The following is a 57,671-nucleotide window of genomic DNA, read 5'->3' on the forward strand; positions in this document are numbered from 1 at the left end:
TCAACGACCTTCAAAGCGCCTAGCAGTCCGGCGATACTTATCGCTGCCGGCAGCCAGAGCGCGACGCGGTATACATCCCCAGTCAGGGTATGGCCCGTTGCCGCCGAGGCCACGAGCCAGCCATAACCGAACTGGACTACCGCCGTCGTAAGGAATACACCCATGTTCACTAGGGACAGAGCAGTCCCGGTTGATTCGGCCGGCACGCTTTCTTTCACTGCCGCGAAAGACACGACGACTTGCGAACTCGAAAGGCCCAGCAGTACGAAACAGATCCAGGCCGCGAGCGGCGTATTAGCGTTGGCGAACACGAGCCAGACCCAGGACAGCGCGCTGACGCCGGATGCCGCGATGATGAAGGCCTTGCGGGTCCGTAACTTGTCGGAGAGTTGCCCGACGAAGAGAGAGCCGAAGCCGTAGGGCAATAACGATAAGGTCATCGCTAACGCGGTCGTGCCTCTTTCGAAGCCAAAGCTATGGGTCAGAAGTGGGGTGCCCCATAGTCCCGCGAAAGCGTAGAACGTTCCGTTCGTGCCTGAGATGGCCAGCATAATCAGCCATATCTGGGGCCGACGGATCACCGAGCGCATCGTAGCGAAACTTCCGAGTCGGTCTTTCTTGTTGCCGGTCGCGGGGTCGGGGTGCCCGAAGCTATCGGCGGGTGGTGGTCGCCAGAAAAGACCGATGAGAACTGCCAGAACGATGCTGAGCGCACTAAGGACAAGGAAGATGGGCTGCCAAGGACTGATTCTGAGCAGTAGCGCGGCGGGCGCTTCAGAGGCGATCGAGCCCATTGCTGCGATGAGCATCGTGCAGCCCGTAACGAAGCCGAATCGTTGCCCTGTGAACCAGATCGCGTTGTTCTTCATCACGCTGACGAACACGATCGACAGACCGAAACCGACCAAAGCGGGCCCGCACATGGCGAAAGCGAACGAAGGCGCCAAGGCGAGAACCGCGGCGCCGACACTGACCAGCGCCGTACCGACACTTGCGGGCGCCCGGATCCCATACCGATCCACGATCATCCCGGCCGGAATCTGCATTAGGGTGTAGACCCAGAAATGCATCGAGGCGAGCCCGCCGAGTGCCGTGCTGCCCACGTCGAATGTTCGTGCGATGGGCTCGGCGAATGTTGCTGGTGCGAACCGGTGAAAAAAGCCGATGAAGAACGCGACGGATAGCAGCGAATACCCGAGCATTTGTTGAGCTCGGACGTTCATGACGCGTGAGTACCGCTGTATTGTGGATAGTCGCCGCGCAGTGCTATTTCGACATAGCGCCGAACCAGTGAATGCACCATAGCCTCATGGCTCGTATATCGGCCTGAGACATGGGCATTCAGTCCTTTCTGTTGATACTCGACGATGTCGTCATCCTCTTTGATGACCTGGTCGAGACGCTTCATGTAACGAGCAAGAACGTCGGCGAAATCGGTTCGCTTGATCGTTTCAGTGGGAAAGCAGTAGCTCACATCGACTTCTACTTCCGTCGCGCTGATGGTGGTCTTCTGAATCCACCACATGCAGTCCTGAGCCATGACGATGAAGAAACCGGGGAGCACGATCGAGAAGTGCGTACCTTCGAGCCGGATACCGTAAGCAGCAGGATTAAACGTAAAACCGCTGTCCCGATCCTCCGGGGCCAGGGCAACTGTTTGGCGCGATGTCTCCATGTCCACTTCAATATCGGTACCGAGGCAGGAGAAGTGCCAGGCGTTATGAAAAATAGACGTTCTTTCGCGCTCGAGCCAACGTGCGTCCGTATAGATACGACTCGGTGGTTGCTCGGCTTGGTTCAACTCCTGAAATAGAGCGGTGAATTCAGAATCATCAAAGGGGGAGCCAAGTGAATCGGAACCGCCAAGCTGAGCGTCGAACATCTGGGCAAGAACTGGGAAGCTAAGAATCCATACTCGGAATTTTCATCTGTGCCGTATAGGCACAGATTGACGGCGTGCGCGCGGTACAGTTGCCCTGAGTCGCAATGAGGGGGTGCAGTGCTGTACGAGAGTTTGGCGGATAACTTCGCCCATCTGATCGAAACTGGTGTGTACCAACTGGGCACCAGATTGCCTTCGGTCCGCCGCATCAGCGTTGAAAAGGATTTGAGCGTGTCTACCTGCGTTCGGGCCTACCATGAGCTTGAACGCCGCGGTGTGATCGAGGCCCGGCCCCGGTCTGGCTTTTTCGTCCTCTCTGCCGGAACGGGCCCTGCCTTACCGAGCGTTTCGTCCGAGGCGGAGACGCCTGTCCCTGTATCCGGCCGCGATCGGATATTGCGGATGCTGGACGCCGCTGCAGAGCCGGATATGACGAACTTCGGCGCCGCATCACCGCATCCTGAATTCATGCCCAGCGGTGCGATCGCCAAAGCCAGCAGCCGAATCTGGCATACGGCTCGCCGGCGGTGTATGACGCAGGCGTTTCCCCCGGCGCGTTCGAACTGCGAGCAGAAATCGCGAGACGGCTCAGCCTGGCATCTTGCGAAGTCTCGCCAGATGATCTGGTTATCACAAATGACTGCCAAGCATCGCTCACGCTCGCCTTGGGATTGGTGTGTAAGGCCGGGGATGTCGTGGCCGTTGAATCACCGACCTATTACGGGTTGCTAGAGGTGTTGGAGCAACGCGGGCTCAAAGCATTGCCTATACCCACTGACCCTCAGACCGGCATTTCGCTTGAACTGCTTGAGAAAGCGCTCAAGCGATGGAATCCGAGGGCGATCGCTGTGATTCCGACCATCTCTAACCCAATGGGGGTCACGCTCTCCGAGGAGAAGAAAAGGATGCTGGTGCGACTGGCGGAGAAATACGAAACACCCATCATCGAGGACGATGTCTATGGGGAGCTTGTAGCGTCGGGGCGACGATCGCGGCCGCTCAAGAGTTGGAGTCAGTCAGGCATGGTCTACTACTGCAGTTCGGCCACGAAAACGATCTCCGCTGGCCTGCGTGTCGGGTGGGTGTTGGTGCCACCCGAACGTCGCGAGGAAGCTCGGTATCAGCAGTATCTTGCTTCGGTTTCGATCAATACCTCGGCCCAGCTCACGCTCGCAAATTATCTATCAACGGCGAACATTCATCGGCATATGCATATCGCCGCCCAGGGGTATAAGCGATGCAGGCGCGGGTTTGTCGCACAGCTAGAGGCAAAGCTTCCTGCTTCCGTTTCGATCAGCCGGCCGCATGGCGGGTTCCTGATCTGGGTCGAGCTGCCTGAGTACATCGACACAAGCGAGTTGCTGTCTTGCGCCCTAGAGAGACACGTTACGTTTGCTCCGGGCGAGTTGTTTTCACCTGACGGCGAGTTCAAGAATTGTCTTCGGCTAAATTCGGCGCTTGAGTCCAACAAAGTGGCCACACGGGGGATCGATATTCTCACCGAGCTGATATCCAGCCAAATGAGAAAGCTAGAATAGCCGGCGACCACTGAAAGATCACAGCTAGCACACAAAGTAGCGACGAAGCAGCACCGGGCTCGGGAAACGGTGCGAGAGCAGCCGGAGACCACTAGGGGGAGGCGCCATGGACGCTTGTAGACTGTTGGTGACCGGGGCAAGTGGCTCGGACGACTCTCGGTATGGCGCTGGCAGCGCATTGGTCCGTCCCACACGCTGATGTGGACGACTACTTTTGGGTTCCGACTGAGCAACCGTATACGATCAAGCGGAATTGCCAGAATCGTGTGCATCTGATGCGTCAAATTTTTCTGCCACGGCCCGCCTGGGTCCTCTCCGGTTCAGTCATGGAATGGGGATCGGAAATCGTCGATCGGCTGCAAGCCGTGATCTTTCTGGAGCTCGATCCAGCGGTCCGTCTCTGTCGACTCCAGTCGCGGGAAAAACGTCGGTACGGACCTAGGATTGAGACCGGCGGGGACCGCCGATCACATCACGAAGAGTTTATCGCCTGGGCGCGACGGTATGACGATGATGATTTCGAAGGCCGCAGTCGTCGCCGCCACGAAGAGTGGCTGTCCTCCCTCCACTGTCCGGTGTTAAGGCTAGACGCGTCTGCCAAGGTGTCACATCTAGTGGAATCAGTGAGGAACCGGCGGGTCGGCTAGACGGGATGAATATATGCGGATCGGAGTTCGTGCAGCACTGCAAATGTGGACTTGTGCGGAGAAGCTAGTTGACTGCAAGCTCGTTCGTAGAGATCAGCTAGTCGCGCCCCGTCGTCGTCAGTAAAGGTTTCGATATCCCATTGAAGGTGACATAGGACCCCATTGCGCGACCGCAGCACTTGGAGTGCGACGTCGGCCATGGCTCCGCCATCGAGGGGTTGGGCTGTTGCTTGAAGTTCACGGATGAGAACAACGACCCGAGCGGCTGCAGAGTGTGGAAGATAAACAAGTTCCGGAAGAGCGTCTCAGGGACCCTTGTAGTTCTCGATCATCAAGATCATTTGCACCCCTTGGTATCCGTCGGTCCGGTTTCGACGTGGCGCGGATTGAGTCCGGCTTCGGCAAGCGTTGCGGCTTTCATCACTGCGCGTGCCTTGTTCATGGTTTCGGTCCACTCGGTTGCCGGGTCTGAATCGGCCACGATGCCGCCGCCGGCCTGGACGTGAATCTCGTTTTGTTTGATCACGGCGGTGCGGATGGCAATCGCCAAATCCATGCTGCCGTTGCCGGCTAGATAACCGACCGCGCCTCCGTAGACGCCGCGTTTGACGGGTTCGAGTTCGTCGATGATCTCCATTGCTCGAATCTTGGGCGCGCCTGACAGCGTCCCTGCGGGAAATGCGGCCTTAAGCGCATCGATGGGCCGGTAGCCCGGTGCCAGCCGGCCGACGACGTTCGACACGATGTGCATGACATGTGAGTAGCGCTCGATGGCCATGCGCTCGGTGAGCCGCACGCTGCCCGGTTCGGATACGCGCCCAACGTCATTGCGGCCGAGGTCGATGAGCATCAGGTGTTCGGCGAGCTCCTTGGGATCGGCGAGCAGCTCATCGGCGAGTCGCGCGTCGTCCTCGGCGTCGTGGCCGCGCGGTCGGGTGCCGGCGATAGGACGCACGGTCATTTCGCCGTCCATGGCGCGGACCAAAATCTCGGGTGATGCACCGACAACGTAGTGATCGCCGAAGTTGAAGTAGAACATATACGGCGATGGGTTCAAGCCACGCAGCGCGCGATACAGCGATAATGGCTCGGCGTGGAAGCCGGCCGACAGCCGCTGGCTGGGTACGACCTGCATCACATCGCCGGCGCGAACATACTCGCGGATGCACGTGACGGCATTTTCATAGCCAGCCTGGGTCAGGCCGGAGCGAAACGTGCTGTCGCCGGGTGTTGTGGCGGCGTCATTCGGCCCGCCGCGCTCAGCCGCCGACAGAGGCTGACTCAGGCGTTCCACGCGCTCATCGAGGCGTGCCGCGAGCCGTTGATAGCCGGCTTCGTCGCCGCGCTCGTAATGGCCGATGCAGTAGAGCTTGCCGGCCAGGTTGTCGAAGATGACGAGCTCGTCGGCAACGAGTAGATAAATGTCCGGCAGATCGAGTGGGTCGGGTTTGTCGACACCGGCCAGCCGCGGCTCGATATAGCGCACCGTGTCATAGCCGAAATAGCCGACGAGCCCGCCGGTAAGACGTGGCAGTTCAGGGATGTTCGGTAGAGGACGGGCGTCGTTGAATGCCTGGATCCAGGCCAGCGGATCAGCGACGTCGTCCGCGCGTTGGATAACCTCGTCGCCGCGCTCATGGAGGATGGTGTGGCCGAAAACGCGGATCTGTTCGTCGCAGGGCAGGCCGATGATCGAGTAGCGACCCCAGCGTTCGCCGCCCTGCACGGATTCGAGCAGAAACGAGTTGGGTGCGTCGGCCAGTTTGAGATAGGTCGACAGCGGCGTGTCGAGGTCGGCGAAGGCTTCGACCACGAGCGGGATGCGGTCGCTGGCGGGCGTTTGGGTTGTTGTCATTACACAGTCCGGATCGATACAAACCTGCCGGCGCACGGATTGCCCGGGCGCCGGCCACACCTCGGCTTTAAAGCCGCCAGTTGGTGCGGCGCCATCGCCGGCTTGGCTGAGCCGGGCGTTGCTTGTGTGAGCGGCTTGTGCTTCGGAACCGTGTCATCCTGTTGCGCTCTGATGGCCGGGCGCCTGCTCAGTGTAGCGCGCCGGACACGCATTGCCTATGCATTGGCTGTCGCAATGCGTTGTCTCAAATCGCTTATGGCGGCGGTGTAGTCCGGCTGGCCGAAAATCGCCGAGCCGGCTACGAACGTGTCGGCGCCGGCTTCGGCGACGGTGGCGATGTTGTCCGCCTTGATGCCGCCATCGACTTGCAATCGGATGGGGCGACCGCTGGCGTCGATAATCGCGCGCGCTTCGGCGATCTTGGCGGGCATGGATTCGATGAAGCGTTGGCCGGCAAAACCAGGGTTGACCGACATGATCAGCACGATGTCGACCAGATCCAGCACATATTTCAACCATTCCAGCGGCGTAGCCGGGTTGAACACGAGACCGGTTCGACAGCCCGCATCGCGCGCGATGCGCAGGCTGCGGTCGACATGGTCGCTGGCTTCGGGGTGAAACGTGATTGAATCGGCGCCGGCCGCGGCGAAGGCCTCGATCAATGGATCGACCGGTCGCACCATCAAGTGCGCGTCGAGCGGCGTATCGGGATGGCTCGCCTCGAGATGCGTTTTCAGAGAGCGGGCGACCGGCGGGCCGAAGGTCAGATTCGGTACGAAATGGTTGTCCATGACATCGAAATGGATCCAGTCCGCGCCGGCGGCGATCGAGGCCTCGGACTCGGGCCCGAGTTGGGCGAGATCACCGGCCAGGATTGAGGGGGCGATAACGGGGGGCAGTGGCGAACGGGGCATGCGGTGCGCTGGCTTTGTTGGCTGATGTAGTCTACGCTCGGCGACTGCTCATTGTCAGTGATAATCAGCCTTGAATACGTCCGAACCCGCGTCGGCCGCGCCGCACGCGATTCACCAGTCCGAGCTTGCCAGCCTGCCGCTTCTTGCCCGCGGCAAGGTCCGCGACATTTACGCTGTCGACGACACGCGACTGTTGATCGTGACCAGCGATCGGCTGTCGGCATATGACGTCGTTCTGCCCAATCCCATTCCGGGCAAGGGCGCGGTGCTGACCGCGCTAACCGATTTCTGGCTCAACGAGTTCAGCGACGTGGTGCGCGATCATCGCGTCGCCGAAACGCCGGCCGATGTCCTGTCGGCCGAGGATCACGCGCAGGTTGGTGGCCGCGCGTCGCTAGTTGCGCGCCTCGAGCCGTTACCAGTCGAGGCCGTGGTGCGTGGTTATCTGATTGGTTCCGGGTGGCGCGACTACAGCGCCACTGGGCGCGTATCCGGCATTGAGTTGCCCGCTGGACTGCGCCAGGCCGATGCGCTGCCCGAACCTATATTTACGCCGTCGACCAAGGCCGAAGCCGGCGACAAGGATCAGCCGATGGATTTTGCCGAGGTCCAGCGTGTGATCGGTGCCGAGCGCGCTGCTGAAGTGCGCGACACGGCGATCGCGCTCTACCGACGGGCAGCCGCCTATGCGTCCGAGCGTGGCATCATCATTGCCGACACCAAATTCGAATTTGGCCTCGATCCCCAAGGCCGACTTACCCTGATCGACGAGGTGCTAACCCCCGATTCCTCGCGTTTCTGGCCGCGGACCGATTATGTGCCGGGCACCAGCCCGCCGAGCTTCGATAAACAGTATGTCCGCGATTATCTCGATACACTCGACTGGGATAAGACCGCGCCGGGGCCGCAGTTGCCGCAGTCGGTGATCGATGGGACCGCCGCACGCTACGCCGAGGCGCAGAAGCGACTGACGACTTAGTGCCAGCCCCGGCAGAGTTGGCCGGGGTTATTTGTTGCGCTGTTCCTGCTCGGTGATGGCGTTGTTGAGAACGCCGATCACGGCGTTTCTGTCGACGCTCGTATATTTGACGGCGAGCTGGTAGGCGTAGGCCATCGGCTTGAGTTGGTCACGGCCGCTGGGCTTGTGCAGATCGGCACCTTGCTGGATCAGAAACTTGGTCAGCCGCGCGTCATTTTGTCGAATTGCGTACATAAGCGGCGTCAGTGGCCGATGGTCGGGGCGTGGATCCCGGGTGTCGACACTCAAGCCTTGTGCAATGTAGTAACGCGCGCAGTCGTACGGCTGGAGGATTTGCTGTTGGTGCGCGAACAGGTAGATGAGTCCGCCTTGACTGTTGATCGACTGTACGCTCGGCGGTCCGTTATCGGTTGGGCTTGCGGCACCTTGGCAGGCGTCGCGGTCGCCCTCGGCGAATGCGGACGGTACGCTGGTAAGCCACATAACCAGCCCCACGACAAAAACGAGCGCGCAGCTCAATACGAAGCGCGGCGTATGCGCGCTCTGTGCGCCCGGGTTAATCCGTTTGATCGTCGACATGCTGTTGCTTGTTGAATAGGTGGTCGATGCGTTGTTCATAAGCGGCGTAGTTTAGGTGTTGATATAACGCGTCGCGCGTCTGCATTTGTTCTACGACGTGGGTTTGCGTGCCCTGCGACCGAATCTCACGGTAAACGGTATCAGCCGCCGCGGCCATGGCGCGGGCCGCCGAAAGTGGATAGAGCACCATCGAGACATCGTTGGCGGCCAATTCGTCGGTGGTGACTAGCGGCGACCTGCCGAACTCGGTCATATTCGCCAGCACCGGCACGCCCAGTTCGGCGAATTGTCGATAGATCGATGGGTCCGGCGCGGCTTCTACGAATAAATAATCGGCGCCGGCCTCGACGTAGCGCGCGGCGCGTTCGAGCGCGGCCTCGGTGCCTTCGACCGCGATCGCGTCCGTACGCGCCATGATGCCCAGTGAGTCGCGCGCGTCTACAGCGGCTTTGAGCCGGTCGACCATCTCGTCGGCGGAAACCAGCGCCTTGCCGGGGCGGTGGCCGCAGCGCTTGGTCCCGATTTGATCCTCGATGTGGACGCAGGCCGCGCCCGCGTTTTCCATCGTGTGAATCGTGCGCGCGATGTTCAGTGCCTGGCCCCAGCCGGTATCGATGTCGACCAGTAGCGGGCAGCTCGTAACGTCGGTGATCCGGCGCACGTCCTCGAGCACGTCATCGCGGGTCGTCATGCCCAGATCTGGCAGGCCGTAGGACCAGTTGGCCACGCCGCCGCCGGAGACATACAGCGCGCGAAATCCCGCATTTTCGGCCAGAATCGCGGCGTAAGCGTTGATCGCGCCAGCGATTTGCAGCGGCGACTCGGCAGCTAGTGCGTCGGCGAAGCGGGCTGTCGTGTGCATGGCGATCCGTGTTCGACTCGTGCGAAGACTAACGTATACAAGCCATGTTTAGTGTAGCCAGCGCTCGGCTCGGTAAATCGGGTACCGTCAGCTCGCGGTATACGGCGGTCGACATAAACATCGTTGGCCGGGCAGGCGCGCGAAGCCGTTGCCACTGATTGGGGCGGTGGCAGCACGTCATGGTAGCGATGCTGGCCACGAAATCTTCAACGTTTTGCTAACCTGCGTCGCGCGCCAAGCGCGCATCAAGACACTTACTCGCTTATTTGCAGGGAGCGAACGCGACGATGAAAAAATGGCAATGCATCGTATGTGGTTTTGTCTACGATGAAGCCGAAGGTTTGCCGGACGAAGGCATCGAGCCTGGTACACGTTGGGAAGATATCCCCGATGACTGGACGTGCCCCGATTGCGGCGCGCCCAAAGACGACTTCGAAATGATGGAAGTCGAGTAAAATCGACTTCCATGCGATGACACAATCGGATAATAGGACCTGATTACAGGACATGACGGACACGTCTGAGTCATCACGTGCGGATTGCGATCCGCACGTCGTTATTCTGGGGGCCGGGCTGGCGGCTTACGGGGTGGCACGCGAGTTTCGCAAGCACGATAAGCAAACGCCGCTGACCCTGATTACGCGCGACGACGGCGCGGTTTATTATAAACCCGATATTTCAGAAGCCTACGCCGTGGGCAAATCGCCGGATGATTTGGTGCAGCGGTCGGCCGAGACCATGGCCGCCGAGCTGGACATCGAAATCCGGGCCCACCATCAGGTTGAGGCGATCGAGCCGGCGGACAAGCGGCTTCAGCTTGACGGTGAGACGCTAACCTACAGCCGGTTAGTGCTGGCCATGGGCGCCGAGCCGATCCGGCTAAACCTGGCCGGCGACGGCGTCGAAGCCGTGCACAAGATCAACAATCTGGCCGACTACCAGATCTTCCGCGATGACCTTCCGGCCGGGGGGCGCGTGGTCATCCTGGGCGCCGGACTGATCGGCTCCGAATTCGCCAATGATCTCGTAACAGCCGGGCACGATGTATCGGTTGTCGACCCGGTCGAGTGGCCGCTGGCGCAGTTTCTGCCTAAAGAAGCCGGCCATGCTGTTCAGGATGCGCTGGCTGGGGCCGGCGTCGACTATCGGCTCGGCCGAACAGGCAGTGGTGTCCACCACGGTGACGGCGATACGCTCGAAGTGTGGCTGGACGACAACAGCGTGATTCGCGCCGATTTCGTCCTGTCGGCGGTCGGCTTGAACCCGGTCAGCCAGCTCGCCATCGATGCGGGACTGGAAGTGGATCGCGGTGTGGTTGTCGATCGCACGCTTGCAACCAGCGATCCGCATATTTATGCGCTTGGTGACTGTGCTGAGGTTGCCGGCCACTGGCGCCCCTACGTCGCGCCGCTGATGCAGTGCGCCCGTACGCTCGGTAAAACACTGGCCGCTGGTTCGGACGAGCCGGCGGGGCAGGTCAAATACCCAGCGCTGCCGATCATCATCAAGACCCACAAGTGTCCGGTGGTGGTTTATCCGCCGCTGCACCGGCCCGGTGAATGGCAGATCAACGCCGCGGACGGCGCGTCGGTGGAAGCCGAATTCGTCGATACAAACGGCGACTGCGTGGGTTTTGCACTGACCGGGGAGGCGACGAACAAACGCCGCGATTATCTAAAGCGCGTGCCGCCGATCCTGGCCTGATTTAGTGCGGCCGGCGACACGGGCTCAACGACACCGACCTATCGAAGGCGTTTGGTCGTCGCAACGAGTGGGCGTCGCCCACCGCTGGCCTATTGCCGAGGCCCGAGTGCCGAATCAAGCCGCCAGTGCCTGGCTGCGCGCGACGGTGGCCAGACGTTCGGCCGCCATGCGCGCCCCACGGATGTTGGGCGCCATGGGTCCGACAACGAGACTGGCCGGTCGGCCGACGACGTGTAGCCCGGGCGCGATCTGTAGCGCATCGTCGGCTTCCAAGTTGCCGTCGGCGTCGAAATCCATATCCAACTGAGCGGCCGTTCGGCCGAGCAAATGACTCGAATCTGGGCAGTTTGTCAGCCCGGTGGCCTGCACGACCACGTCGGCGGCGAGCGTGGCATTGTTGCCCGTATCGATCCCGCCGTCGGTTAATCTCGGAGCGGGCGCACGCCGCCAATCGATGGCGCCGGATGCGATTTCGGCTGTTATGTGGGCATAGACTGAAGGAGGCAAGGTACCCGGATTGCGTGCTGCGATGAGTTGACGCCGGCGCTCGGCCAGCGATGCGGTCTGAAACGGTGTCAGACATTTCGGCCCGGCAAAGCAGGGATCGCTGTCGAACGTCGCCTGGCGTGGCTGCTTGCGCGTTAGCCAGCGGACCGCATGCCCGGCCTCGAGGGCATGCAGCGCGAGCCGCGCGGCACTCAGGCCGCCACCGACGATGGCCAGTCGTTGCGGTGTTGGTGGCAGCTCAAATGCGGCGTCGAAGACATGCGGTGCGTCCAGCGGCCGATGCAGGCCGTTAGGCCCGGTCGCTAGAACCACGCGCCGCGCCTGGTGTGTATCGCCGGCATTGTCGTCGACCAGCCAAGTGGCACCATGGCGTGTAATCGACTCGCCCGCGGCGTCGATGCGCGATAAGTCGGCGAGCATTGTATCGGCGTGATGTTCGAATAGGGCGCGCGACGGTTGTTGGTAAACACCGAGTGAATGTTGGCCCGCGTAGCCGTGCTCGGCAGCGAAACGGCGCAGACTGTCGGCGCGCGCGCCGAGATGGTGTGCCCCGGGCGAGCGCAGGTAGGTCATGCCGCAGGCGTTGGCGCGTTGACGCCAGGCTGCTAGCGGCGGGCGAGGGTCAAGTATCGCCACCGCTGCTTCGGGTGCGGCGCGCGTCAGTGTGGCGGCGGCATAAGCGCCATGGATACCACCGCCGATAATCAGCCAGTCCCACATCTTGTGCATGATACGAAATCGAGTTGGTTGGATGCGCCAATAGGCAGCGCTTGGTTATTGAGCCGTATGTACCGCGACGCCAGCCGCGATAAGGGCCATGGCAATGGGTGTCGAGTTATCCACAGAATGTCCACCGGTGCTTAACAGTAAGCCACAACATGTTGACTTTGATGCCGGAATATAGTGGGTGTTGACCCACTATATTGTAGCAAGCATATTGTCCATAATAGATGGCTCACAACGGCTCATGGCACTTATATGGCGGACACCGAGATGGCAGAACCTACGCGCGACGACGCGCATTCCTCCAACGCTGACAGCGGTAGTAATGGCGCCGAGCTGGCGGCGACTGCGCCGGGCGGCACCAAGGTCATCCGGCGCAACGGCAAGGTAACGGCGTTCGACGCCGAAAAGATCAAGGTTGCAATCAACAAGGCCTTCATTGATGTCGAAGGCCAGCAGGCGGCAGCTTCCAGCCGTGTACGCGAGTCCGTGGATAGCATAACGGCACAGGTCGTGCAGGCCATTACCAGCCGTCTTCCCGGTGGCGGCTCAGCCCATATCGAGGATATCCAGGACCAGGTCGAGTTAGCACTCATGCGCGCCGGCGAACACAGAGTTGCGCGTGAATACGTCCTCTACCGCGAAGCACACGCACAAGAGCGCGCGGCCCAGCAGGACGACGCCGAAACCGGTGATCAGTCTGAGCTGAATGTCGCCTTCGCCGACGGCACTACTGCGCCGCTGGATCGCGATCGGCTACGGCGTGTGATCGGCGAGGCGTGCACGGGTGTCGATGGCGTGGTCGAAGAAACCGTGCTCGCCGATACATTGAACAACGTCTACGACGGCGTGACCGAAAACGAGCTCTCGACCGCGTTGGTTCTGGCCGCTCGTCAACGTATCGATAGCGAGCCGAATTACGGTACTGTGGCGGCGCGCCTGCTGCTCGACCGTTGCCGGCACGAAGCGCTGACTTTCCTGGCCAACGGCGAAGTGGTCTACGCTACGCATGCCGAGATGCGTGCGCATTATCCCGCTTATTTCAAGGACTTCATCGCAGTCGGTATCGAGCGTGAGCTGCTGGATTCGCGGCTAGCCGAGTTCGATCTCGATCAGCTGGGCGACGCCTTGATCGCCGACCGGGATCTTAGCTTCACCTATCTCGGGGTGCAGACGCTCTACGACCGCTACTTCATCCACGCTAACGAAACCCGTTTCGAGCTGCCCCAGGCGTTTTTCATGCGCGTGGCCATGGGCTTGGCCATCAACGAAATCGAGCGCGAAGAAAAAGCCATCGAGTTCTACAAGCTGTTGTCGAGCTTTGATTTCATGTCCTCGACGCCGACGCTGTTCAATTCCGGCACGCTGCGGCCGCAGCTATCGAGCTGTTATCTGACCTCGGTGGCCGACGACCTGCACAACATCTACGAGTCGGTCCAGGACAACGCGCTGTTGTCCAAATTCGCCGGCGGTCTTGGCAACGATTGGACGCCGGTGCGCGCCATGGGCGCTCACATCAAGGGCACCAACGGCAAGTCACAGGGCGTGGTGCCGTTTTTGAAAGTCGTCAACGACACGGCGGTGGCCGTGAACCAGGGCGGCAAACGCAAGGGTGCGGTCTGCGCCTATCTGGAGACCTGGCACAAGGACATCGAGGAGTTCATCGAGCTCCGCAAGAACACCGGCGATGATCGTCGCCGCACGCACGACATGAACACCGCGAACTGGATTCCGGATCTGTTCGTCAAGCGCGTGTTGAACGATCAGAACTGGACATTGTTCTCGCCGAACGATGTGCCGGATCTGCACGAGTTGGTCGGCGCCGAGTTCGAGGCCGCCTACGAGGCTTATGAAGCCCAGGCCGCGGCCGGCGAGATTACCAACACCAAGTCGATCTCGGCGGTCGAATTATGGCGCAAGATGCTGTCGCAACTGTTCGAGACCGGTCATCCGTGGTTCACCTTCAAGGATCCGTGCAACCTGCGATCGCCGCAGCAGCACAAGGGGGTCGTACACAGCTCCAACTTGTGCACCGAAATCACCTTGAATACAACGCCGGGCAAAGAGATCGCGGTCTGCAACCTGGGGTCGGTCAACCTGGCGCAGCATGTCGAGACTGGCGCTGATGGCAACGCCGCGCTGAATACGGCTAAGCTCGAAGACACGATCCACACTGCCATGCGCATGCTCGATAACGTCATCGAGTACAACTACTACAGCGTCCAGACCGCGCGTGACTCCAACCTGCGTCATCGCCCGGTGGGTCTGGGGCTTATGGGCTTTCAGGATGCGCTGTATAAGCTGGGTGTGCCCTACGAATCCGATGCGGCGGCCGACTTCGCCGACCATTCGATGGAGCAACTCAGCTACCACGCCATCAAGGCCTCGAGCGATCTGGCCGAAGCCCGCGGTGCCTATAGCTCGTTCAAAGGCAGCCTGTGGGATCAGGGCATCCTGCCGATCGACTCCATTCGTTTGCTGCGCGAAGCCCGCGGCGACGAATATCTGGAGCAGGACGAGAGCGCTACGCTGGACTGGGGCGCGCTTCGCAAGCGCATCCAGCAGGTCGGCATGCGCAACTCCAACTGCATGGCCATCGCGCCGACGGCGACCATCGCGAACATCACCGGCGTTTACCAATCGATCGAGCCGGCGTACCAGAACCTCTACGTCAAATCGAACCTATCCGGCGAGTTCACAGTTGCCAACCCGTACCTGGTCGAAGAGCTGAAGCAGCGTGACCTCTGGGACGCGGTCATGGCCAACGATCTGAAATATTACGACGGCTCGGTGCAGGCCATCGACCGCATACCGGACGATCTGAAAATCCGCTACAAGTGCGCGTTCGAGATGGACCCGCGCTGGCTGGTCGAATGCGGTTCGCGGCGGCAGAAGTGGCTGGATCAGTCCCAGAGTCTGAACTTGTACATGGCCCAGCCGTCTGGCCGTAAGCTCGACGAACTCTACAAGCTGGCGTGGAAGAAAGGCTTGAAGACCACCTACTATCTGCGTTCGGCCGCGGCCACGCAGACCGAGAAATCCACGGTCACTGACCATCGACTGAACGCTGTCGAGCACGGCGCTGGCGGTGGCAGCGGGCAGGGCGTTGGTAGCTCGCGCGGTGGCGCTGCCAATGGTTCGAGTGCCGGTAACGGTCAGGCGCCCGGCGCCAACGCACAGGCCGGCGGTGCCAGTGCGGCGTCGACCACGCCGCCGCCGGCTGAACCCACAGAGCCGATGGCCTGCGCCATCGACGACCCGGATTGCGAGGCGTGTCAGTAAGACACCGCATTGACCAACGATTAACTGCAATATCAGCGAGATCAGCCAACGATGCTTAACTTCGAAGATACACCCCGCGAAGGCACGTCGAACGCCGAGCCAGGCACCACAGCGAACCCGAACCCGGCCGGTGGTGAGCCGGACCCGTTCGCGGTCAACAACGCCGACGAGTCGGCACAAACGGCGGACACGAGCGAAGACGACAACGTCACCGGTCTCGAACAGGTCGAGCTCGGCGGCGACCGCGTGTCGGTCGACGAAAAGCAGATCATCAACTGCCGTGCTGACGTCAATCAACTCGTGCCGTTCAAATATCAGTGGGCGTGGGATAAATACCTGGCCGGCTGCGCCAACCATTGGATGCCGCAGGAAGTCAACATGGCTGCGGACATCGCCACCTGGAACGATCCGAACGGCCTGACCGACGACGAGCGCGAAATCTTAAAGCGCGGCTTTGGCTTTTTCTCGTCGAGTGAGTCGCTGGTGGCCAACAACATCGTGCTCGGCATCTTCAAGCACCTGACCAACCCCGAATGCCGCCAGTATCTGCTGCGCCAAGCGTTTGAAGAAGCCGTCCACGGCCACTGCTTCCAATACATCGTGGAGTCTCTCAACCTCGACGAGGGTGAGATCTTCAACATGTATCGCGAAATGCCCAGCGTCCATAACAAGGCCGCCTGGGCGATGCAGTACACCCAGAGTCTGTCCGACCCGGACTTCAAGACCGGCACGCCCGAAAATGACCAGAAGTTCTTGCGTGATCTGATCGCCTTCTATGTCATCTTCGAAGGCATCTGGTTCTACGCCGGCTTCGTGCAGTTTTTAAGCTTTGGCCGCCGCAACAAGATGACTGGCACTGCTGAGCAGGTGCAATACATCATGCGCGATGAATCCATGCACCTGAACTTCGGCATCGACGTCATCAACCAGATCAAGATCGAGAATCCGCACCTCTGGACGCAGGAATTCCAGGACGAGGCACGGCGCATGATCGACGAAGCCATGCATCTGGAAATCGAATCCGCCCACGACACCATGCCCCGCGGCGTACTTGGCCTGAACGCTTCCATGTTCGACGAATACATGAAATTCATCGCCAACCGCCGCTGCAGCCAGATCGGCCTAACCGAGCTCTATCCCGGCGCGGAGAACCCGTTCCCGTGGATGAGCGAGATGATGGACCTCAACAAGGAAAAGAACTTCTTCGAAACCCGCGTAACCGAGTACCAGACCGGCGGCGCGCTGACCTGGGACTAAAAACCCTCGCGGGGAATAACAAGAGAAACGTCTATAAAGAACGACGGCGAGAAAGAAGCGGGCTCCGGCCCGCTTCTTTTTGGACTATCGACAGCGAACAAATGCAAAGGCAAGGCCTGACTCTTGCGCCGCGCTGGATCGGCGGGCCTTCGAGCGGGTAAAAGAACGGCTGATGGGCATCGCTGGGAAGCGCCAGCTGTGGCAGTACGGTCGCGCCTAGTCCGGCGTTAACAAGTGCCCAAAGCGACATCATGTTGGAGACTGTGTAATGGGTCGCAGCATCGGCAATGGTCTTGGCCTCGGTGGCCTGTAGAAACTGCGTGGTATAGTGGTCGGTTAGCTAGTGCTCTGAGGGTTGGTGCCAAGGTAAGCTGTGGGATGTTTTAGCTTCGTCGAGTATCGGATGATCCTGGCGGCAGGCGACCCCATACGATCCTCGGTCAGCGGTTCGAAATTAAGTGATTGATCTGGTTCGTGTAGGCTCACGATCCCTGGATTAATCTCACCCTCGGCAATCATCGCCTATACGCTGGGCGCGCTATCGTTGCTGTAGCGTTAAGCACGCATTGGGATAGCGTGCTGCGAACGTGGCGAGTAGCCGGGGTAACAGCTGAATAGTAACCGAAGGCATTGCGGTTAGACTCACGTCGCCATCGCGCTGCCCGCCGAAGTGTCGCGCTGGATGCGCGGCGGTCGCTGGGCGGCCGGACGTGCCCGGGGTCGTCCCCGAAGTCGGCTGGCCGCGACTGCTGGCTTGGCTGCGCCACGGCATCGACTTCCCAAACTTGACTGCCGGGTTGGCCGCGCGCGGCTTCGGTGACGACGACATCGCACGAGTCATGGGTGATAACTGGCTGCGAGTGCTCGCCGCAGCTACTGATACGGCCACAAATCGCTAAAGGCGTACAGCGACACCCATTAATAGCAATAACAGTATGTGGAGATCAGGCCATGACTTATGTAAGTGAAAAAGAGAGCGAGTGTGCCGACTCGCCGCCGGCGGCCACCGGCTTTGAGGGCGTCAACTGGAAGGCTTTCGTATTAAGCGGCGTACCTCTGCTGATTTTTGTCGTGGTGTCGTTGATCGATGAGTCGGCGATGTCGGCCGCGGTCAGCACGGCGTTTAGTTGGTCTGCAGCCGTATTCGGTGCCTACTGGCAGATCCTGCTGCTGGCGACGTTCTTCATCGGCCTGGGTGTGGCGGCGTCGCCGGTCAGCCGGGCACGCATCGGCAACACGTTGGACACCGACATGTCCACGTTCCGTTGGGTTTCGGTCATCATGTGTACGCTTTTAGCGGGCGGTGGCGTGTTTTGGTCGGCCGCCGAGCCGATCGCTCACGTCGTTAATCCGCCGCCGCTTTTTGGCGACACCAGCGGCTTTAGCACCGCTGTACATGCGCTGGCTTACTCGTTCATGCACTGGGGATTTCTCGCGTGGGCGATACTCGCCAGCCTGACCGGCATCGTACTGAGCCATCTGCACTACGATCGTGGCCTGCCGCTGTTGCCACGCACGCTGTTATATCCGGTATTCGGTGATGCCGTGATGCGCGGTTGGTTCGGCGCCGTTATCGATGCTGTATGTGTGCTCGCGGTCGCGGCCGGAACGATCGGGCCAGTTGGCTTTTTGGGGCTACAGGTCGGCTATGGCTTGCAGACGCTGTTCGGGATTCCCAATGTGTTTTTCACTCAGATACTTGTCGTTGCCGGCATCACTGCGGTCTACGTGCTCTCGGCAATGCTGGGGATTCGTCGCGGCATCGAGAATCTCAGCCGCTTCAACGTACTTCTTGGTCTGAGTCTGATGGCTTTCATCGTGGTCTTCGGGCCGACGGCGTTCATCTTCAACGCCTATGTGCAAGGTTTGGGCACCTATATTCAGCAGTTTCTGCCCATGGCGACCTATCGCGGCGACCCGAGCTGGCTTGGCAATTGGACCATTTTCTTCTGGGGCTGGTTTCTAGGGTATGGGCCGCTGATGGCGATTTTCGTAGCCAAAATCTCGCGTGGCCGCACCGTGCGCCAGATGGTGCTGGCGGTGTCTGTGCTCGCGCCGATGGTCACGACATTTTGGTTCACCGTGCTTGGCGGCACGGGGGTGGCCTATGAGCTGGCTGCACCCGGTTCGATCTCCAACGCCTTTGAGGGCTTCAACTTGCCGGCTGCCCTTATGGCCATTACCCAGACTTTGCCGCTTGGATTTCTGATATCGATCCTGTTTTTGGTTTTGACAACGGTGTTCGTCGCGACCACTGGCGACTCCATGAGTTACACCATATCGATCGTCATGACCGCCAACGAGGAGCCTCCCATCGCAGTTCGCATTTTCTGGGGCATTGCCATGGGCACAATGGCCGCCATTCTCATAACACTTGGTTCCGGCGGCGTTTCGGCACTGCAATCGTTCATCGTTGTGACCGCGGTACCTGTATCACTCGTATTGCTGCCTTCGCTATGGAATGGCCCCCAGATGGCGTGGCGCATGGCCCGAGAACAGGGGCTGGTCGCTGACGCTGCCGAGCCGGTTAAAAACCGAGGCTGAATCACACCGCCAAAACATTCACGCCGCGTCCCGGAGGTCTCTATGCAGCAAGACAAGATCGAGCAGGACAAACCGTCGGTTGGAAGTGTTGTGCCTTCGGCCGGCCAACCGAGTGCGTCAATAGGGCTAGGTATTTAATTTTGCGAAGGGCAGCAGAGAGAAGCGTCCGGGCAGGACGACGGTAATGAAAGATAGCGGGTTCGGCCCGCTTCTTTTTAAATTCTATCGACAGTAAAAATGCCAAAGGTAAGACCTGACTCTTGCGCCGTTCTCTTGCACCGTGCGGACAAGTCGCGCTGCAAGAAAAGCCCCGCCGGAGCGGGGCTCGGGATAGGTGTTTATCCGCTGACGAGGGACGTGGCCTGGTCAGCGACCATGCCGCAGGCTTTCTCGCCGGCTTTGTCTCCTAGAGAAGACAGATTGAACGACTGCTTGTCACCTTGCAGGACACCTTTCGAGCCCTTCTGGTAGTCGCTATCGTCCGTGGGTTCAGAGGAAACGCCAAGCTTTTCCATCACCTGGTTTTTCGCCACGTCAGCAGTGCTGCCGAGATAGCCGTTCTCCTGGCAGTAACTGATCACGCCGGTCAGGTTGGTTAGGCTAGCTGGGTTGAAGGAGCCGCTGGAAAGCGTGCTCAACAGGTTGGCGCCTCCACCGCCTTCGCCGCTGGACATCATATCGCCGGCCTTGTCTTTCGCGCTGTCGAGAGACAAGGCTTGTGCTGACCCGATAGTCATGAGGCCGAGCAATCCGGCTAATGCGAGGGTTTTAAAACGTGCGTTCATACATCTTCTTCCTGTGAATGTGGAGCGGCCCTTAGCTCCTCGATAACCGCGTTAATAGCTTTAACGTTAAAGCATTCATAACACATCAGCATGATAATAGCGCGGTCATAGCGTCAGGTCTTTCATTTTGTCTGTTGACTGTAGGTGTTTGGTCGAGGCGACTGCTCACTCGTCGCTGGCGCTGGATTTTGCGCGGTCGTGGAGATCCTTGAATGCCATGCCGAGAGCGCTGAGTATGACGAGCCCGATCAGGATGAACCCTGCGGTGACCGCGATGGGCCACGATGTCACGGTTAGGGCGGCGAATACGGCCGCGGTGATCATGGCGATGCCGATCGATGTGCCAATTCGTTGGCCGGTCTGCATGATGGCGCCGGAACTGCCGGCGTAATGCAAAGGCACATCGGCCAGCGTCAGTGTCTGGTTTGGGCTGATAACGGTGCCTTGCGCCACGCCGATCAGCGTCAGCGATAGCAAAAGCCACCATACGCTCAGGTGGCCGTTGGCGTGCAGCAGAATAATGAGGATGCTCAACGCGAGGCCGGTTAGGGCGAAAAGCAACCCGCCGATAACCAGCTTGCGACCGTATCTCACCACGCGTTTGCCGGCCCAATTGGCCGAGAGTGCCGAACTCAGGGCCGATGGGATGCCAATGAGACCGGATTCGAGCGCGGATCGGCCGAGTCCTTGTTGGATATACAGCGCAACCAGGACCCAGATGCTGGTCATGCCCAGGAAATACAACGTCACGATGATGGTGCCGTTAGCGAAGCTGCGGGTGGAAAACAGCCGCAGATCGACCATCGGGCTGTGGCCTTGACGCGCGTAGCGCCGCTCCCACCACACCCAGACAGCGACCAGAACGAGGCCGAATAGCAACAACAGCCACGTAAGCGCCGAGCTTTTTGCTTCCACAAACGGAAATAAGATGGCAAAAACGGCAAGGCCGGCGAGCGCTGAGCCGATCGGATCCAGCGCACGCAGTGAACGCATTGTTCGGCTTTGTTCACCCGCTGCCCCCTTGGGGCCGAAGTTCATCAGGGGTTTCGGAAACCAGCGCAGAGCCAAAATGATGGCCGCGATGCCGGCGGGCACGTTGACTAGAAACGTTAGCCGCCAGCCGAAGTCGACGCCGCCGAGCTTAATCAAAAAGCCGCCAAGAACGGGACCGATGCCGACTGATACGCCAACCACACTGCCGAAATATCCGAACGCCCGACCCCGTTCGGCGCCTCGGAAATACTGTTGGATCATGCCGATGCCTTGCGGACTCAAAAGCCCCGAGCCGACGCCCTGGACGAATCGGGCGATATTGAGCCATTCCGCATTGGGAGCGACCCCCGAGGCTACGGATGCGGCCGTGAATATGCCGACACCGATAATAAAAATGCCGCCGCGGCCCATGAGATCTCCGGCGCGGCCGGCGGCGATCAAAACAATGCCGAACGTCAGTGCGTATCCGGACAGCACCCATTGCAGATCGGCCTGGGAGGCACCGAGGCCTTCCTGAATCGACGGCAGCGCCACGTTGACGATGCTCACGCCAACCAGCGACATGAATATTGCGATCAGCAAAACGAAAAGCACCCGCCAACGCACCGGGTCCGGTTCAACGCTGCTATCGGGCCCGCGTGAATCAGTCGGGCGTGACATCCCGGCCGAGGCTTTTGAAATTTTCAGGGTTCGCGTATGCCATACGAGCTTGGTTACGCTTTTGCATCGCCAGCTATGGTCGATTGCGAATGGCGCGTTTTATGCGAATGCGTGGTCCAGGCGGAGATAGACTGCATCGTTTTCGTTAATGGTGCGACCTTGTTCGGTGATGGCTTCGGATACGGCCTGAAAATGCGGGCGCCCGACTAGCGCATCGAGCCAGTTTTCCACGGCTGGGAAGCTGTTGAAGTGGTAGCCGACGGCTGCGATTTGATACAGCTCGCTGGCGATCGCCAGGTCAGCAATGGTTGGTTCGGTGTCGCCGCAAAGCGTGCTTAGTGGTGAGTCAGCTGTCGTGCTGCGTAGTTGTTGCTCGAGTGTGCCCAGACTGGTTCTGAGCGACGCCTGCCTTGGCCGGAGTAGATCGGTATCTATTTCTCGTTTAAGCATCGGCAGCGTCAGGTGCAGGTTCATGATGTGGTGAAACATATCGTGACGCCGCACGTGGTTGTGATGCCAGTCGAGCCACTGGTCGATGCGTGCCGAACGCGCCGGATCTTGGTCGCCTGGATACCAGCGATGGGCGGTGTCACAGTCCATCGCGATGCGACAGAGGTAACGCATCATGGCGTGGCTTTCGCCGAGGCGTAGGTCGGTCGGTGTGGCCCCTGGCTTGTCGTCTGTTGCTACGAGCGCCGGTATCGTTTCGAACGCGTTGATGTTATCGACAAACCAGTGCTCGTGCGTGGCCCCGTTCGCGAAATCGACTTGCTGCCATGTGTAGTCCAGGCCCAGCTCGCGCAGCAGAATTTCAACAGCGCGGCAGGGCTGGGAAAGACGGTGTCCGTAGAGCGTGAGCGACATGAGTGGGCGCACGACAACAAAAATGATGGTGCGAGCGTGGAGATGGGCCGAAAATTTGTCCAGTGAGAAACGGCGTTGTTAATAACCGGCCAGCACGGTCTGTATCGTTTGCTTGAAATGCGTGACAAGCCGCGAATCCGTGGCGCTTGGATGGGCAAGTGCCATCCAGGTTTCCGTGTCGGTTGCATCCAGGGGGCGGTAAACGACGCCGTCCCGGCGCAGGTGATGGCAGGATTCCGGGAGGATCGCCAGGCCGATATCGCTGGCCACTAGGCCAACGATGGTCTGTAGGGAAATGGCATGTTGTGCGATCCATGGTTCCCGGCCGAGGTTTTGAAACAGCCCCTCTATATGGTCGTGCAAGCCTGGAATGTGTTGCCGGTCAAAAAAGATGAGGGGATGGTCTGCGAGTGTGAGCGGCGAAATGCTTGGCTGAGCTGCCAATGCGTGGTTTTCCGGTAGCGCAACGGTCAACGTCTCGCATCGCAGCGGTTCAATCTGCAAACCACGCGCCTGTAGTGGCAAGCGCAACAAACCGATCTGGATGTCGCCGCTGTAAAGGGCGTCAATTTGGTCGCCACTGCTGATTTCCTTGAGCTCCAGCTCCACCGCCGGGTATTGGCGGCGGAATTCGCGTAGGGCCGGCGGGAGCACCGTTAGCGTAGCCGAACTGATAAAGCCCACTTCAAGGCGGCCGCGCAGCCCGGCGTCCGATTCTGTGACGGCCTGTTCGGATTCCGCCACGGTCGCAAGAATCCGGTAGGCATATTGCAGGAACGTCCGTCCTGCATTGGTGAGCATGACTTTGCGCGTGTGCCGATCCAGCAGTAGCACGCCCAATCCTTCTTCCAGATGGCGTATTTGCATGCTCAAAGGTGGTTGGCTGATGTGCATGCGAGCGGCCGCTCGTCCGAAATGCTTCTCTTCGGCTACCGCCACGAAGTATCTGAGTTGTCTAAGTTCCATAAGTCGCTACAGCAGAAAGAGTTTCAAGACGCTTGCCTGTGCAGGCTGTTCCAGAACTGAGTTATTAATTCGTAATATATATTAATTAAATAATAAAAAATATATTAGATATATTAAATACCCAGGGCTATGCTCGAGTTGTCGGTGTTCTTAGAGCGCCGAAAAAAGCGAGAGGATTCTCAGTCATGTCATTACCCGAGAGCAGCCCTTACGTCATCATTGGGGCCGGCATACACGGCCTCAGCACCGCCTTGAATTTGGCCGACAGACTGCGGCAAACCGGACGCGGCGACGGACGCGATATTGTCGTGCTGGATAAAAACCGGCCCGGTGCAGGGGCTACCGGGATCGCCTGCGGCGTGGTGCGTAATAACTACTTCCAGCCGGCGATGCGCGAGTTGATGGCGCATAGCGTATCGGTCTGGGAGGAAGATCCCGAAAACTATGGCTATCACCCGGTCGGCTATCTCCAGATCAGCTGTGAAAGCATGCGCGAGGATGTGGCTGGTATCGCCAAGCAGCAGGCCGCTATTGGCTATCCCTCCTGGTTTGTCGAAGGCGAGGCGGAAAGCCGTCGGTACATGCAGGGCCTGTTCGATGATTGGCAGGCAGAAGGCATCACCTCGGTATTGCATGAACAAAAGGGCGGGTATGCCAATTGCACGCAAACTGTGGTGGGGCTGACCCGCAAGGTGGAAGCGGCCGGGATCGAAATTCGGACCGGTGTCCAGGTGACGGGGTTCCGTAAAGATTCAAGCGCGGTGTCGCATGTGGAAACCGATCAGGGTGTTGTGGCCTGCGACTATGTCGTGGTTGCGGTCGGCCCCTGGATCAGGGATATCTGGCAACTGCTTGGGTTGCCTGATGCGATCGATGTGCGGGGGTCGGATGGCACGCTGCGGCCGAACACGCCGATGTGGACCTACTGGGTGTTGCAGGAGGGCACATTGGAGGTTGCGCCGGATACCCAGCTTACCAATACGGGCGAGTTTCCGCCGGTTGTTCACGTGGATACGGATGCGCCGCTGTATGACGGTGATACGTTGCTTACGGATCAGAGCTGGGGCATCTACTACAAGCCGGATTACGATTTCGGTGGCGTTCAGGGCGGTGCCATGCCGTTGCAGCTGGATCGCCCGGCCGGTGAAATCGCCGTGGATCCTTATGGGCCGGAATCGCCGGAGTTTGTGGCCGGGGACGATTTCGCACGGATGTGGTCTGCCGCGTTGGCGTTCTGCCAGAAGCGGTTCGAAGGCCAGCGCCATCTCTACAAGACCGAGGAACGATCCGGCGGTCTGGGCTGTTTTACGCCGGACAGCTTTCCGGTGTTCGATGTCTTTCACGACAACTGTTATGTCATTGCCGACTCCAATCACGGCTTCAAGATGATTGGCGTGGGGCGCCTGGTAGCTGACGAGATTATGGGTCAAACCAGCACGTTGCTGGAGCCGTTTCGATTCACCCGTTATGCAAAGGGCGAAGCACATCCAGTATCCAACAGCCCCTATCCCTGGAGCTGATTGCCCGTATCGGCGTGGGCCGCGCAGGCAAGAGACACATCATGGTGCAAAACACTTATTCCCTGTTCAACCTGGCTTATAACGCCATACACCGCCATCGGCACTGGTCGACGGCATGGCGCAAGCCGGAGCCCGCGTCTGCGTACGATGTCGTGATCATCGGCGGTGGCGGGCACGGCCTGGCAACGGCCTATTACCTGGCAAAGAATCACGGCATCACCAATGTCGCCGTTCTGGAGAAAGGTTGGCTCGGAGGCGGCAATACCGGGCGCAATACGACCATTGTGCGCTCGAATTACTATCTGGCCGCCAACGCCCGTTTCTATGAGTTGTCCATGCAACTGTGGGAAACCTTGAGTCAGGACCTGAACTTCAACGTTATGTACAGCCCGCGCGGCGTGCTCAATCTGGCCCATACACCGGGCCAGCTCGGCGCTTTTGCAAGTCGGGGTAATGCCATGCGCCTCAACGGTGTGGATGCTGAGCTGCTCGATCGCGAGCAGGTAGCACAGCGCGTACCGCAGCTCGATATCAGTGACCAAGCGCGTTTCCCTATATGGGGTGGCCTACTCCAGCCACGCGGCGGCATCGCACGCCATGACGCTGTGGCCTGGGGCTATGCGCGGGCCGCCGATGCGTTGGGCGTGGATATCATCGAAAACTGCGAGGTCACCAGCATGCAACGCGAAAACGGCCGGGTGACTGCCGTCGAGACGACGCGCGGGCGCATTCAAGCCAACCGGGTCGGCGTTGTGGTGGCCGGGCATGCGGGGACCGTTGCCGGCATGGCCGACCTGCGATTACCGCTTGAGTCACATATATTGCAGGCCATGGTGACCGAGCCCGTTAAACCGGTGCTCAATACCGTAGTGACGTCGGGCGCCGCCCATTGTTACGTCAATCAATCGGACAAGGGCGAATTGGTCATGGGCGGCGATCTGGATGGCTACAACGCCTATGCCCGGCGCGGCAGCCCGGCTGTTGTACAGGACGTGGTGAGTTCAGCGCTGTCGCTGTTTCCCGACTTCAGTCGTCTGCGGTTGATGCGGACCTGGGGCGGCACGGTCGACATGAGCATGGATGGTAGCCCAATCATCAGCAAGACGCCGGTGGACAATCTCTATCTCAACGTCGGCTGGTGCTATGGCGGCTTCAAGGCCACCCCTGGCTCCGGCTGGGTCTTCGCCCACACCATCGCCAACGACGAGCCCCATCCCCTCAACGCCGCTTTTCGCCTGGATCGTTTCCGAGAGGGGCGAGCACTGGATGAAAATGGCGCTGGTCCGGTCCCCGCAGCTCATTAGGTGCTGTCATGCAGATCATATGTCCTTGGTGCGGCGAACGCAGCTACGAGGAATTTCGCTATGGTGGTGATGCCACGGTCGTCCGACCGACGGCATCCGAGGCGGCCGATGATGACGCCTGGCATGAATACATCTTTGTGCGTGATAACCCGTACGGTCCGCACGAGGAATGGTGGTACCACGCCTATGGTTGCCACCAATGGTTCCGGGTTCGCCGCGATACCGTGACCTACGAAATCCTCTCGACGGTTCCGGCAAACCACCGTTCAGGCGACAGACAAGCATGACCCGTCAGTCGTTTCGCCTGCCGGATGGCGGTCAGATCGAACGCAGCCAGCCGTTGCATTTCGCCTTCAATGGTCGGCAATACCAGGGTTATGCCGGCGATACGCTGGCATCCGCGCTACTCGCCAATGGCGTGCGTCTGGTGGGGCGCAGCTTCAAATACCACCGACCACGTGGCATCTTCACCAGTGGCTTGGAGGAACCGAATGCCCTGATCCAGTTGGGCCACGGCGCTTATGCCGAACCCAACATCCGGGCGACTGAAGTGCCATTGTTCGATGGGCTGGAAGCGTTCAGCCAGAACTGCTGGCCGTCCGTCGGATTGGATCTGTCGGCTGTGAATAACCTTTTGGGAAGGTTGTTGCCGGCCGGTTTCTATTACAAGACTTTCAAAGGCCCTCAGTGGCTTTGGCCTTACTACGAGCGTGTCATCCGGCGCGCCGCTGGCATGGGCAGCGCACCCCGGCATCCGGACCCGGATCATTACCACACGCGCCATGCGCACTGCGATGTCCTGGTCGCCGGCGGTGGCCCGACTGGATTGATGGCCGCGTTGGTGGCGGGGCGAGCCGGTGCGCGGGTCATCATCGCCGACGATGGTATGCGCCCGGGAGGCGCACTGCTCGGCGATCGTCAGGTGATTGATGGCAAATCGGCTGGTTGCTGGATCGCCGATACGCTAGTGGAACTGGAAGAGCTGCCTGAAGTAACCGTTCTGGCGCGTACCAATGTGTTCGGTTACTACGACCACAATGAACTATGGCTCGCCCAGCATGGGCGCAGTGGGCCGGGCGAAGGGGCGCGTCAGCGCCTATGGCAGGTATATGCCCGCCGGGTAGTGCTGGCCACGGGCGCCGTCGAGCGGCCGCTGGTGTTTGGTCACAACGATTTGCCGGGGGTGATGCTGGCCTCGGCCGCCCGAACTTACGCCAACCGCTACGCGGTGCAGGCCGGCAAGCGTGCTGTCATCTTCACCAATAATGATAGCGGCTACCAGGCCGCATTGGATCTGGCACGGGCTGGTATGCCGGTATCGGCGATCATCGATTCTCGAACGGAAGTGGCTGGACCGTTGATGACTGCCGCGCGTGACGCTGGACTCCGTTGTCTGAACGGGCAAGTGGTCGTCCGGGCCAAAGGCAAGCGCCACTTAACCGGTGTGGAAGTGGCGCCGCTCGATACCGAGCAGCGAGCCGGACGTGTCAGTGAAACCATTGGCTGTGATCTGCTGGGCATTGCCGGCGGCTGGACGCCGACGGTGCATCTCTTTTCCCAGTCGTGCGGTGCGCTTGAGTTCGATGCATACCATCAGGCCTTCGTGCCCGGCCAACCCGCACAGGCCACCTTGTGCGCGGGGGCGATCAATGCCCGTTATGATCTCGCAGCTTGCCTGCGCGAAGGTGGAGAGGCTGGCGCGGCGGCCGCGTGTGCAGCGAGTTTCGAGGCGCGAGAGCCAGCTCTGCCGGATGTCGGCACAGCCCCTTCGCCTGTGCCGCAGCCCTTATGGATCGTGAAAACCGCAAACGGCGCACCGGCTAAATCCTTTGTGGATCTGCAAAACGATGTAACAGTCGCCGATGTAGAGCTAGCGGCGCGCGAGGGTTATCAGTCGGTAGAGCACCTCAAGCGTTACACCACGCTGGGCATGGGGACGGATCAGGGCAAGACGAGCAACATCAATGGTCTGACCATCATGGCTGAGTTGCGGGGGTTAGCAGTCCCTGAAGTAGGCACGACTACCTTCCGCCCGCCCTATACGCCGGTGACGCTGGGTGCCATCGCCGGCCAGGAAACCGGGCTGCGGTTTCGCCCGCTGCGGACCACGCCCATGGATGAGATTCATGAACAGGCCGGTGCCGTATTCGGCAATTCCGGGGCTTGGCGGCGACCACGCTATTACCCCCGGGGCGATGAAAGCGAACAGGAGACGATTAATCGCGAAGCTGCGGCGGTACGCGAGTCGGCCGGGGTCGTGGATGTATCCACGCTGGGACGCATCGAAGTGTGTGGCCCGGACGCAGCGGCTTTTCTAAACCGTGTTTATGTGAATCGCATGGAACGTCTGCGCGTCGGCCGCTGTCGTTATGGCGTCATGTTGCGCGAAGACGGTTTCGTCCAGGACGACGGCACCGTGACCCGCATGGCCGAGGATCGTTTCCACCTCACCACGACCACGGCCAACGCCGGTCAGACGCTAGCGCATCTCGAACGTTGCCGTCAGCAACACTGGCCCGACCATGAGGTGTATCTGACGTCTGTGACCGACCAGTGGGCGGCTGTGGCGCTGGCCGGGCCGCGGGCGCGGTCCGTTCTGGGGGCGCTCGCGCCCAATGTGGATGTTAGCAACGAGGCGTTTCCATTCGCCCATTGGCGGCCATTTGAAATAGCGGGCATGTCGGCACAGGTGTTCCGCGTGAGTTATTCCGGGGAATTGGCTTACGAAGTGCTGGTGCCGGCCGGCAATGGCACGTTGCTGTGGCGGGCGCTGATGGAAGCGGGCCAGCCCTATGACATCACGCCCTACGGTCTGGAAGCGATGGACGTGCTACGGATCGAAAAAGGGCATTGCACGATCGGCGCGGAAATTGATGGCCGGACCACACCGGATGATCTGGGGCTGGGACGCATGACGCCAACATCCGGCGATTTCATCGGCCGCTACGGCCTGAACCGGCCGGCGCTCGCGGATACGCCAAATCGCCGCCATCTGGTCGGCCTTCGGCCAGACGGACCGATTTCGCGTGGCGCCCACGTCGTCGAGGATCCGCATGCCGAGATACCGATGAACGCCGAGGGGCATGTCACCTCAACCTGCTACAGCCCAACGCTGAATACCCACATCGGACTGGCGCTCGTGGCTAACGGCCGCCAGTGCGGCGGCGAAACACTGTACGCCGTGTCACCACTGACCCACGAGCCGGTCAGAGTTCAGATCACTGATCCGGTCATGTTCGATCCCGAAGGAGAACGGCTGCATGCCTGATGCGAAAGACGCCGCCACCATACCGGCGGAGGCCTACGGCCCCGTTGTCAGTGAGCGTGACGGGTTGGGGCTTGTAACGCTGCGGGGTCAGCCGCGCGCCTCAGTGTTAGCGGCGAAAGTGGATGAATGGCTGGGCGCGTCCCTGCCGCTGGAACCCAATACCGCAGTACAGCTAGCGGAAGCGACTGTCATGTGGCTGAGCCCGGATGCCTGGCTGGTCGTACTGACGAGCGAGGCGCGTGGCGAGGCGTTGACCGCGGCCATCCGGGCAGCTGGCGGTCATGCGCTGGCGTCCAGTCATGGCCGGGCCATTCTGCGCCTGCAAGATAGCGGCGCGCGTGACATCTTGGCCGCAGGCTGCGCGATCGATCTGCATCCATCGGCTTTTGCGGTGGATACCTGTGTGCAAACGCTGCTCGCACGCATGCCGGTTCTATTGCACCGCGTCGCCGACCAGACTTTTGATCTGTACGTGCCACGCAGCTATGCCCGAAGTATGCGGCGCTGGCTGGCGGAAAGTGCGTGAGCCTGGGCGTGTGGTATTTATATATAAAAATGGCTATTTGCCATAAAGTTCTGAAACATAGCGGTTTCAGCCAACCTAGTAGTTAAGCCAGTATCGGCTAGAAGCAGACAGTCGGATGTTGCCTCACTGCGAATAGGCACATAAATGCCTAGCTACGGCGGGACTGGCTTTACTGGTTTATGTCTGTTGGTGCTCCAGAGAAGGAGCGGGCCGGGTTTGCAGCCACTGACATAGTCGGTCTATTGGGCCGTCCGTGGTGATGGGCCAGCTCGAAGTGAGCCAGAATGCGCCGCGGCTGGCAGTGTGGTCGGGCAATAGCGGCACCAGGGCGCCCGAGGTGAGAAAGCCCTCTAACAAGTGTTGCCACCCTAATGCGATGCCCTGACCGGCCACGGCGGCCTGTAATAGCGCCAGGTAGTTGTTGATGCGAACGACCCGGCCTGTGTTCTTGGTTTTATTGCCGCCCAGAGCCCGCAGCCATTCAGACCATCCCATCCAATCCAGATGCGCATCGTCGAGTTGTAGCAGCGTCTCCGATAGCAGGGCAGACAGATTATCGGGCACTGAGCGCCCTGCGAAATAACTTGGGCTGCATACCGGAAAGACTTGTTCGTCAAACAAATAGATCGCGTTGGCGCTTTCGGGCGGACGGCGGGAATATTCGATTACGACGTCAGCATTGACGACCTGTCGCTCGGGATCGGTATCTGAAGCCAGAACCCGGATGTCGAGATTCGGGTCGTGGTCGCGAAAACCGGTCAGGCGGGGAATCAGCCAAAGTGAGGCGATAGCACTGGTTACGCCGACAGTAATCGTGGAGCGGCCGACGTCATCCAGCAGTTCGGCAGTGGTGTCGGCCAGTTTATGCAGGACTTCGGTGACAGTATCCGCGAGCTGTTGGCCCGCGGCCGTCAAACGGACGCCACGGTCAAGACGGACCAATAAACGCACACCGAGCCGATTTTCGAGATAACGCACCTGACGACTGACGGCGCCCTGGGTCACATTCAGTTCTCGTGCTGCATGCGTAAAACTGCCCAGACGGCTGGTGGCTTCGAAAGCCCGCAACGTCTGCAAAGGCGGTAGTGGAGAAGGGATATTAGACATGCAATAAACTCATATCTGCTCTGCTTGATTATCACTTGTCCGCCACATACGGGCAACGCAATATCGATGTCCAGTCCAATCGTGTCGAGGGATTATCATGTCGGACCGCTTCATGAACTCGGTCGCCGGGCAAAACTTGGCTTCCGAGCTGGCAGCGGTGTTGGCGCCTGCGCCTAAGGCACAGGGCTTGCCAAGCGTGCTTTATACGGCTCCGGGGGTTTTGGAATTCGAGCGAGATCAACTTTTCGCTGAGACTTGGGCGGCCGTGGGTTTTGCCAGTGATGTATCCAATGGTGGCGATGTGCAGCCGCTATGGTGGCTGGGCCAGCCTTTGATCATGCTTCGCGATCAGGACGGCCAAATTCGAGTATTTCACAACGTTTGCAGTCATCGAGGACGCCAGGTTGTGGATGCGCCCTGTCATGTGCAAAACGGTCTGCGTTGCCCGTACCATTTTTGGCTTTACGGCTTGGACGGCCAACTCAAGGGCACGCCTCACTTCGGCGGCGCCAATCAACATCAGTGTGATGGTTTTGACCGGGGGCATCACGGCCTAAAATCGGTTGATGCGCGGGTCTGGTGCGATCTGGTGTTCATCAACATGTCGGGTAAGGGCCCGTCTTTCGAAGCGTTTATCGCTCCCTTGGAAAAGCGTTGGCAAAGCTTTTGGGGCGAAGCGGGAACAGAATCGCTAGTTCCCGGTGATCACGACAGTCAACATACGCTGGATGTCGCTTCCAACTGGAAGCTTGCAGTTGAAAATTATTGCGAGTCCTATCACTTGCCCATGGTCCATCCGGACTTGAACAGTTACTCACCGCTTGAAGACCATTATATTGTGCTGGACGAGGACGGTGAGTCATTTTCCGGCCAGGGAACGATGACTTATAGCTTTGCTGAGACCGCAGGCATCGAATTATCCCGTTTCCCGGAATGGCCGCAAGACAAACAGCGCCAGGCCGAATATGTGTCGCTTTATCCGAATGTTCTGCTGGGGCTACAGGTCGATCATTTTTTCGTTGTGCTGCTCGAACCTATCGATGAGCAGCATACCCGCGAACATGTGCGCATCTATTATGTCGCCGATGCGGCGACTTCGCCTGCTTATAGTGAAGCTCGCGAGGCCCAATCGCGAGCGTGGAATACAGTCTTTACCGAGGACATTTCCATGGTGGAGGGCTTACAGCGGGGGCGCGCGTCTCCGGCCTGTGTCGGCGGTGTTTTTTCACCAGTACAGGATGTCGCCACACACCATTTCCATTGCTGGGTGGCGCGTAAACTGCGCTGGTCTCTGACCCGGGAAGAACCGGTTGATAAGAGCTCATCAAGCGACGTGGCGGACTTCGCCAGTTTGACATGATGACGACCACACCATCGGAACAGACTATGTTCGGGATTCCCTGTGGCAGTTCCTTCATACAGGGCGATTACAAGTGGCCGGTTCATGGCGAAGATTTCGCGACCACGAATCCGGCAACCGGTCACGTCATCACGCATGTAGCCCGCGGATGCCGGGCGGATGTGGATGCCGCGGTCGATGCGGCCCGGTCGGCTCAACCGGCGTGGGCGGCCATGTCGCCTTCGGAGCGCGCGGCCTGTCTGCAGCAGCTGGCATCGGTCATCGGGGACAACGTCGAACTTTTGGCCGATATTGAGGTTCGCGATGCAGGTAAGCCCCGGCAACTGGCAAAACATGATGTTGCCGGCTGCATTGAATATTTTCGATATTATGCGGGCGCTATAGATAAATTCCTGGGCAGCACCATCCCGCTGGGCCCGGGTTATCTGGATTACACCCAGCACGAGCCTCTGGGCGTAAGCGCTCACATCGTGCCGTGGAATGCACCGATCAATATGCTGTGTCGTAGTTTGGCGCCAGCGCTGGCTATGGGTAACAGTGCTGTGGTCAAGCCGGCGGAACAAACGCCGCTGAGTTCACTTAAGTTGGCCGAGTTATTCTCGGATTATCTGCCCCAAGGGCTGTTCAACGTCGTCACGGGTTTGGGTGAGGAAGCCGGAGAGGCCCTTGCCAAGCATCCGGATGCTGACTCGGTTACCTTCACGGGATCGGTGGCGACGGGACGCAAAGTGCTGCATGCAGCCGCGGATCACATTAAACCCGTAGTGTTGGAGCTGGGCGGCAAAGCGCCGCAGATCGTCTTGCCCGATGCCGATCTGGACGACGCTGCTGCTGAAATTGCCAAGGGCGCTTTTACCAATAGTGGCCAGTATTGTGATGCCGGCGCCCGGCTCCTGGTGCATGACTCGATTGCCGAGCCGCTGATTGATCGTATTGTGGCCATTGCGGCAAAACTTACGATCGGTCCGGGGGCGGAAGATCCCGACCTTGGGCCGCTGGTTTCACGACAGCATTTCGAGCACGTTTGCGGCTATCTATCTCTGGCGCAAGAGCAGGGCGCACAAACGCGCCTGGGTGGTGCCGCGCTGCAACAGGCCGGTTACTTTGTGCCACCAACCGTATTTACCCAAGTCACCCCGGAGATGCGGGTGTTTCGCGAGGAAATCTTCGGGCCGGTGCTCACCGCGACACGGTTCGGCAGTAATGCCGAGGCGCTGACGTTAGCCAACGACTGTGATTATGGCTTGGCTGCCGGTATTTATACACGTGATATCAATAGCGCCTTGTGGCTTACGGAGGGGCTCGAGGCCGGTTATGTCATGATTAACGAATATTTTGCCGGCGGCGTTAATACACCTTTTGGCGGCTCTAAAAATAGCGGCTACAGCCGTGAGCGCGGCATGGTCGCGCTCGAAAACTATACGCGCCTTAAGAATGTGGTAGTGAGCAGGCGCTCTCCGACAACCTGAAGTTATAGTGTTTAGAACAAGGGATTTTAGTTGCTGTGACGATCAGTACAAGATGCTCTAATCCGAGCCACGGCATGACGTTTTCCCGGCGATTGTGGCCCACATAGACGAACGTGACACAAGACTGAAAAGCATCTAACAGGGAGAACTGGCGATGAGATATGTGAAAACGATCATGCGGTGGTTTGGTGTTGTTTCTTTAACATTGGGCGTGGTTTCGCTCGTACCCGGGCTGGCCAATGCCGCGGATAACCCGGCCGGCTTTGAAACTTCGGCCGTGAAAAATAATGACTGTTCCGCCAAGGACCCAATCAAGGTTGGTTATTCGTCCTGGTCCGAGGACGTGCTCGAGGCCAAGTTGCTCAAAAGGCTGCTTGAAAAACGCTATGGTTGCGAGGTGCAGACCCAACGACTCTCTGTCGGCGTCAAGTTCCAGGCTTTAGCCAAGCGTGATATTGACGTGATGTTTGAGGCTTGGTTCCCCAAAACCCATAAGTCTTACTGGGAAAAATTCAGTACAAAGATGTGGAACGTCGGGCCTCTGTATATGGGGGCGCAGCTCGGCTGGGCGGTGCCGGACTATGTTCCCAAGGACGAGGTCAGCTCCATCAAGGATCTGAAGAAGGATTCCGTGCGTAAGAAGATGGGCGGCAAGGTGCAGGGTATCGACCCCGGATCTGGTCTGATGCAGCACTCGCAAGACGCCATGACGGACTATGGCCTCAATGACTACAATCTGATTAAGGCCAGCGGTACGGCCATGACGGCAGCGTTGCAGCGTGCCATCGATAACAAGGAATGGACCGTGGTCACGCTATGGACGCCACACTGGGCGTTTGGCCGCTTCGATCTGCGCTTTCTGGATGATCCGAAAGGCTCGCTGGGCGCTGTCGAGCACAGCGACAAGTTGGTGCGCGCCGGGTTCTATCAGGATTACCCGACGGTCGCGGCCATGCTATCGCGCATGACTATTTCGCTGAGTACTTTGCAGGGCTTTATGTACGACGCCGACCAAACCTCGAATAAAAAAGCCATCGATAAATTCATCAAGGAGCACGCGAACGATGTGCACTACTGGATGACAGGCAAGCATAGCTCTGACGCGACGTAGTTTGCCGCGTGTTCATCCGGGCCGAAACCCAAACTGTGGAGGTAAAAAGCCTTCTCAGCCGCAGGCCTGGATGAACACGCACAAGTTGTGTGTCGACCGGATCGCAGCCGACTCGGTCCGATGTTAAGGAGAGGTCGCGAGATAGGTGACGGCGGTGTTCGCACCATACGATCGCCGAATGTGCCATCGATAACACGAACGTTTGCAACGGGGATGCTTGCTCGTTACTCGAAATGGCGCTAAGTTCTTTTTTCCTACCTAAAAAGGACGCTGAAAAAATGAAAAAAATAACCCTGGCGGTAGCTGTGGTGGGCGCATTACTGTTTGCGGGCGCCTCGAGTGCAGAGGTCAACGTCAACACAGCCCAGCAGGATCAACTCACCGAGTTGAAGGGAATCGGGCCGGCCACCGCGCAAAAGATCATCAAGGATCGTAAAGCCAATGGTGACTATGAGCGTCTGGACGACCTGACACGTGTCAACGGCATCGGTAGCAAAACGGTCGACGACATCCGTGATGACGCCACAGTCGACGATGACGATAATGAGTCGGATGCCGACTAAGCCCGACTAGGCGATCCACAATCAACGAATGATGAAAAGCCCGCTCATGCGGGCTTTTCTCTGATCAGCCGGTAGTCGCCAGGTTTTCGATTGTGCCTTCGAGTATCTCTTGGAATGAAGCGACCGAGGCGGTTTCGACCCGCTCGCTCGGCGAGTGGGCGCCGCGGATGGTCGGGCCGAACGAGATCATCTGAAGGTTTGGATATTTAGCGCCGATCAAGCCGCATTCGAGACCAGCGTGGATCACTTCACGCGTCGGTGGCTGGCCGGTGATCGAGGCGTGGACGTGTTCGAACTGTGACAGCAAATCGGCGTCTGGATCCGGTGTCCAGCCCGGATAGCCGGACTTGACCGCGCTGTCGATTGCGCCAAGGCTGAATATAGCGTGAATTCGGTTGGCGAGGGCATCCCGGGCCGAATCCACCAGCGAACGGACCAATAGCTGGGCCGTGAATCGGCCGTCGACAAGTTGCGCGACGCCGATGTTATTCGAGGTCTCGACCACGCCTGGTGCGGCGTTGCTCATGCGCTCGACGCCGTAGGGCAGTGCAGCCAATACGTCGATCAGTCGCTTTGAGGCATCATCGGTCAACGCGTCACTCGGGGAGTCATTGGGCGATTTGCGTTCGGTCGACAGCGTTATACCGTCGTCCACGCTGGCCAGTTCGCTTTGTAGCGTCGCGTGTAGCGCTTGGATGGTGGTTTCGACGTCATCAGCGGTGGCAGGTGCGACCGCAATGGTGGCGTGCGCTTCGCGCGTGATGGCGTTGTCCATGCGCCCGCCGGTATAGGCGAGCAATCGCGGTCCATATGGCTGGATAGCATGCAGCGCGCGCCCGAGTAGCTGGTTGGCGTTGGCCCGTCCGCTGTGGATGTCCATGCCCGAGTGGCCGCCGGTCAAGCCGTCGACCGCTACGTTGAGCAGAACGGCATCGTCGGCGAGTGGCGCACGGGGTAATTCGGTATCAGCCGCGACGACCGCGCCGCCGGCGCAGCCGATGGTGACGTCGCCGGCCTGTTCCGTATCGAGGTTGAGCAGGTAGGCGCCGTTTAGCCAGTTCTCGGCAAGTTGCGAAGCGCCGACCAGCGAGACTTCCTCGGCGATCGTGAGCAGCACTTCCAGCGGGCCGTGGGTTAGTGTGTCGTTTTCCAGGATGGCTAGCGCTGCGGCGGCGCCGATGCCGTTGTCGGCGCCAAGTGTGGTGCCGTGTGCCTTGAGCCAGCCGTCGTCGGTGTATGTGGTGATCGGATCGCGCTGAAAATCGTGATCCAGCCCCGGCTCGGCTTCGGCGACCATGTCGAGGTGTCCCTGCAAAACAATGCCGGGCGTGTTTTCGTAGCCGGGTGTGGCCGGCTTGCGAATCAGCAGATTGTTGCTCGCATCGCGTTCATGGCCCAGGTTTTGCGCGTCGGCCCACTGTTCGATGATCTGAATAAGTGGTTCTTCGTGCCATGACGGGCGAGGTGTGTTGCAAAAGGTTTTGAAGTGGCGCCAGAGTGCTGCCGGTGCGAGTTCGTCCAGGTGCTCGTTCATGACTGTGGTTCCCGTTGATCACTGATCCAACTACGCTGACCGCTATTGTGCGACCGCATCGAGCTGCCGACAATCACGGCCATTGGGGCGCCAAGATGTGCATCGACGGCGGCCGTTGCCGCCCATCAGAAGAGCCGTATCGATGTCGAGCCTCGATACGGCCGTAGATTGGATCTTGCCATTCGGTGGCCCGTGCCGAATAACGATCCCAGCTCTATTGTCCGACCAGGCGATCACGACCGGCATATAGGCCCGCCACGATTGCACCTGCGCCGATCAAGCCGAATAGGACACCGGTCATCAACCACCCACCGAAAGCCTGGTGGAGTAACCCAACGGCCAATGGTCCGCTCGCGGCCACGACGTAGCCGATTCCCTGTGCCATGCCGGATAGTTCAGCGGCAGTATCAGCATCCGATGCACGTAACGCCAACAGCGTCAGTGCCATGGCGAAACTGCCGCCTTGGCCGAGACCGAGGACGACCACCCAGACCCAGATGCTGCTGATGGGGGCATAGAGACAACCACTCAGCCCGATAAGCGTGACGGCGACGACCAGTGCCAAGGCCGCGCGTTGATCTTTCATGCGCGCGGCGATGGCGGGTACGGCTACAGCGCTTACGACTTGAAGAAGCACAGAGATGGACAGCGCCAGGCCGGCGAGTACGGGAGCCATGCCACGATCGGCCAGAATCGTTGGCAGCCAACCGAAAACGATATAGGCCAGGGAGCTTTGAAGAGCCATGAACGCTGTGACCTGCCAGGCCAGCACATTGCGATAGAGATGTCGTGGCCTGCCACTCGGTTTGGAGGGCTTATGCACAGTGTGCATCTGTGCAAACCATGCCAACCCGGCGATCACTGCCGGCACGAGCCAGAACGCCAGTGCCGGCCGCCAGTCGCCAAAATTAAGACGCAGCGGCTCGGTGACACCGGCGGCCAGCGATGCACCGAGATTTAGAAACATCGTGTACAGGCCTGTGGCCAGACCAACATTTCGGGGGAAGTCGCGCTTGACCAGGCTGGGCAGCAGGACGTTCAAAACACCGATGCAGCCGCCAGCCACCGCTGTGCCTAGGAACAAGCCGACCAATCCGATATATGGTCGGCCGATCAGCACCAGCGCCAGTGCTGCTAGCACGGCGAGTACCGCGCGCTCCGGGCCGATTTTGCGCGCCAGGCGCGGCGCCAGTGGCGCAGCCACCCCCAGGAAAAAGACGGGGAGGGTGGTCAGGATGCCCTGTCCGGTGGCGGCTAGCTGTAGATCCTGGCCAATACGACTGAGTACTGGAGAAACACTGGTGATCGCGGGACGTAGATTCAGTGCGACCAGCAACAGACCGGCCAGGGTGAGGAGTCGACGTATTCTGGGTTCCTGGGTTGGATCGGCTTGAGACATCAAAATAAGGTCGTGGTAAAAGCCCGTCCTATTATGAGGGCTATATGTTGGGCGCAGTTGACTTCTTGCAAGCGATTGAATGTGGCTCGATCCGCGTTCGCTTCGGTTGGCTTGGTAGGGCCCGAGTGGACGTAGACGTTATCTTAGTGTTTAGGCGCTTCGGATCACGACTCGATTGTCGAGCCGAAGAAGCTGCTCGATCACCAACTCCCAACGAGTTGCCGCGATTCTTTCGCGATGGGTTTTAAAAGGGCATCGCCATCGCGGTTTTTATCGCAATGGCAACATCAATTTGATAACAAGCTGGGAAGCGCCGTGGGTAACTTTGTGAAACCGCTTACCGCCGCCGTCGTGCTGGTGGCTTTGACAGCGTGCGTGTCGCCGTCGTCGCCGGAGGGTGCATCGGCCGGCGGAGGTGCTGCGCTTGGTTCGCTGCCGGTGCGCTATCAAGGCAAATTGCCGTGCGCCGATTGTGCGGGTATCCGCTACGTGCTCAATCTGTACCGCGACCATGTCTATGCACTGCAACGCACTTACCTCGGTGCGCCACCAGAACACAAGCGTTTTTTTGAGATGGGCCGGTGGCATGCGGGGTCTAGTCCCCGAACGCTTGTGTTGGTTGATGGTGGCGACGGCAAGGCGCAGCGTTGGCGAAGCGCGGATACTGGCATGCTGGCAAAACTGGATCGCGATGGACATCGCATCGAGTCGTCGTTGAACTATTCACTCGAGCGAACGGGGCGGCCGGTCGAAACGCCTCTGGCCGACACCTACTGGCGGCTTATGCGTCTGCATGGATCAAAACCGGCGTCAGAAGGCAGTCGCGAAACACCGCATATCGTGTTGCGCGCGAAGGGGTCGCGCGTAGTCGGGGCGGGTTTCTGCAACCAGCTGAGTGGACAATATAGCCGCGATGGCGATACGTTACGTCTGGCCAAGCTGGCTAGTACGCGTATGGCGTGCGTCGGGGCTTCGAATCACGTGGAAAACGAATTCTTCAAAGCGCTCGACAATGTTGCTGCGTATCGCATATTGGGCGAACATCTCGTTTTATACGACGCTGGTAACCAACAGCTGGCCGTTTTTCGGGCCACGCCGATGCATTGACGAAGTGCGTGTCGCCCCAATCGCTTGCACGACTCGCTCGTTGCCGTCTTCGATGGACGGCGTTGGATCGGCGCCGTGCCACAATCGTCGGCGTTCGGCTATGCTGAGCGCGCCTAGCATTTCACCGGAGGCACGCCGTGCTACGTAGTTTTACGATCGAAAACGGGCGTCTCGTCGAGGATCACGCAGACGATGTGACAACGGCTGAGCGTCTGGCGCGCGCTGTCTGGATCGACGCGGTCGCAGTCGACGATACCGAGCATGTCGAGCTGTCGAGCTTTCTAACCGATGAACTGCCGGCGGACGAGGACGTCGAGGAAATCGAGTCTTCGGCACGTTACTTTGTGGATGCCGACGGTATCCACGTGCATTCGCTGTTCGTGACGCAAACCGAAGGCCGGCATCAGACGGATACGGTAGCTTCCATCCTGCAACCCGATCGATTGATCACGCTGCATGATGAGGAGTTGCCTGACTTTCGGCTGCTGCGCATGCGCGCGCGCGCCGGCCATGTGGAAGCCGTGACACCGGCGGCGTTGTTGGTCACGCTTTTCGATCAAAAAGTCGAAAATCTCGCCGACACCATCGAGGATATCCATCTGGATCTACAGCAGCTCGGACAGGATGTGCTCGAGGACGATGACGCCGATTACGAGGCGGCAATCGACTCACTGGCCCGTCTCGAGGATTCCTGCGGCAAGGTGCGGCTGTGTCTGATGGATACCCAGCGTTCGATCGCGTTCGCCTTGCGTCGCGTGTCATTGGACAACGATGACCGGGAGACCGCGCGCCAGATTTTGACCGACGTCGATGCACTGACCAGCCATATCACCTTTCTCACCGACAAGATCAATTTCTTGATGGATTCCACGGTCAGTTTCATCAATATCGAACAATCCCAAATCATCAAGATTTTCTCCATCGCTGCGGTGGTGTTTCTGCCGCCGACGCTGATCGCGAGCATTTATGGCATGAACTTCGAATACATGCCCGAGCTGTCTTGGAAATACGGCTATCCAATGGCGATCGGTTTAATGATCGCGGCCGGCATTGCCCCGTTTTGGTATTTCAAGCACAAGAAGTGGTTGTAGCCACTTACGATCACTAAACGCTCGTTTGGCGCTGCTTGCGGCCGGTGTGGTCTGTCCGGCCCCGGGGCGGCCTTCTACGAATGTGGACGCTCTAATCGGCTGGTGTTGCGGTCGCGTCACAAACAGCACGCAAGCAACGCATCGGCCCGTACGCGTGCAAGGTGTCGTGCTGGTCCTGGTCACCGGCAATCAGCGCGCCTGCGAACCCCAGCCCGTTGATTTCGATGTTGTTGAATGCGGCACGGGTGCGCGGTACGGCCCACAGCCAGTCGCGCGTGGCCAGCAAGTTGTACGGCCCGGGGTCGACGCTGTCACCTGCCGGTCGGCCAATCGCCGCCAGTAGCTTTATATAACGCCGGTACACCGCGCGTGCGCCCGTCACGGGATCGGCGAGTGCGTCCGGCGGCATCCGCGTAGCGGCGTGTGGAAACGGCAGTGCCGGGCTTTGGCCAATCTCGTCCTGGAATGTTGTTTGGGCGAGGGCATTGGCAACCGGCAACCGGTCGCCGGCTGGTGACAGCGGTAGGCCGACCATCTGCAGGTGTCGGTGCGGCTGGCTAGCGCCGGCTTCCAAGCCGCCGTTGTAGAACGCCAGGCCGTCCCAGTCCGAGACAACGGCGAGAAGTGCTTCGCAATCGGCCATGTCCAATGCCGCGGTCTGTGGTCGGAACGCGCGGCTGACAATCAACAAGTGGTCATCGAGGACGGGGAATTTGTTGAGCAGCCCCACGTGGCTTCTGCTGATGTCACCGACATACAAGGTCGGCTCGTAGGGTGGGGCGAACGGATCGATTGATTTTTTGTCGCCGGCGCCGGGCTTGTTCGGCCGGGCCTCGATCTGACGTACCGCGAAGGCGATACCGCCCTCGCGAATGCAATCAACGCGAGTCGCGATAGGCGCTAGCGCGCCGGCGGCATGCGCGTGCTCGGTTGTTTCGGTGGTCGCCTGGTGCCAGTTCATGCGGCGCTGTTATGGGGCGTAGTGCCCGTGCGATGTGTCGATCGGCGCAACGCGTGCGTCTGATTCAAAACGGCAAGAGCCGAGATTATATCGTTTAGCGACCGTGCAAAGTTGTCGCCCGCATCTACAATAATGCGCCGTTATTGGCTGGAACGAGCTGCACCATGGTTTTCCAATCGATCGAGTCCTGTGGGCACGAACAGGTTCTCTTTCATCACGATCGCGTTACGGGTCTACGCGCGATAATCGCGCTGCATTCGACGGTACGTGGGCCGGGGCTCGGTGGTGTACGGATCCGTCGATACTCGGACGAAAGCGAAGCACTAGCCGACGTCCTCGATCTGTCGAAAGCGATGTCATACAAGGCCGCCTGCGCCGGATTGGATTTCGGCGGTGGCAAAGCCGTGGTGTTGGCGCCGCTGCCGGCCGATCGTGTGGCCGGAATGCACGCCGTGGCCGAGGCTATTGCCAGTCTCGACGGCCGCTATGTGGCGACCGAGGACATGGGAATGTCCGAAGCCGATATCGCGTGTCTGAATGAGCGCACGCGTTTCGCTGTCGGCCGCGCGCGGAATGCCGGCGGGAGCGGCGACCCATCGCCGTACACGGCTGACGGCGTCTTGGCTGGTATCCGTGCGACGGCCATGGCTGCCGGATTGTCGGCCGATCTGTCTGGTATGTCGGTCGCCGTTCAGGGTTGTGGCAACGTCGGGTTGTCATTGATTGAGCGGCTGTTGGCCGCCGGCGCGCGAGTGCTTGCCGCCGATCCTGAAGTTGCCGCGGCGGAGCGAGCGCGTGCCGCTGGCGCCAACATCATCGATAACAGCGTTATTTTGCAGCAGTCGGTGGATGTGGTTGCCCCGTGCGGGGCAGGAGGTGTGCTGGATGAGTGTGCGGTCGATGCGCTGAATTGTCGGGTTGTGGCCGGTGCGGCTAACAATCCGCTGACCGATGCGAACTTGGCGACCACGCTCGCCGAACGAGGCATTTTTTACGCGCCGGATTTCGTGATCAACGCCGGCGGACTGATCAACGTGGCCGATGAGCTGGCGCCGACCGGTTATAGCAGCACGCGCGTCCAACGCCGCGTGGCAAATATCGGCGACACATTGACGGATATCTTTGCCGAGGCACGGCATACACAGGCCACACCATTGGCCGTGGCGCTCGATCGCGCGCAAGCACGTATCACCGACGCAGCAGGTGCGGGTCGCCAGTTCGAATCGGACGCAATGCGGTGATGTCCTGCTGTGCGCTCCATGGTGCACGTGGATCGCAGCAAAAAACGAGCGCTGGCAATGAGATTGGGCGGTTGTGCTCGCGCCGCATTTGTCACGATCCCGGTCGCCGCTTAGAGGTCTTGCACTCGTTTGTATGATTGCCGCCTTATGTTTATGCGACCGCTAGTGTTGGGATTAGCGACCAGCGGCGCCGGGCGTGGATCGGATATGGCAGACTTTGCTTTTATTAGCCCACGCGATCCCGCGGCCACTCGGAGTTTGCCATTGTCAGAGAGCGCGCAGAATGTTTAGGCGCCCATGGTTCAGTATGTTGGTCGCCGGCGTTGCGGCGCTCGTACTGGTCGGGTGCAGCGAATCGAGCGGCACTAAGACGCACGGCGTCTATCTGGTCAACGAAGGGCAACTGACGGTTTGTACCCATCTGCCTTATAAACCGTTCGAGTTCACGAACAAACAAGGCGAGATTGTTGGTTTCGATGTCGACATGATCGACCTGCTTGCCGAGAAACTTGGCGTCGAGACAAAAGTGATCAGCGTGGCTTGGAATACGGTGACCTCAGGTGCGGTGCTCAAGGCCGATAAATGCGATCTGGCCATGGGCGGTGCAACCATTACGCAAGAGCGCGCCCAAACCGTGCAGTTTTCCAAACCGTATTTCGAATCCACCCAGGCGCTGATGACGCAGACCGGTAGCGGCATCCAGAAACTAGCGGATTTGAAAGGCCAGAAACTGGGCGTGCAGACCGAGACTACGGGCAAGCGCTATGCTGAAGCGCAGCAAGCGCAGCACGGCTACAAGCTCGTTATATTCGATGATCTTGCGCTGGAGACATCGGCGGTTAGCGCCGGCAAGGTGGCCGCTAGTATGGGGGATCGCAGCGCGCTTGTGCCGTACGTACGCGACCACCCGGAAGCACACCTCGTGCAACAACTCGAGACCGGCGAGCGCTACGGCTTCATCGCCCAGAAGAATAATGCCAATGCCGACAAGCTACTCGCGAAACTCAACAAGGTGATCGCAAAAGCCAGAGATAATGGCACCTACGACAAGTTGATGCGCAAGTGGTTTGGCCAGACGTCGGAGCGGGCTGGCTCTTGAGTGTTAAGCGTTCGATAGCCGGTATTCGCCGATATCGATTTGGGTGTGGCCCGAGAGCGATATGAGCCCGCGTCGCCGCGCTAGAGTCGCACGTGCCGTTCAATATCTGGGGTTGGTTGTTGTGCTTTTGGTCGTCGGCCTGCTGGCCGATTGGCCGACCATCGCGCATACATTCTTCGATCCGCAGCTGATTCGGGAAACGCTGGTTAACGGATTGGGCCTGGCCCTCTGGAATACAGTGGTCTACACCGCGGGCGCGTTTGTGCTCGGTATCGTTGCGGGCACGCTATTGGCGTTGATGCGCTTGTCCGATGTGGCGCCTTATCGCTGGCTCGCGACGGTTTACATCGAATTCTTCCGCGGCTTGCCGGCCCTGGTCGTATTCATCGCGTTTTCCTTGTTGCCGCTGGCGTTTCCCTATCTATCGATTCCCTGGCAGCCGTACGGTACAGTCTGGCTGGCGCTCGGCATCGTGGGCAGTGCCTACATGGCCGAGACCATCCGCGCCGGTATTCTGGCGGTGCCGAAAGGACAGATCGAGGCTGCGCGGTCACTCGGCATGACTGCGGCGCAAGCGATGCGCAAGGTCGCGCTGCCACAGGCATTCCGGATCATGATTCCGCCGCTGACCAACGAGTTGATCATGCTGATCAAGGATTCGTCGCTGGTGTTTATCGTCGGCTTATCGGCTGCCAACTTCGATTTAACCAAGTTTGGCCGCGCCTCGGCCAACACCAACGTCAATATCACGCCGCTGGTCGTTGCCGGTCTGGGGTATCTGGCCATTACACTGCCACTGTCGGTTCTGGTGCGGCGCATGGAAGCCAGAACCGCGCGAACACGATGACCGATCACACGCAGCACATGGTTACGGTCCGGGGGGTCAGCAAGTCATTCAAAGACGAGCTGGTGCTCGCCGATATCGATTTCGCAGTCGATCGCGGCGAGGTGGTGTGTGTGGTCGGGCCGTCGGGGTCGGGCAAATCAACCCTGTTGCGGTGCATTAACCTGCTGGAACAGCCCGATCAAGGTCAGGTGATGGTGCAGGGCGCCGAGTTGACGAATCCTGATTGCGACATCGACCGGGCGCGTTGGCGCATCGGCATGGTATTTCAGCAATTTAACCTGTTTCCGCTGCATACTGCGCTTGAAAACTGTGCACTCGCGCCGCAGACGGTGCTCGGTTTGAGCCAACGACAGGCGCGCGAACGCGCTCGGCAAGAGCTTGAACGCGTCGGTCTCGGTCATCAAATCAATAGTTATCCAGCCCATTTGTCCGGCGGCCAACAGCAGCGTGTGGCTATTGCTAGAGCACTGGCGATGGCCCCGGAGCTGATGCTGTTTGATGAACCCACCTCGGCGCTCGATCCCGAATTAGTCGGCGATGTGTTGGCCGCCATCCGGCAACTGGCCGAATCCGGTATGACGTTGCTCGTGGTTACCCACGAAATGATGTTCGCGCGTGAAATCGCCGACCGCGTAATTTTTATGGACGGCGGCCGGATCGTGGAATCCGGGCCACCGGCCGAGGTTATCGATGCACCGCGACAGCCGCGCACGCAGTCGTTTCTAGAACGCGTTACCGATCCTGTGCATAGCCACGGCTAGTGGCCTGTGGCGTTGTCTGGATGGCGTCGGCTGCAGGAGTTGAGCGGGTTGTTGCATGCGGTCAGGGTATATAGCGGCCGTGACTACGCTAAAAGTCGATACCTATAACAATTGCGCGTGTTACAGAACACGCTATCCTTTGTCGTGCTTAAAGCAGGCTGCCGCACCAGCGACTGACCGTGGATTGTCTCCGGTGACGCAGTTCTTGCATAAATAAAAATGAAATGAAAAATGAGTGGCCAGCCGACGTTGAAACGTGCGGACGGTTACTTGGACCAATCGGTTTAAAAGGCTCAGGGAGACCCAATGGGGAGTGATGTAGGCGCCGGTTACGGGAAGCTGAAACGCGGTGGTGGCGCTATCGGGCTCACTCTGGCTAGCACGACCAGCATGATCGGGTCGGGCTGGCTTTTCGGTGCTTTCCACGTTGCACGATTGGCTGGGCCGTGGTCGATTCTGAGCTGGGTAATCGGCGCGTGCATTATTCTGTTGATCGCGCTGTGCTTCGCGGAACTGGCCACGATGTTTCCGCGTAGCGGTGCGCTCGTGCACATGAGCCACGCCAGTCATGGCGTGGGTCTCGGCCGGGTCTGGGGGTGGTTGCTATTCCTTGCCTATGTGCCGATCCCGGCGGTCGAAGCCGAAGCCATTGTGACCTACGCCAATAACTATCTGCCGATTTTTCTCCAGCCCGATTCCGGTGGGCTGTTGAATGCGACCGGATTTGCCGTCGCGGTGGTTCTGCTCGGTATATTCGCGCTTTTGAATCTGCTCGCTGTCCGTTGGCTTTTGAACCTGAACTCCGTGGTCACGATCTGGAAAGTGTTCGTGCCGTTGGCGGCGGTTGTTGCCTTGCTGGCTAGCACGCTCCATCCATCCAACCTGACTGCGGCGCCTGAGAGTTACAGCCTTACGGGGATTCTTACGGCGCTACCCACAGCCGGTGTGGTGTTTAGTTTCCTTGGGTTTAGAACCGCCATTGACCTGGCTGGCGAAACCCATAAGCCGGAGCGCTACATGCCGATCGCGGTCATCGGCTCGATCGGGCTTGCAGCGCTGGTCTACATCGCGCTGCAGGTGGCGTTTTTACTGGTTCTGTCGCCATCGGATATCGCCGGCGGCTGGTCGAGTCTGGATTTCGCCGGCAGCACGGGGCCGTTTGCCGGTCTCGCGGTCGGGTTGGGCATGACCTGGTTGGCAGCGATCATTTATGTCGATGCGTACGTCTCGCCGGCTGGCACGGGTTGGTTGATGATGACCGGCGGCACCCGCGTATTGATGGCCAACGGCGAGCGCCGTGCCGGACCAGCGTGGCTCGCACGTATTAATCGCTTTGGCGTCCCGTGGACGACGGTCATCGTGATGTGGGCTGTCGGTTGTCTGTTCTTCCTGCCGTTTCCGGCCTGGCAGCAGATGGTTGGCTATATCTCCGCCGTCACGGTTCTAACTTACGGGCTGGGGCCGCTCGTCTTGATTTGTCTGCGGCGCCAGGCACCGAATGCAGCGCGCCCGTTCAAAGTGCGCGCATCGAATGTCGTGGCGCCGCTCGCATTCATAGCCAGCAACTGGATCATCCTGTGGACGGGTTATACCACCAACCTGTTCCTGTTTTCGCTCATTGGCGGCGGTTTCGTCGTGTATGCGATCTATTACCACATGGTCGCGCGGTTGCCGGCCGACCAGTTTGGCTGGGGGCAGATCTGGTGGTTGTTGCCGTGGTTCGGTGGCATGTTGGGGCTGTCGAAGCTGAGTGCTTTCGGCGGCGGCATGGGCGTGTTGCCGTTCGTCTGGGGGCTGGTCGCGGTCGCCGTCTGGAGTCTGATCATCATTGCCGCCGCATTTGCCAGTGCGCTGCCGCCGCAGCAGTCCCAACGCGTCATCGCCGACGTTCTAGCTGGTTCGCTCTCCGAGTCGTCTTCAGACAAACAATGAAACGGCTACGCTGCGCCGTTCATGGATGCGCTGCCTCGAACGCCACGGCTTTTCAGTACGCCGGTTGATCACGGCATGAAGTCAAGCGGTTCGTTCGCGGTGGCCGGCCGTAATAGTGGTGCGGTCGTTAGCCCGCAGGTGGCGCTCAACGTCTACTATTGATTGTCGGGACGTCAGGTTGCCGCCGAGGGGGCTGCTTCCTCGGTGGCGACAGTGGTGTCGAGTTGGTCGCGGATGCCATCGGCGGGTAGCGCGTTGATTACACCCCACCACAGCACGATGGCTGAAAATACCGCGATCAATGGGAAACTGGTGGCCGGCGTCAGCCAGCCGGCCCCGCCGTAATTACCGATCGTGGCGATAGCGAACATACCGAGCAGCCAGGCTGGCAACCAACTGCCCGCTAAGATGTGCATCGACGGTCTTGGACTTCCGGGCAAACACCGGTAGATGGCGTAGAGCACGTAACCGATGATGAGCGCGGTCAACATCTTCCAGAGCGTGGTCCAACCCACCCAATAAAGCAGCAAACTAGTGGCGTAGAACGCGAGATAGGCAAGCAAGGGTGCAGCCGGCAGTCGAAATGGCCGGTGCTGGTCCGGTAGCGCGCGCCGCAGGGCGAGCACCGCGACCGGCCCCGAGCCAAAGGCCACGATGTAGGCGGCGACCAGGAACGCTGCCAGCTTTTGCCAGCCGGGGAAGGGCAGAAAAATCAGCAGGCCGACGACGTAGGTCACGATGACGCTGATCCACGGAACGCCTCGGCGCGATACGTTGCCGAGCGCTGGTGGCGCGTTGCCGCTTCGCCCCATGGCATAGGCGATGCGTGCAGTGGTAGTGGCGTAGATCAGGCCTGTATCGGCCGGTGAAACAATGGCATCAGCGTAAAGAATGGCGGTGAGCCAGAATAGCCCCAGGATTTGCGCGACGCCGGCCAGCGGTCCGAAGGCGTTGGCAAAATCGAGTTTGGCCCAGCCGTCGGTCAGCGCCACATCCGGGAGTGCACCGATGAAAGCGGCCTGAACGAGTGCGTAAAGGATGACCGTGATGCCGAGTGTGCCGAGAATGCTGAGCGGCACGGCCCGTTGTGGATTGCGACATTCACCCGCCAGCTCGACGCCTTGTCGGAATCCGAAATAGGAATAGGCGATGCCGGCGCTGGTGATGGCGGCAAAAACACCGTGGGCGCCGAACGGGGCGAACCCGCCATGGGCGCTGAAATGGCCCGGATCGAACGCCGTCCACATAAATACGGCGACCAGCAATGCGATGACGCCGAGTTTCCAGACCACCAGGACAGCATTTAGCCGCGCGAAATAACGGATGCCGAAGATGTTGATAAAGCAAAATACGAACAACAATGCCGCGGCGACGCCATAACCGGCCGTTGTCAGCACGGGAACGTGGTCGACGACACGGGTGAGGAATGGCAGATAATTGGTGGCGTACTGGAGAACGGCTTCGACTTCGACCGGGCCGAGTGAAACGGCTACCAGCCAGGAGAGCCAGCCGATACCGACGCTGGTCAGCGAGCCGTGGGTGAAATGCGGGAATCGGACGACGGCACCGGAAATCGGAAACATCGTTCCGAGTTCAGCGTTGACCAGGCCGATAAGCGCAATCATCGCCGCGCCGATAACCCAAGCTAGGATCGAGGCGGGTCCTGCCATGCGTGCGGCCGGCAGGGCGCTCAATAACCATCCGGACCCCACGACCGCGCCGACCGAGACAAATAACAACCCGATCGAACCGATATCGCGTCGCAAGCCGGTGCTGGTCTCGCTAGTGGACATGTTTTATGTGTATTCGCCGTGGTTTAGTGACATTAAAACGCCGTGGATGCGCTTCGGAGACAAGCTCGTGGCAGCGGGCATCCGCAGCCATCTCTGCGCTAGCGGCGTTTCCAGTGGTCATGTCGAGCGCCAAGCACATATAGCGCTGGGTGTACCCGCTAGGCACCCTTCGACATGGCCTGGATCCGCGCGCGAGCAAATGCCCAGCGCTTATTCAGGTTGGCATATAACGGATTGCTGACGTTTGTTGAAGTTATGTGTTTTGTGGGCCGGCCCAGATCTGGTCCGACGTGATTGTACGACGGGTTTGAGGCTGATGCGTAACGGTGGCTGATGAGGCTTGGTCAAAGCCCGTATGGCGTACCGCTATGCGTCGTACGGTTTAGCCGTTTAAACCGGAGAATAAACGGCGTGGATACGGTGAGACCAACGACGTAGCCAGATGGCACGGCGCGCTGGCCATCAAGGTGGTTATTGATAATCATTCGCATCATGACTATCATCGAATAGTTATCCCTGAATCTCGCGGCCGGTGGTCAGCACGGTGAAGTTTGAACTCGACTCGTGCCAATTCGAAGCGGGCGGACGCTGTCTGTTGGACGCCTCGAACCTGTTTTTTGAACAAGGCACGACGTATGGGCTGATCGGACACAACGGATCGGGTAAATCTACACTGCTCAAACTGCTCGCCCGCCAGCAACCCGCCAGCCGTGGTGATATCTATCTAAACGGTCGCGCCGTGAAAAGCTGGGGCAATCGTGAATTTGCGCGCAACGTAGCCTATCTGCCGCAACACCTGCCAGGTACGGCTGGTTTGACCGCGCGTGAGCTGGTCGCACTGGGGCGTTTCCCGTGGCAAGGCCTCCTGGAGCGGGCCACGAAGCAGGATAAGGCGGAGGTCCAGCGCGCACTGGAGTGGACTGATACGGCTCGGTTTGCGGATCGTATGGTGGATACCCTGTCCGGGGGCGAGCGCCAGCGCATCTGGTTAGCCATGCTGCTCGCACAGGGTAGTCGCTTCCTGTTGCTCGATGAGCCGTTGTCAGCGCTGGATATCGCACACCAGGTCGACATGCTGTCGCTGGTTCGTCGCCTGTGTCGCGAACTCGGTGTCGGCGTCATCATTGCGCTGCACGACGTCAACATGGTTTCGCGCTACTGCGATGAGCTCGTGGCGCTTCGCGACGGTTGCTTGCTGGCTCAGGGCAAGCCTAATGAATTAATGGACGCCACCACCCTCGAAGCCATCTATGGCATTCGTATGAACGTGATGGCACATCCGACTGATCAGCATCCGGTCGCTATCGTCGAGTGAGCGTGTCGGACGGTGTTGGTCGTTGTCATTCGATCGGCTCAAAACGCGTACTTGATACTGCCGGTGATGCGTCGTTTCGAGCCGAAATAGCAGGCATTGCGACTGGTGCAGGACGAAACATAGGTTTTGTCGAAAAGGTTTTTCACGTGCACGCCGAAGGTCACGTCGTGCCATTTATATGACGCGGCTGCATCCACGAGCGCGAAGTCGTCGACTTTAAACGTGTTGGCCTTGTCGCCATACGTCGAGCCTTTGTAACTGACGCCGGCGCCTAGGTTGAGATTTTTCAGCGCACCGGTGTCGAACGTGTAATCGAGCCAGACTGAGGCTGCGTGTTTCGGCACTTGCACCGGCCGCTTGCCTTCGTAGCCTCGGGTGTCTTCGGTTTTTTCGACGTCTTGAAAGGTATAAGACGCGTAAAGATCGAAGCCATAGGCCAGGCTGGCCGTGCCCTCGAACTCCAAACCGCGCGATCGAACTTCACCGGTTTGTACCTTATGCATCTGGTTGCTCGGATCGGGAACCGCTACGTTCTGGCGGACGAGGTTGAAGGCGACAAGGGATAGATGAATATCGCGATCATTCGGCGCATATCGAAGGCCGCTCTCGATTTGGCGACTCGTCGTGGGGTCGAAAGGCTCGCCTTGGGCGTTCGTCTCCACTTTGGGTAGAAACGATGTCGAATAATTGATGAATGGATTCAAGCCAATATTCGTTTTGTAAACCAGCCCGGCGCGCCCGGTGAACTGTGAATTATTAATGTCCGTCGATGTGTTGGTGAGGTTGTTTTCCAGATCGGTGTTGCCCCAGTCCTGGCGTCCACCCAGCGTTAGAATCAACTTATCGTTGAAATTGATTGTGTCCTGGGCATAGATGCCGATTTGTTGCTGTCGGCGGTTAATGTCCATGCTTTTCGGTGGCTGGCTGGGAACGCTGCCGCGATTGTTGCGATCGAATGCGTCGAGCGAAGGCGCACTAGCGAAATGCTGTAACTCGTCGAAGCCGTAATTCTGATAGCCCACCCCGAGCAGCAGGGTATGTGCGGCAGGGCCGGTATCGAATGTTTTTTCAGCGTTGGTGTCGATAGACACGCCTGCGATACGCGAATCCGTGGTAAATGCATACCGTTTCAGCGTTCTCAGGTCGGGTTGGAGGCCACCGCCGTAAACGGTCGAATAGTTTGTATCCAGGTGGGTATAGCGAAAGTGTTGGCTTATTTTGAGACTATCGTCGATTCGATGCTTGAATAAATAACCAATTTCGTAGACTGTTCGGTCAAAATCGCCATAACCGGGTATGCCGAGATAATCCTCGGGATTAAAATTGCCGTTGGGGTTGTTCAACACGGCGCCCTGCGCCGGATAAAACTGGTTGGTATCACCGGTATCGTCGCGCTGGAAGTGGCCAAGCAGCGTGAATGAAGTTGCCTCGTCTAGCTGGAACGTGAGCGCCGGTGCAATAAAAACGCGGTTGTTATCGGTGTAGTTGACCTGACCATCGCTAAGGCGTCCAAGCCCCGTAATGCGGCCGCGTATACGCCCGTCTTGGGTAATTGGCCCGCCGACATCAAACTTGGCTTCGGAATGATCATAGTTGCCGAACTCGAGTCCCATCTCGCCCATGCTTTTTTCAGGCGGGCGTTTGGTGACCAGATTGACAAGGCCGCCGGGGTTACTCTGGCCATACAGCATGGAGGCCGGTCCGCGTAATACCTCGACTTGCTGAACGCCGTAGAGTTCCGGTTTGAATTGGCCGAAGCCAAACGAGGGTTGCTGTAAACTGTCTTTGTAGACTGCGTGGCCGTTGTCGTTGAAACCACGGAAACTGAGCCAGTCGACTCGCGCGTCATTGCCGTTGACCTCGCCCTTGACGCCTGGCGTGTACTGGAAAACGTCGGACACACTGTCCATGTTCTGTGCGTCCATCCGCCCACGCGTAATAACCGAGATCGACTGGGGCACCTCGTCGATTGGTGTATCGGTTTTCGTGCCAACCGTGGTCCGACTGGGGGCGAAATCTTGCACCGGTCCGTAAGGGCTGATTGATGTGCCCTTTACCTTGATCGGCTGCAGGGTTTGCGTTGCCGATGGTTGTGTTGGACCGCGTGCATCCTGATTCGATTGCGCCTGTGCGGGGGCGCTGGCCAAGGCACACAAGGCTGTTAGTAGGGCCGTGTTGAGGGCCGCGCTGCTGGCCTGATGAAGTCGCCGGTGTCTGACACGCGAAAAGCGCGCTGTTTGAAAGCATCGCGACATGGGGATCCCTGTAGCAGTTATATAATGTGTCGGCGATCACACCGCTAGTACTGAGATGGCCCCGGTTGGGCGCGGCCGCCTGCTGTGTTGGCTAAGCAGAACGCTGATTGGCTCGCGTCTGCGGAATGATTATATACGAATAATAATCATTCGCAAATAGAAATGGCATCAGAAGATCACACGTGCCATTCGGTTCGGCAGCGGGCTTGCACGCGGGTCCGAAGTCGCACTTGGCCGGACGATCCAGGCTGGAAACGCGCATCATCTGGCGGCTCGGCACTGATAACGCAGTCGGCTACGGGCCCGTCGGGCCTCGGTGCAGGGCAGTTAACACTCGCCAAACAACACGCGAAGGGCTATGCCCTAATCCGTTGTCAGCTTCGGTTGAAGGTGGTGTGACAAAATAGCCGCAGTAACGCTGCATGCGAACCATTCGACGTGTTTGTCGGCGGACGGAAGACACCGGCTCAAAAATGGCTGCTGTTTCGGTTATCGGTCGTCGATAGCATTCGGGGAGAGCCAATATGGGGCGTTATGGGCGCGTTATGAATGAGTTACTTGTCTAGTAACTTGCTATGACTGATAATTATTCGTATTCCCAGCAGGTGCGCTGTTTAAGCAGCGGTTCTCAGAGAATGTTTGCGTCAATGCTGGCCGACAGGTCGTTACAACGGGCCCGTACTTCGATAGCGGATGAACGACGCGACACCCAGGTGATCTGATACCTGATGACGTATCTGACAGCCCATCATCCGGCTGCAATCGGTTAATGGGGCGGCCATTGCAGTATGCCTGTTTCGTTCGGAATGGTTGGTTGCGAGCGGCTTTAGCCGCCGCCATCTGGTTGTGTATTTGTGTGCCCGCGTCGTCTGCGACCAGCCAGAATCCAGCACCTCGACTGGCGACCGTTGATTGGGGCACTGCACAGAATCTGACCGCCATGGGCGTGCCGCCGGTTGCGGTCGCCCAGATACAGAATTACCAGACATGGGTCGGTGGGCCGCCGTTGCCCGCGGATACTCGAGAGATGGGGCTGCGTTCGCAACCGAACATGGAAATGCTGGCTCAGCTTGATCTCGATTGCATACTGATCACCCGAATGTATGCGCGCCAGAAGGCAAAACTGTCACAGGTGGCGCCGGTGACATCCCTCAATGTGTATTTCAAAAAAGGCGATATCTGGCGCAATACTGTGGCCGCCGTACAAAAACTGGGTCGGATCGCACATCGCCCGGACGCTGCGCGTCAGCTGATTGCGCAGACAAAAAAACAGATCAGCCGGGCGGCGGCGCGTGTGCCGGCGGATACGCCGCCACTGTTGATCGTTCAATTCGTGGACGCTCGACATGTGCGTGTGTATGGCGACGGCAGCCTCGTTCAGGCTGCACTCGAACGCATGGGTCTATCGAACGCTTGGCATGGGGAAACGACTCGCTGGGGCACGGCCACGGTATCGTTGGCACGTCTTGCCGATATCCAACGCGGGCGGGTTGTCGTCATGAAGCCGATCCCGGTCGGTGTGGTCGGCAAGATCGCCGAGAGCCGGCTTTGGTCGAGCTTGCCTGTAACGCAGAATGCGCCGGTGGTCGACATGCCGGCCGTGTGGAGTTTTGGTGGCCTGCCTTCGGCCAGCCGCTTTGCGCGCTCGTTGGCCGACACGCTGAACCATGGAGCCGATGATGGCGCTGGCTGGCCGGCAAACGCTGGGCATCGGCCGTGAGCGGTTGGTCTTTTATCACGCCGGGCCGGCTTTGCGGGGTTGCCGCGTTATGCGTGTTCGCGTTGGCTGCTGCCAGTTTGCATGCGGTGGCGGGCGCGGATTGGTACGGCGGGCTAATCGCGCCGAATCCGGACGATATTACTCAAGTTTTAGTCCACGATAGCTGGTTGCCACGGTTCGTGGTTTCGCTGATCGGCGGTGCCGGATTGGCGCTGGCGGGCGTTTTGATGCAGCAGATCCTGCGTAATCCGCTGGCTGCGCCGACCACGCTGGGCGTGGCGGCAGGCGCCCAGCTTGCTTTGTTGCTGGCGACTTTGTTCGCGCCGTCGATTTTGGCCTGGAGCCGTGGTGGTATCGCTTTTGCCGGCGGTACGCTAGCGGTGGCGCTCGTATTCGCGCTGGCCTGGCGGCAGCGCTTTGCGCCGATTGTGCTGGTATTGGCTGGACTGGTCGTCAATCTCTACGTGCATGCCGCGTCACGGACGCTGATCCTGTTCAATAAAGAAAAACTCCATGGTCTGATGGTTTGGGGTGCCGGGTCGCTGGTCCAGAACAATTGGGCCGAGGTGGTCTATCTGGCGCCACGGCTCGCGATCACCGCCGTTGGCGCCGCTGTGCTGGCGCGTGCGTTGGCGCTACTGGAATTGGACGAGGCCGGCGCCCGCAGTCTGGGTGTGTCGCTTGTCTGGTTGCGGTTGGCGAGCCTCGGACTTGGCGTGTTCATCACGGCGAGTATCGTCGCCTCGCTGGGCATGATTGGTTTTGTCGGTCTGGCGGCTCCGGCGATCGTGCGGTTGGCCGGTGCGCGGACATTGCCGGCCCGGCTTGTTTGGGCGCCGATCTTCGGTGCACTGCTGCTTGCGGCAACCGATCTGATGCTGCAACTGTTCACGCGTCAGAATGCGATGCTGATCCCCACTGGCGCGGCCACGGCTGCGCTTGGCGCGCCGTTGTTGCTGTGGCTGATTCCGCGTCTCTCGGCAGCGCGCAGTATGCCGACGGCGAGTCCCGCGCCACCTGTGCCGCGGCGGGTGCATCCCTGGCGGATGATTGGCTTTTGCCTGGTTGCGGCAGTCGTTATGGCGATTGTGGCGCTATTCGCCGGGCAAGGGGCGAATGGTTGGCATGCGCCGTTTAGTTTGCCGTGGCACGAGACTGGCGCGTGGCGCGCACCTCGGGTTCTGGCGGCCGGTGTGGCCGGTATGATGCTGGCACTGGCCGGTACCATCATCCAACGAGTGTCGGGCAATCCAATGGCCAGCCCGGAAGTGCTCGGCGTGAGTGCCGGCAGCGGCATGGGATTGTTAGCCCTGGTGTGGCTGATACCCACGGCGGGTACGCTGGCTATGCTGGGCGTGGGTACAGCCGGTGCACTGGCCACATTAGTGCTCTTGATCGCGCTCAATGCCCGTTCCGGCTTCGAGCCTGAACAACTGTTGTTGACCGGCATGGCGGTCATGTTCGCTTTCGACGCGATCCAGCGCATTGCATTGGCCGGCGATGATCCTCGGACGCGGGCGTCGCTGGCCTGGGTGTCGGGCTCGACTTATTACGTGACACCGACCATGGCGGGTCTGGTTGCGGTTGTCGGCGTCGTATTGGTCGCACTGGCGTGGCTGCTCGTGCGTTGGCTCGATGTGTTGCCGCTGGGCGAATCGGTGGCGCGCGCGCTGGGACTGCATGTCGTTGCCAGTCGGCTGGTGTTGCTCGCGCTCGTGGCCGTGCTCACGGCCGCTGCGACGTTGATTGTCGGTCCCTTGAGTTTCGTGGGTCTTCTGGCGCCGCACCTGGCTCGGTTGGCCGGCCTTGGCCGGGCGCGAACCCAGATGGCAGGCGCGATGGCCTTTGGCGTTTTGCTGATGGTCGCGGCTGACTGGGTCGGCCGTGAAGTCCTGTTTCCCATGGAAATCCCGGCGGGGCTGGTTGCGACCCTGATCGGCGGGACTTACTTCATGTGGCAGCTACGGCGCGTCTGAGTCCGCCGGGCGAGCTAGCCCGGATTGGTCAGCCGGCAAGGCGGCGGATCGGAAGCCGCTGTGGTCCGGTTGATCGGAAGTGGCTAATCATGCCAACGATGCTCATTGCAACGCTTGGAAGGCTGGGGCGAACGCGTTTGCTCGCCCCGAGCCACCGGCCGAACCGCATTGTTTAGCGGATGGCCGTGCGTCGCTTAGCTGGGCTGGTACGTAATTCGGTTACGATCACGTACCAGCGCCGCCATTAGAACTTATAGTCTACCGTGGCCGTGACCTGGCGTTTTTCGCCGTAGTAGCAGTAGTTCTCGTTGAAACAGCCGGTCACATAATCCCTGCCCAGCAGGTTCTTACCATTGAGCCGTACGCTCAGGCCTTCGAGCGTGCGCGAAAACGCCCCCAGTTCGACACCGACGAAACCGTCCATCAGCCCGTAATCTGGCACTTTGAGGGTATTCGAGGTGTTGGCGTAGCTTTCGCCGACGTAGCGACCGCCCAAGCCGGCCGAAATGCCTTTCGGGAAGTCGTACTTGACCCACAGCGAGGCGAGCTGGTCGGGCGAGAGCGTGGGGGTGTTCCCGGACTGGATGTTGACGCCGCCGGTCGCGATATCGTCCTGGTACTCGACGTTGTTGTAGCTATAGCTGGCAGTCACGTGCAGGTTATCGGTTAAGTCAGCCTTCGCCGTGAATTCGACGCCTTTGGACTCGACATCGCCGACGCCGAGATACTTGATTGGTGCTACCGACGTGCGTTTTTGCACGTTTTTCTGGGTCAGGTCGTAAAGCGCGAGTGTAAACAGCGCGTCCATATTGGACGGTTCGTATTTCACGCCGAGCTCATATTGATGACTTTTGGTCGGATCGGGGATGCT

General features: G+C 59.4%; 46 protein-coding genes (1 of these 46 running past the window's edge). 28 read left to right on the forward strand and 18 right to left on the reverse strand.

The genetic code is table 11. From position 1 onward, the window contains the following. Together HKX41_00005 and HKX41_00010 are read right to left on the reverse strand one after the other, a co-directional pair. On the reverse strand, positions 1 to 1,223 hold a 1,223-nt coding region (locus tag HKX41_00005; protein ID NNC22541.1), incomplete at its 3' end, for an MFS transporter. Further along, positions 1,220 to 1,882 (reverse strand): hypothetical protein, encoded by a 663-nt coding sequence (locus HKX41_00010; protein ID NNC22542.1) that lies wholly within the window; start codon positions 1,880 to 1,882, stop codon positions 1,220 to 1,222. The genes HKX41_00010 and HKX41_00005, both read right to left, overlap by 4 nt. A 527-nt stretch (positions 1,883 to 2,409) precedes the next feature. Between HKX41_00010 and HKX41_00015 the strand changes: the two genes are divergently transcribed. Both HKX41_00015 and HKX41_00020 read left to right on the forward strand, forming a co-directional pair. Next, positions 2,410 to 3,420, forward strand: a complete 1,011-nt coding sequence (locus tag HKX41_00015) for a PLP-dependent aminotransferase family protein (protein ID NNC22543.1) — start codon at positions 2,410 to 2,412, stop codon at positions 3,418 to 3,420. A 161-nt stretch (positions 3,421 to 3,581) separates the two neighbouring features. Beyond that, positions 3,582 to 4,067: a hypothetical protein gene (locus HKX41_00020; GenBank protein NNC22544.1), complete on the forward strand. Its 486-nt coding sequence runs from the start codon at positions 3,582 to 3,584 to the stop codon at positions 4,065 to 4,067. A 337-nt stretch (positions 4,068 to 4,404) separates the two neighbouring features. Here the strand turns inward: HKX41_00020 and HKX41_00025 are convergent, their stop codons facing one another. Both HKX41_00025 and rpe read right to left on the reverse strand, forming a co-directional pair. Then, complete coding sequence (locus tag HKX41_00025; GenBank protein ID NNC22545.1) at positions 4,405 to 5,922, reverse strand: anthranilate synthase component I; 1,518 nt, start codon at positions 5,920 to 5,922, stop codon at positions 4,405 to 4,407. Between the two features lie 215 nt (positions 5,923 to 6,137). Next, positions 6,138 to 6,836, reverse strand: a complete 699-nt coding sequence (rpe, locus tag HKX41_00030) for a ribulose-phosphate 3-epimerase (GenBank protein ID NNC22546.1) — start codon at positions 6,834 to 6,836, stop codon at positions 6,138 to 6,140. 70 nt (positions 6,837 to 6,906) lie between these two features. Between rpe and HKX41_00035 the strand changes: the two genes are divergently transcribed. Then, entirely contained in the window at positions 6,907 to 7,815 is a 909-nt protein-coding gene (locus tag HKX41_00035; GenBank protein ID NNC22547.1) for a phosphoribosylaminoimidazolesuccinocarboxamide synthase, read from the forward strand. Positions 7,816 to 7,842: 27 nt separating this feature from the next. Here HKX41_00035 and HKX41_00040 read toward each other — a convergent pair whose 3' ends face one another. Next, positions 7,843 to 8,394, reverse strand: coding sequence for a hypothetical protein (locus HKX41_00040; protein NNC22548.1), 552 nt, complete (start codon positions 8,392 to 8,394; stop codon positions 7,843 to 7,845). Beyond that, the gene (gene prpB, locus HKX41_00045) at positions 8,372 to 9,256 is read right to left on the reverse strand and encodes a methylisocitrate lyase (protein NNC22549.1); all 885 of its coding nucleotides are present in this window, start codon (positions 9,254 to 9,256) and stop codon (positions 8,372 to 8,374) included. Before prpB ends, HKX41_00040 begins: the two co-directional genes overlap by 23 nt. A 287-nt stretch (positions 9,257 to 9,543) precedes the next feature. Here prpB and HKX41_00050 point away from each other — a divergent pair, with 287 nt between their 5' ends. Next, positions 9,544 to 9,711 carry a rubredoxin gene (locus HKX41_00050; protein NNC22550.1) on the forward strand — a complete coding sequence of 56 codons (168 nt, stop codon included), beginning with the start codon at positions 9,544 to 9,546 and terminating at the stop codon, positions 9,709 to 9,711. Positions 9,712 to 9,763: 52 nt separating this feature from the next. Continuing rightward, entirely contained in the window at positions 9,764 to 10,960 is a 1,197-nt protein-coding gene (locus HKX41_00055; protein NNC22551.1) for an FAD-dependent oxidoreductase, read from the forward strand. Between the two features lie 114 nt (positions 10,961 to 11,074). Here the strand turns inward: HKX41_00055 and HKX41_00060 are convergent, their stop codons facing one another. Beyond that, the gene (locus HKX41_00060; GenBank protein NNC22552.1) at positions 11,075 to 12,196 is read right to left on the reverse strand and encodes an FAD-dependent oxidoreductase; all 1,122 of its coding nucleotides are present in this window, start codon (positions 12,194 to 12,196) and stop codon (positions 11,075 to 11,077) included. Between the two features lie 249 nt (positions 12,197 to 12,445). Here HKX41_00060 and HKX41_00065 point away from each other — a divergent pair, with 249 nt between their 5' ends. The 4 genes from HKX41_00065 to HKX41_00080 all read left to right on the forward strand — a co-directional run bounded on the left by HKX41_00065 (position 12,446) and on the right by HKX41_00080 (position 19,273). After that, complete coding sequence (locus HKX41_00065; protein ID NNC22553.1) at positions 12,446 to 15,472, forward strand: ribonucleoside-diphosphate reductase subunit alpha; 3,027 nt, start codon at positions 12,446 to 12,448, stop codon at positions 15,470 to 15,472. Positions 15,473 to 15,523: 51 nt separating this feature from the next. Then, positions 15,524 to 16,729, forward strand: coding sequence for a ribonucleotide-diphosphate reductase subunit beta (locus HKX41_00070; GenBank protein ID NNC22554.1), 1,206 nt, complete (start codon positions 15,524 to 15,526; stop codon positions 16,727 to 16,729). Positions 16,730 to 17,343: 614 nt separating this feature from the next. Further along, complete coding sequence (locus HKX41_00075; protein NNC22555.1) at positions 17,344 to 17,628, forward strand: hypothetical protein; 285 nt, start codon at positions 17,344 to 17,346, stop codon at positions 17,626 to 17,628. 52 nt (positions 17,629 to 17,680) lie between these two features. Continuing rightward, positions 17,681 to 19,273, forward strand: a complete 1,593-nt coding sequence (locus HKX41_00080) for a BCCT family transporter (protein ID NNC22556.1) — start codon at positions 17,681 to 17,683, stop codon at positions 19,271 to 19,273. A 338-nt stretch (positions 19,274 to 19,611) separates the two neighbouring features. Here HKX41_00080 and HKX41_00085 read toward each other — a convergent pair whose 3' ends face one another. The 4 genes from HKX41_00085 to HKX41_00100 all read right to left on the reverse strand — a co-directional run bounded on the left by HKX41_00085 (position 19,612) and on the right by HKX41_00100 (position 23,541). After that, positions 19,612 to 20,058 (reverse strand): DUF2501 domain-containing protein, encoded by a 447-nt coding sequence (locus HKX41_00085; protein NNC22557.1) that lies wholly within the window; start codon positions 20,056 to 20,058, stop codon positions 19,612 to 19,614. Between the two features lie 165 nt (positions 20,059 to 20,223). Next, positions 20,224 to 21,711: an MFS transporter gene (locus HKX41_00090; GenBank protein NNC22558.1), complete on the reverse strand. Its 1,488-nt coding sequence runs from the start codon at positions 21,709 to 21,711 to the stop codon at positions 20,224 to 20,226. Positions 21,712 to 21,810: 99 nt separating this feature from the next. Further along, positions 21,811 to 22,575: a glutathione S-transferase family protein gene (locus HKX41_00095; protein ID NNC22559.1), complete on the reverse strand. Its 765-nt coding sequence runs from the start codon at positions 22,573 to 22,575 to the stop codon at positions 21,811 to 21,813. A 78-nt stretch (positions 22,576 to 22,653) separates the two neighbouring features. Then, positions 22,654 to 23,541, reverse strand: coding sequence for a LysR family transcriptional regulator (locus HKX41_00100; GenBank protein NNC22560.1), 888 nt, complete (start codon positions 23,539 to 23,541; stop codon positions 22,654 to 22,656). 185 nt (positions 23,542 to 23,726) lie between these two features. On the opposite strand from HKX41_00100, the gene HKX41_00105 reads away from it, so the two are divergent. Genes HKX41_00105 through HKX41_00125 form a run of 5 tightly spaced genes read left to right on the forward strand, consistent with a single transcriptional unit; the run spans position 23,727 to position 30,159 of the window. Next, positions 23,727 to 25,061: an FAD-binding oxidoreductase gene (locus tag HKX41_00105; protein ID NNC22561.1), complete on the forward strand. Its 1,335-nt coding sequence runs from the start codon at positions 23,727 to 23,729 to the stop codon at positions 25,059 to 25,061. Positions 25,062 to 25,102: 41 nt separating this feature from the next. Next, a complete protein-coding gene (locus tag HKX41_00110) occupies positions 25,103 to 26,365 on the forward strand; it encodes a sarcosine oxidase subunit beta family protein (protein ID NNC22562.1) in 1,263 nt (420 codons plus the stop codon). 8 nt (positions 26,366 to 26,373) lie between these two features. Continuing rightward, the gene (locus HKX41_00115) at positions 26,374 to 26,652 is read left to right on the forward strand and encodes a sarcosine oxidase subunit delta (GenBank protein NNC22563.1); all 279 of its coding nucleotides are present in this window, start codon (positions 26,374 to 26,376) and stop codon (positions 26,650 to 26,652) included. Next, the gene (locus HKX41_00120; protein ID NNC22564.1) at positions 26,649 to 29,633 is read left to right on the forward strand and encodes a sarcosine oxidase subunit alpha family protein; all 2,985 of its coding nucleotides are present in this window, start codon (positions 26,649 to 26,651) and stop codon (positions 29,631 to 29,633) included. Before HKX41_00115 ends, HKX41_00120 begins: the two co-directional genes overlap by 4 nt. Continuing rightward, positions 29,626 to 30,159, forward strand: coding sequence for a sarcosine oxidase subunit gamma (locus tag HKX41_00125; GenBank protein ID NNC22565.1), 534 nt, complete (start codon positions 29,626 to 29,628; stop codon positions 30,157 to 30,159). Before HKX41_00120 ends, HKX41_00125 begins: the two co-directional genes overlap by 8 nt. Before the next feature lie 177 nt (positions 30,160 to 30,336). Here the strand turns inward: HKX41_00125 and HKX41_00130 are convergent, their stop codons facing one another. Further along, positions 30,337 to 31,266 (reverse strand): LysR family transcriptional regulator, encoded by a 930-nt coding sequence (locus HKX41_00130; GenBank protein ID NNC22566.1) that lies wholly within the window; start codon positions 31,264 to 31,266, stop codon positions 30,337 to 30,339. Positions 31,267 to 31,378: 112 nt separating this feature from the next. Here HKX41_00130 and HKX41_00135 point away from each other — a divergent pair, with 112 nt between their 5' ends. The 4 genes from HKX41_00135 to HKX41_00150 all read left to right on the forward strand — a co-directional run bounded on the left by HKX41_00135 (position 31,379) and on the right by HKX41_00150 (position 35,769). Then, entirely contained in the window at positions 31,379 to 32,626 is a 1,248-nt protein-coding gene (locus HKX41_00135) for an aromatic ring-hydroxylating dioxygenase subunit alpha (protein NNC22567.1), read from the forward strand. 26 nt (positions 32,627 to 32,652) lie between these two features. Then, positions 32,653 to 34,095, forward strand: a complete 1,443-nt coding sequence (locus tag HKX41_00140; GenBank protein ID NNC22568.1) for an aldehyde dehydrogenase family protein — start codon at positions 32,653 to 32,655, stop codon at positions 34,093 to 34,095. Positions 34,096 to 34,258: 163 nt separating this feature from the next. Next, positions 34,259 to 35,206: a glycine betaine ABC transporter substrate-binding protein gene (locus HKX41_00145; GenBank protein ID NNC22569.1), complete on the forward strand. Its 948-nt coding sequence runs from the start codon at positions 34,259 to 34,261 to the stop codon at positions 35,204 to 35,206. A gap of 278 nt (positions 35,207 to 35,484) precedes the next feature. Next, positions 35,485 to 35,769 (forward strand): helix-hairpin-helix domain-containing protein, encoded by a 285-nt coding sequence (locus HKX41_00150; GenBank protein ID NNC22570.1) that lies wholly within the window; start codon positions 35,485 to 35,487, stop codon positions 35,767 to 35,769. A gap of 64 nt (positions 35,770 to 35,833) precedes the next feature. Here the strand turns inward: HKX41_00150 and pepD are convergent, their stop codons facing one another. Continuing rightward, positions 35,834 to 37,303: a beta-Ala-His dipeptidase gene (gene pepD / locus HKX41_00155; protein NNC22571.1), complete on the reverse strand. Its 1,470-nt coding sequence runs from the start codon at positions 37,301 to 37,303 to the stop codon at positions 35,834 to 35,836. A 214-nt stretch (positions 37,304 to 37,517) separates the two neighbouring features. Beyond that, a complete protein-coding gene (locus HKX41_00160) occupies positions 37,518 to 38,702 on the reverse strand; it encodes an MFS transporter (GenBank protein ID NNC22572.1) in 1,185 nt (394 codons plus the stop codon). Positions 38,703 to 39,029: 327 nt separating this feature from the next. On the opposite strand from HKX41_00160, the gene HKX41_00165 reads away from it, so the two are divergent. Both HKX41_00165 and corA read left to right on the forward strand, forming a co-directional pair. Continuing rightward, on the forward strand, positions 39,030 to 39,809 hold the full coding sequence (locus HKX41_00165; GenBank protein NNC22573.1) for an META domain-containing protein: 780 nt from the start codon (positions 39,030 to 39,032) through the stop codon (positions 39,807 to 39,809). A gap of 137 nt (positions 39,810 to 39,946) precedes the next feature. Then, positions 39,947 to 40,900 carry a magnesium/cobalt transporter CorA gene (corA, locus tag HKX41_00170; GenBank protein NNC22574.1) on the forward strand — a complete coding sequence of 318 codons (954 nt, stop codon included), beginning with the start codon at positions 39,947 to 39,949 and terminating at the stop codon, positions 40,898 to 40,900. A gap of 91 nt (positions 40,901 to 40,991) precedes the next feature. Here the strand turns inward: corA and HKX41_00175 are convergent, their stop codons facing one another. Further along, positions 40,992 to 41,861, reverse strand: a complete 870-nt coding sequence (locus HKX41_00175; GenBank protein NNC22575.1) for a phosphorylase — start codon at positions 41,859 to 41,861, stop codon at positions 40,992 to 40,994. A 164-nt stretch (positions 41,862 to 42,025) separates the two neighbouring features. Between HKX41_00175 and HKX41_00180 the strand changes: the two genes are divergently transcribed. From HKX41_00180 to HKX41_00200, 5 genes are all read left to right on the forward strand, one after another. After that, positions 42,026 to 43,102 (forward strand): Glu/Leu/Phe/Val dehydrogenase, encoded by a 1,077-nt coding sequence (locus tag HKX41_00180; GenBank protein ID NNC22576.1) that lies wholly within the window; start codon positions 42,026 to 42,028, stop codon positions 43,100 to 43,102. Positions 43,103 to 43,385: 283 nt separating this feature from the next. Next, a complete protein-coding gene (locus HKX41_00185; protein ID NNC22577.1) occupies positions 43,386 to 44,201 on the forward strand; it encodes an amino acid ABC transporter substrate-binding protein in 816 nt (271 codons plus the stop codon). 61 nt (positions 44,202 to 44,262) lie between these two features. Next, the gene (locus HKX41_00190; GenBank protein NNC22578.1) at positions 44,263 to 45,048 is read left to right on the forward strand and encodes an amino acid ABC transporter permease; all 786 of its coding nucleotides are present in this window, start codon (positions 44,263 to 44,265) and stop codon (positions 45,046 to 45,048) included. A gap of 17 nt (positions 45,049 to 45,065) precedes the next feature. Continuing rightward, a complete protein-coding gene (locus HKX41_00195) occupies positions 45,066 to 45,809 on the forward strand; it encodes an amino acid ABC transporter ATP-binding protein (protein NNC22579.1) in 744 nt (247 codons plus the stop codon). Between the two features lie 306 nt (positions 45,810 to 46,115). Next, complete coding sequence (locus tag HKX41_00200) at positions 46,116 to 47,741, forward strand: APC family permease (GenBank protein NNC22580.1); 1,626 nt, start codon at positions 46,116 to 46,118, stop codon at positions 47,739 to 47,741. Between the two features lie 173 nt (positions 47,742 to 47,914). On the opposite strand, the gene HKX41_00205 is transcribed toward HKX41_00200, so the two are convergent. After that, a complete protein-coding gene (locus tag HKX41_00205; protein NNC22581.1) occupies positions 47,915 to 49,534 on the reverse strand; it encodes an APC family permease in 1,620 nt (539 codons plus the stop codon). A gap of 544 nt (positions 49,535 to 50,078) precedes the next feature. Between HKX41_00205 and HKX41_00210 the strand changes: the two genes are divergently transcribed. Continuing rightward, on the forward strand, positions 50,079 to 50,849 hold the full coding sequence (locus tag HKX41_00210) for an ATP-binding cassette domain-containing protein (GenBank protein ID NNC22582.1): 771 nt from the start codon (positions 50,079 to 50,081) through the stop codon (positions 50,847 to 50,849). A gap of 38 nt (positions 50,850 to 50,887) precedes the next feature. Here the strand turns inward: HKX41_00210 and HKX41_00215 are convergent, their stop codons facing one another. Continuing rightward, positions 50,888 to 52,996 (reverse strand): TonB-dependent siderophore receptor, encoded by a 2,109-nt coding sequence (locus HKX41_00215; protein ID NNC22583.1) that lies wholly within the window; start codon positions 52,994 to 52,996, stop codon positions 50,888 to 50,890. A gap of 964 nt (positions 52,997 to 53,960) precedes the next feature. Here HKX41_00215 and HKX41_00220 point away from each other — a divergent pair. Beyond that, positions 53,961 to 54,824: an ABC transporter substrate-binding protein gene (locus HKX41_00220; GenBank protein ID NNC22584.1), complete on the forward strand. Its 864-nt coding sequence runs from the start codon at positions 53,961 to 53,963 to the stop codon at positions 54,822 to 54,824. Positions 54,825 to 54,838: 14 nt separating this feature from the next. After that, entirely contained in the window at positions 54,839 to 56,800 is a 1,962-nt protein-coding gene (fhuB, locus tag HKX41_00225) for a Fe(3+)-hydroxamate ABC transporter permease FhuB (protein ID NNC22585.1), read from the forward strand. A 244-nt stretch (positions 56,801 to 57,044) separates the two neighbouring features. Here fhuB and HKX41_00230 read toward each other — a convergent pair whose 3' ends face one another. Continuing rightward, positions 57,045 to 57,671: the final stretch of a TonB-dependent siderophore receptor gene (locus HKX41_00230; protein ID NNC22586.1), read on the reverse strand. Its footprint extends 1,677 nt past the window's final position; only the last 627 of its 2,304 coding nucleotides appear in the window; its start codon lies beyond the right edge, outside the window; the stop codon is at positions 57,045 to 57,047.

The sequence above is a fragment of the Salifodinibacter halophilus genome, assembly GCA_012999515.1.
GTDB classification, from domain to species: Bacteria; Pseudomonadota; Gammaproteobacteria; order Nevskiales; family Salinisphaeraceae; genus Salifodinibacter; species Salifodinibacter halophilus.

Excerpts from the sequence above, each read along its gene's own strand:
- HKX41_00010 (NNC22542.1), bottom strand. The coding sequence starts at position 1,882 with ATGTTCGACGCTCAGCTTGGCGGTTCCGATTCACTTGGCTCCCCCTTT.
- HKX41_00020 (NNC22544.1), top strand. The coding sequence starts at position 3,582 with ATGGCGCTGGCAGCGCATTGGTCCGTCCCACACGCTGATGTGGACGAC.
- HKX41_00025 (NNC22545.1), bottom strand. The coding sequence starts at position 5,922 with ATGACAACAACCCAAACGCCCGCCAGCGACCGCATCCCGCTCGTGGTC.
- rpe (NNC22546.1), bottom strand. The coding sequence starts at position 6,836 with ATGCCCCGTTCGCCACTGCCCCCCGTTATCGCCCCCTCAATCCTGGCC.
- HKX41_00040 (NNC22548.1), bottom strand. The coding sequence starts at position 8,394 with ATGTCGACGATCAAACGGATTAACCCGGGCGCACAGAGCGCGCATACG.
- prpB (NNC22549.1), bottom strand. The coding sequence starts at position 9,256 with ATGCACACGACAGCCCGCTTCGCCGACGCACTAGCTGCCGAGTCGCCG.
- HKX41_00050 (NNC22550.1), top strand. The coding sequence starts at position 9,544 with ATGAAAAAATGGCAATGCATCGTATGTGGTTTTGTCTACGATGAAGCC.
- HKX41_00055 (NNC22551.1), top strand. The coding sequence starts at position 9,764 with ATGACGGACACGTCTGAGTCATCACGTGCGGATTGCGATCCGCACGTC.
- HKX41_00060 (NNC22552.1), bottom strand. The coding sequence starts at position 12,196 with ATGCACAAGATGTGGGACTGGCTGATTATCGGCGGTGGTATCCATGGC.
- HKX41_00065 (NNC22553.1), top strand. The coding sequence starts at position 12,446 with ATGGCGGACACCGAGATGGCAGAACCTACGCGCGACGACGCGCATTCC.
- HKX41_00070 (NNC22554.1), top strand. The coding sequence starts at position 15,524 with ATGCTTAACTTCGAAGATACACCCCGCGAAGGCACGTCGAACGCCGAG.
- HKX41_00080 (NNC22556.1), top strand. The coding sequence starts at position 17,681 with ATGACTTATGTAAGTGAAAAAGAGAGCGAGTGTGCCGACTCGCCGCCG.
- HKX41_00085 (NNC22557.1), bottom strand. The coding sequence starts at position 20,058 with ATGAACGCACGTTTTAAAACCCTCGCATTAGCCGGATTGCTCGGCCTC.
- HKX41_00090 (NNC22558.1), bottom strand. The coding sequence starts at position 21,711 with ATGTCACGCCCGACTGATTCACGCGGGCCCGATAGCAGCGTTGAACCG.
- HKX41_00095 (NNC22559.1), bottom strand. The coding sequence starts at position 22,575 with ATGTCGCTCACGCTCTACGGACACCGTCTTTCCCAGCCCTGCCGCGCT.
- HKX41_00100 (NNC22560.1), bottom strand. The coding sequence starts at position 23,541 with ATGGAACTTAGACAACTCAGATACTTCGTGGCGGTAGCCGAAGAGAAG.
- HKX41_00105 (NNC22561.1), top strand. The coding sequence starts at position 23,727 with ATGTCATTACCCGAGAGCAGCCCTTACGTCATCATTGGGGCCGGCATA.
- HKX41_00110 (NNC22562.1), top strand. The coding sequence starts at position 25,103 with ATGGTGCAAAACACTTATTCCCTGTTCAACCTGGCTTATAACGCCATA.
- HKX41_00115 (NNC22563.1), top strand. The coding sequence starts at position 26,374 with ATGCAGATCATATGTCCTTGGTGCGGCGAACGCAGCTACGAGGAATTT.
- HKX41_00120 (NNC22564.1), top strand. The coding sequence starts at position 26,649 with ATGACCCGTCAGTCGTTTCGCCTGCCGGATGGCGGTCAGATCGAACGC.
- HKX41_00125 (NNC22565.1), top strand. The coding sequence starts at position 29,626 with ATGCCTGATGCGAAAGACGCCGCCACCATACCGGCGGAGGCCTACGGC.
- HKX41_00130 (NNC22566.1), bottom strand. The coding sequence starts at position 31,266 with ATGTCTAATATCCCTTCTCCACTACCGCCTTTGCAGACGTTGCGGGCT.
- HKX41_00135 (NNC22567.1), top strand. The coding sequence starts at position 31,379 with ATGAACTCGGTCGCCGGGCAAAACTTGGCTTCCGAGCTGGCAGCGGTG.
- HKX41_00140 (NNC22568.1), top strand. The coding sequence starts at position 32,653 with ATGTTCGGGATTCCCTGTGGCAGTTCCTTCATACAGGGCGATTACAAG.
- HKX41_00150 (NNC22570.1), top strand. The coding sequence starts at position 35,485 with ATGAAAAAAATAACCCTGGCGGTAGCTGTGGTGGGCGCATTACTGTTT.
- pepD (NNC22571.1), bottom strand. The coding sequence starts at position 37,303 with ATGAACGAGCACCTGGACGAACTCGCACCGGCAGCACTCTGGCGCCAC.
- HKX41_00160 (NNC22572.1), bottom strand. The coding sequence starts at position 38,702 with ATGTCTCAAGCCGATCCAACCCAGGAACCCAGAATACGTCGACTCCTC.
- HKX41_00175 (NNC22575.1), bottom strand. The coding sequence starts at position 41,861 with ATGAACTGGCACCAGGCGACCACCGAAACAACCGAGCACGCGCATGCC.
- HKX41_00180 (NNC22576.1), top strand. The coding sequence starts at position 42,026 with ATGGTTTTCCAATCGATCGAGTCCTGTGGGCACGAACAGGTTCTCTTT.
- HKX41_00185 (NNC22577.1), top strand. The coding sequence starts at position 43,386 with ATGTTTAGGCGCCCATGGTTCAGTATGTTGGTCGCCGGCGTTGCGGCG.
- HKX41_00190 (NNC22578.1), top strand. The coding sequence starts at position 44,263 with ATGAGCCCGCGTCGCCGCGCTAGAGTCGCACGTGCCGTTCAATATCTG.
- HKX41_00195 (NNC22579.1), top strand. The coding sequence starts at position 45,066 with ATGGTTACGGTCCGGGGGGTCAGCAAGTCATTCAAAGACGAGCTGGTG.
- HKX41_00200 (NNC22580.1), top strand. The coding sequence starts at position 46,116 with ATGGGGAGTGATGTAGGCGCCGGTTACGGGAAGCTGAAACGCGGTGGT.
- HKX41_00205 (NNC22581.1), bottom strand. The coding sequence starts at position 49,534 with ATGTCCACTAGCGAGACCAGCACCGGCTTGCGACGCGATATCGGTTCG.